Consider the following 57,671-nt stretch of genomic DNA (forward strand, 5'->3'; position numbering starts at 1 on the left):
GAAGCCATGTGAAGCCCACCGTCACGTATCTCCTCGATTGGATCACCGTGATACCGGTCTTGCGGCTCTCGGTTCGCGGCCTTCCTGATGTGTCGTTCGCGTCGTCCGTTCTCATCACGTCGGGCATGCTCTCGCGAGGCCGGCGTTTTCTCGGCCGCATCGCGAAGCAGATTTCCGCCGATGACTAAGGGGTCGCGCCGATAGGTCGTGGTCGTCGGGTGGGTCTATTGTTCCAGCGGTAGCGAGTCCAGGCTTCGTGGATGAGGTGCAGGGTGATGATGATCGCAACCTTCGAATGGGCGATGGTCGATGGGTTCTCTGTTGGATCAGCGAGTTCGAAGTGCGTCAGCTCAGATGTGCACGGTTGTTGACGCGATCGTAACGAAACAGCCTCCTTCGACGGCCGGCAAGAGCTGGTGATTCCAGACGGTTCGCATGGAGTAGGATAAGTGCTCAGACATCTGAGGAGTTCCATGGAAACGCTCAAGTCCCTGAAGCGCAGCGGCCTGGTCGAGCTCGCAGCGGCCACGCTCACCGAGCAGATCGCCGACGGCGCCTGGCCCGTCGGCACGGCGCTGCCCGGCGAGGTCAAGCTCGCCGAGCAGCTCGGCGTCGGCCGCTCCACCGTGCGCGAAGCCACCCGCTCCCTCGTTCAGGCGGGCCTACTCGAATCGCGCCAGGGGTCGGGAACCTACGTGCTCTCCACCACTCCGCGCGACAGCTGGGATTCCGCCCTGCACGCCGCCCAGGTGATCGAGGTCTACGAGGTGCGCGAGGCCCTCGAGGTGCAGGCCGCCGCCCTCGCCGCGCGACGGCGCACCGACGACGACCTCGCCCGCATCCGGGCCACCTACGACGCCCGCGAGGCGCTGGTGACCGATCAGGTCGCCGAGGCCGTGGCGTTCGTCGACGCCGACCTCGCCTTCCATCGCGCCGTGGTCGAAGCGGCGCACAACCCGTTGCTCCTGCGCATCTTCGACTCCTTCGTGCCGAAGCTCACCGACACCCTCGTGGCCGTGGTGCGCCAGCAGTCGCTCGTGGGCCACGACCTCGATGCCACACATGGCGACCTCCTCGACGCGATCGCCGCCGCCGATCCCGCCGCCGCCGTCGCGGCCGTCACCTCGAACGTTCACGAGACCATCCAGATCATGCGCGACTGATACAAGGAACCACGACGCACCCCCGCTCCACCACCCCGGGTCCCGGCCTCTGGCTGCTGATCTCCACCCACACGGTCAACGACTTCTACACCGGCGCCGTCGCCGCACTCCTCCCCTTCCTGGTGCTCGAACAGCGCTACGACTACGCCGCCGTGGCCGGCATCACCCTCGCCGCGACCTCGCTCTCGAGCGTCGCCCAACCCGCCTTCGGCCTCCTGAGCGATCGCTTCGCCTCGCGCTGGCTCATCCTCGCGGGCATGGCGGTGGCCGCCACCGGCATCGCCCTCAGCGGCATGGTCTCGGGCTCCTACTGGCTCACCTGGGTCGTCATCGCCCTCTCGGGCATCGGCATCGCCGCCTACCACCCGGCCGCCACCATGGCCGCCCGCGAAGCCGGCGGCGGATCCAACCGGTCCATGAGCATGTTCTCGGTGGGCGGCAACGTGGGCGTCGCCCTCGCGCCGACGGGCGTCATCCTCACCGTCGGCACGCTCGGCCTCGGCGCCACTCCCCTGCTCGCCATCCCCGCGGCCGTCATGGTCGTCGTCTACCTGCTCCGGATGCGGGCGGTGCGGATGCGCGCCCGCCGCTTCACCGAGCCGGTCCACAATGCGGCGCGCGCGTGGGCCACCGGGCCGCACGACGGTTCGTCACGATCGGCGGCGGTCGAGCCGGCCGTCGAGATCGCCTTGGAGGAGGAAGACCCCGGAACCCACGAGCAAGAGGCCATCGAAGACACCCCGCCCGTGCGCGACGACTGGCGCGCCTTCGCCTGGCTCACCCTGGTGTTGGCATTCTGGTCGGTCGCCTACGTCGGCGTCTCGTCGTTCATCTCGCTCTTCCAGATCCAGCAATTCGGCATCGACGAGGCCGCCGCCTCCATCGCGCTCACCGTCTTCCCGGCCGCCGGCGCCGCAGGTACGCTGGCCGGCGGCTTCCTCGCCGATCGCTGGGGACGGATGCGCACCATCCGCACGGGCTACATCACCGCCGCTCTCGGGGCCGTCGCGATCGTGCTGGCGCCGAACACCGTCGTGGTGGTCGCCGCCACCGCCGTCGTGGGCTTCACGCTGTTCCTGCCGTTCGCGCCGCAGATCACCCTGTCGCACTCCTACCTGCCCAACCGCGTCGGCACGGCGAGCGGCCTGACCCTGGGCCTCACGCTCTCGCTCGGCGGATTCCTCAATCCGCTGCTGGGCCTGCTCGCCGACCACACCACGGTGCAGACCGTGTTCGCCCTGATCGTGCTGCTGCTCGCCGTCGGCTTCGCGCTCTCGTTCATCCTCCGCGAGCGGATGGCGCGGGTGCTGCCGGTGGCGGCGCGGTAGTGCGACCGCAGACGGGCGACCGTCTCAGAGCGCCGTCGCCGCGATGACCACGAGCGCGAAGGCCGCGACGATGATGGCGACCCGGATGGAGTGCAGCCGGTCCCAGCGCTGCTGCTGCTCACGCCAGTCGTCGGGGTGGCTCTCGGCGGTCCAGGTCTTCGACCGGTTGTTGATCGGCACCAGCAACGCGATCGACATCACGACGCTGACGGCCAGGAGCACGGCGGCGACGAGGGCCGTGGTGGCGGTGGTCGTTCCCCAGGTGACCATCGCGAGGGCAGCGACGAGGATGAGCGAGCCGATGTACCAGAACGGCATCGCCCGCCCCAGCATCCGCCCGCCGTGGGCTCGCGCCTCCAGCGAGGCGCCGGCCGGCAGGCGCACCATGATCGGGTTGAGCACGAACGCCACCGCGAACTCGACCCCGACCATGAGGCCGACGACAGTGGTGGTGATGACGGCGAGAACGGATGCCATGGAAGAGTTCCTCTCGAATCTAGCAGTGCTAGAAAACCTAGCAGTGCTACGATAGGTGCGAATGTCCGGCACCGCAAGAGGAGATCCGATGGCCGACCCGACGCCCCGCCAGCAACGCACCGACGAGCGCCGTCGACGCATCCTGGCCGCTGCTCGCGATCGCGCCGACGCCGACGGGTGGGCAGCCGTGACGACGCGGCATCTCGCCGACACCATCGGCTACACACAGCCCGTGCTCTATGGCCACTTCCCCGGCGGCAAGGCCGAGATCATGCTCGCGGTGGCGCTCGAGGGTTTCGTCGAGCTCACCAGGCAGTGTCGCGCCGCCCTCGGCGAGACGCGCGGGCGAGCTGCTGTCGAGGCGATCGCGGTCGCCTACCTGGATTTCGGGAGCAAGCATCCGGCCGTGTACGAGGCGATGTTCCAGCAGCCGATCGGCGCGCGATTCGCCGCCGATGACACTGCCCCCGACCTGCGCGCGGGTTTCGACGTGCTGGCGGAAGCGATCGGCGATCGGGGCGACGGCTCAGCGACCGAGGTGTTCTGGAGTGCCTTGCACGGTATCAGCGAGCTCGAACGCGCCGGCCGCATGCGGCTCGAGCACCGACCGAACCGCATTGCGGAACTCGGCACCCGCTTCGCTCCCGACCGACCCGACACCCACCACTAGCCCGACCCGTCACTTTGTGCCGCTTTGAGCGCGTGATAGCGGCACAAAGTGACGGGTCGACGCCGAGGGGGTGAGCTAGGGGCCGGGATCGGGGCGCACGAGCATGAGCATGTCCATGCGGCCGGACTGCACGACCTCGGACCGCTGGTTGCGGAGGGCTAGGCGGCGCTCGACCACGCCGGTCTTGCCCGACGAGGTGAGCCGCAGGCCCAGGATCTCGACGGTGCAGGTGAGGGTGTCGCCGATGAAGACGGGGGCGGTGAAGCGCCAGTCGTCGATGCCGAGCAGAGCCGCCGACGAGCCCTCGAACACGCCCGTACGGGCGATCAATCCGAGTGCGAGTGACGCGCCGTAGAGACCGTGCACCAGACGCTGCCCATATCGGGTGGCTGCCGCGAACTCGACATCCGTGTGCAACTGGTTGTTGTCGTTCGTGAGCGCGGCGAACATCACCACGTCGGTCTCGGTGACCGTCTTCCCGGGGGTGACGAAGGTCTGCCCGGTCTCGAAGTCCTCGAAGTAGTACGGCAGCGGCATCCGGGGCCCTACGCCGTGACGACCTCGGGCGACCCGACAGCACCGGGCGGCATCTCGGCCGCCAGGCGGTTGGCCTCCTCGATCAGCGTCGCCACGATCTCCGACTCGGGCACTGTCTTGATGACCTCGCCCTTCACGAAGATCTGGCCCTTGCCGTTGCCAGAGGCGACCCCCAGGTCGGCCTCGCGAGCCTCGCCGGGACCGTTCACGACGCACCCCATCACCGCGACGCGGAGCGGAACCGTCATGCCCTCGAGCCCGTCGGTGACGTCGTTGGCCAGCGTGTAGACATCCACCTGGGCGCGGCCGCAGGAGGGGCACGAGACGATCTCGAGCTTGCGCTCGCGCAGGTTCAGCGACTGCAGGATCTGCAGCCCCACCTTCACTTCTTCGGCCGGCGGCGCCGACAGCGACACGCGGATGGTGTCGCCGATGCCCTCGGAGAGCAGGATGCCGAACGCGGTCGCGCTCTTGATGGTGCCCTGGAACGACGGGCCGGCCTCGGTGACGCCGAGGTGCAGGGGCCAGTCGCCGCGCTCGGCGAGCAGGCGGTAGGCCCTCACCATGACGATCGGATCGTTGTGCTTGACCGAGATCTTGAAGTCGTGGAAGTCGTGCTCCTCGAAGAGCGAAGCCTCCCAGACCGCGCTCTCCACGAGCGCCTCGGGGGTGGCCTTGCCGTACTTCTCGAGCAGGCGCGGATCGAGCGATCCGGCGTTCACCCCGATGCGGATGGAGACCCCGGCGGCCTTCGCGGCGGCCGCGATCTCGCCCACCTTGTCGTCGAACTTGCGGATGTTCCCGGGGTTCACCCGCACACCGGCGCACCCGGCGTCGATGGCGGCGAACACGTAGTTCGGCTGGAAGTGGATGTCGGCGATCACCGGGATCTGGCTCTTCTTGGCGATGATCGGCAGCGCTTCGGCGTCATCGCGCGACGGCACCGCCACGCGCACGATGTCGCATCCGGATGCCGTCAACTCGGCGATCTGCTGCAGCGTCGCGTTGATGTTCGGCGTCGGGGTCGTGGTCATCGACTGCACGCTCACCTGCGCGTCGCCGCCCACGAGAACCTTGCCGACCTTGATCTGGCGGGACTTGCGCCGCGGGGCCAGGGTTTCGGGAGCCTTGGGCATCCCTAAGTTGATTGCTGCCACGATTTCAGTCTAGGACCGCAATCTGAACGGGAGGTCAGCCGAAGATGTTGATGGGCTTCACGATGTCGGCGTAGACGAGCAGCGCCGTCATACCGCCGAAGAAGATGACCACCACGAAGGTGAGCGGCATGAGCTTCGCCGCATCGACGGGGCCCGGGTCTTTGCGCTTGAACAGCTTCGCGAAGCCGCGCCGGATCGCCTCCCAGATCGCGGCGGCCACGTGCCCGCCGTCGAGCGGCGTGAGGGGCACGAGGTTGATCACGAACAGCGCGATGTTAAGCGAGCCCAGCAGACCCAGCAGACTCGCGGCCTTCGAGGCCAGGGGGATGGTGTCGATGGAGGCGATCTCGCCCGCGACCCGGCCGACGCCGACGACGCTGATCGGGCCGTTCGGGTCGCGTTCGCCCGATCCGAACGCCGCCTGGGCCACGTCGTAGAGGCGCTGGGGCAGGTTCGCGACGATGCCGACCGTGCTGGCGATGTTCTCGCCGATCAGGGGGAACACGGCAGTGATCGGCTGCGGCACGAGCTCCGACGCAGCCCCGATGCCCACGAAACCGACGTCTTCGGTCTGCTTCGTGCCGTCGGCGTTCTCGACCACCTGGCCCTTGTCGTCGAGCACGTACCGCTGCGTCAGCAACGGGGTGACGCTGAGGGTGGTCTCGACCCCGTCGCGCAGCACGACGAGCGGCAGGGTCTCCCCCGCCGAGTCGCGGATGATGGCGGTCGACTGCTCCCAGCTCGTGATCGGTGTGCCGGCGAGGCTCACCAGCTGATCTCCCGGCCGTAGGCCGGCGGCGGCGCCCGGGGACTGCTGGTCACCGGTCTCGCAGTCCTGCCGGTCGCTCGTCGCGGGGAGCACGCAGGCCGACACACTGCCGACCGTCGTGGAGCTCTGCACGGTGCCGAATCCGACCAGCACGATGGAGAAGAACACCACGGCGAGCACGAGGTTCATGAACGGGCCGCCGAGCATCACGATGATGCGCTGCCAGACCGGCTTGCGGTAGAAGGCGCGGTCTTCTTCGAGACCGATGGAGAGCTGGCTGACCTGGCGCGCATCCTGCACCATCGACTGGAAGAACCCGGTGCTGTTGGCCACCGGCTTCTCGCCCTCACGCCGCGGCGGGAACATGCCCACCATCGAGATGTAGCCGCCGAGCGGCACCGCTTTCACCCCGTACTGCGTCTCGCCCTTGGTGCGCGAGAAGATCGTCGGCCCGAAACCGATCATGTACTGCGTGACCTTGATGCCGAAGAGTTTCGCCGGCACGAGGTGCCCCACTTCGTGCAGCCCGATGGAGACGGCGACGCCGACGGCGATGATGAGCACGCCGAGAATGAACTGCAGGACCGTTTCCACACGAGGACACTACCGTGGGAGCAGAGGCGAGCGCTGATGGTTCGCTGAGCGAACGATGAGGAGTGACGATGGCCGTTCAACTGGTGGTGGGAGCCGGGCACATCGGCGGCCTGCTGGGCCGGCGACTCGCCGAGCGGGGCGACACCGTGCGGGTGGCCACCCGGTCGGGCACGGCGGTCGACGGCTGCGAGGCGGTCACCCTCGACGCTTCGGATGCCGCCGCGTTCGGCCGCGCGGCGGAGGGCGCGGCGACGATCTTCCTCGTGACGAATCCGCCCTACTGGACCTGGCCCACCGAGTGGCCTCCGATCTTCCGGGCCGCGATCGAAGCGGCACGGACATCCGGAGCCCACCTCGTCATCATGGGCAACCTCTACGCCTACGGGCCCACCCGGACGCCGATGCGCGAAGACTCGCCTCTCCTCACCACCGAGACCAAGGGGCTGGTGCGCAAGGCGGGGTGGCTCGAGGCGGCCGCCGCGGCCGAGCGCGGCGAGATCCGGGTGAGCGAGGTGCGCGCCAGCGACTACTTCGGCCCGGGCGTCGGCGGCACGAATCACCTCGGGTCGACGTTCTTCGGCGCGCTCCGCGGCTCGAAGACCGCACGAGTTGTCGGATCTCCGGATGCTCGGCACAGCTGGAGCTACCTGCCCGACATCGTGACGGCGCTGGTGGCCGCGGCGGATGCGGATGCGACGGGACCGGCGGCGACAGCGGGGCCGGCGACGGGGGCGCAGGCCCCGGGGTCGGGCGCCCAGGCGGCCGTGTCGGCGGCACGGGTCTGGATCGTGCCCTCGACTACCCGCACCTTCCGCGAGATCGCTGCCGAGGCGAACGCCCTCTACGGCTCGCACGGCAAGGTCGCGCCCTGGCCGCGCGGCCTCCTCCGTCTGATCGGGGTGTTCTCGCCGCTCATCCGCGAGGTGCGGGCGTCGAGCTATCAGTTCGCCGACACCTTCGTGGTCGATTCGACGCGCACCGAATCCGAGCTCGGCATCCACGCCACTCCCTGGGACGACGCCCTGCGCATCACCGCGGAGTCCTACCCCGCTCGCTGAGGCGCTCGCTGAGGCGATTCGGGCGAACGAGAGCGCGAACGGGCGCAAATACGACCTCGATCCGACGCAGATTCGCCCGAATCGACGCCACCCCGCGCGGCGCGGCTCAGGCGACGGCGATGAGGGCGTCGGCCGTGGCCCGCGCCCACTCCTCCGACTCGGCCAGCGACTCACGGGTGACGAGCTCGGAGGGCATCTCGTGCGCCTCCACCACCCGCGCCACCGTGTCGACGATGTCGAGGAACCCGATCCGCCCGGCGTGGAAGGCGGCCACCGCCTGCTCGTTCGCCGCGTTGAAGACGGCCGGGAAGCTGCCGCCGGCGCGCCCCACCTGCTTGGCGAGCCCGACGGCCGGAAAGGCCTGCTCGTCGAGCGGCTCGAAGGTCCAGCTGTGCGCGGTGGTCCAGTCGATCGGTGTGCCGACACCCGACACCCGGTTCGGCCAGTCGAGCCCGAGCGAGATCGGCAGCCGCATGTCGGGGGGCGAGGCCTGCGCGATGGTCGACCCGTCGCTGAACTCCACCATCGAGTGCACGAGGGACTGCGGATGCACGGTCACCTCGATGTCGCCGTAGGCCACGTCGAAGAGCAGGTGTGCCTCGATCACCTCGAGGCCCTTGTTCACGAGCGTCGCCGAGTTCGTGGTGACCACGAGCCCCATGTCCCAGGTGGGATGGGCGAGCGCCTCGCGCGGCGTCACGTCTTTCATCGACGCCCGGCTGCGACCCCGGAACGGCCCACCGGATGCGGTCAGCACGAGCCGGGACACCTCACCGGCCGTGCCCGACCGGAGTGCTTGGGCGATGGCCGAGTGCTCGGAGTCGACGGGCACGATCTGCCCGGGCCGCGCGGCGTCGCGAACGAGGTCGCCGCCGACGATGAGGCTCTCCTTGTTGGCGAGCGCGAGCGTGCGCCCGGCTTCGAGGGTGGCGAGGGTCGGGCCGAGCCCGATCGACCCGGTGATGCCGTTCAGTACCACGTCGGCCTCGATGTCGCGCACCATCGCCTCGGCCTCGAGCGCGCCGAGACCGGTGTCGGAGACCGCGAACTCGGCTGCCTGGGCGTCGAGGGCCGCGCGGTTGCTCCCCGCGATCAGGCCCACGACGTCGAACAGCTCGGGGTTCGAGCGGATGACGTCGAGCGCCTGAACGCCGATGGAACCGGTGGAGCCGAGGATGATGACGCGTCTCATAGCGCCATCATCCCATCACAGCCCCGGGTCAGCCCGCGTCGGGGGTCGCGGCCGGCGGGGCCGAGGCCGACGCCAGGATGTCGATCACGAACACGAGCGTGTCGGTGCCGGTGATGCCCGCAGCACTGTTGCCCTCGCTGCCGTAGCCCTGGTCGGGCGGGATCACGACGAGCACCTGCGAGCCGACGGTCTGGCCGATCATGGCCGCGGAGAAGCCCTTGACGACACCGGTCGTCGAGAAGGTGCGCGGACCGCCCTGGCCCCAGCTCTGGTCGAACACCTTGCCGGTGCCCCAGATGAGCCCCTGGTACTGCACCGTGACGTTGTCGCCGTCGCCGACGACGGCGCCGTCGCCCTTCTTCAGCACCTCGGTCTCGAGGGTGGTGGGCGGATCGGTCTGCGGCACGGTGACCGTCGGCGCTCCGGAGTCGTCGAGCACCACGGTCGGGAAGCCGTCTTGCGCGGGCTGGTCTTCACCGTCGGCCCGGATGGGCACGATCGCCTCGACGTCGGCCACCATCACCATGGAGTCGGTGGCGGCGATGCCGAGCTGGTCGTTGCCCGTGTCGCCGAAGCCCTCGGCGGGCGGGATGACCGCCACCACGCGCGATCCGACCGTCGAGCAGGCGACCGCGTTCACGATGCCGGGGATGAACTGCGTGTCGTCGACGGTGAGCTGGAGCTGCGTGCCGCCCGCGTCGAGCGTCGAGAACACCTGCTTGCCGCTGGTGCCGTTGTAGATCGTGAAGTCGATGGTGGCGACGTCGCCGTTCTGCACCACGTCGCCGTCGCCTTCGCTCACCACGGTGCGCTGGGTCGAGTCGACCGTCAGCGGCCCGGTGAACGCCGTCTTCGGCGCCGACTTGAAGTCGCCGGTGACCGTCACCCCGTTCGAGGCGCTGCCGGATGCGGTGGGCGAGCAGTCGCCCGCGGCGCCGGTGGCCGACGGGTCGGGAGAAGCGGCACACCCCGCGAGCAGAAGGGTGGCGGCGACGGCGGCTGCGGCCAGTGCCGGAAGTGAGCGCATGATTCCTCTTCGTGAAAATCGGGGGGATTCGCCCAGTCTTGCTCAGTCCTCTTGACGCAAGCTGGTGACCGCCTGTGAGCGACTTATGTGCTTCGGGTTCTGGATGCCGATCAGCGACACCAGGCCGCCCGCGAAGAAGAAGAGCGCCGTCACGAGCACCACACGGTGGAACCCGATCAGGTCGAGCACCGTCATCCCGGCGATGAGGCTCGCGAGCGCCACCGCGATGAGTCCGGCCACCCGCGAGACCGCGTTGTTCACCGCCGACGCGATGCCGGAGCGAGACGGATCGATGGCACCCAGGATGGCGGCGGTGAGCGGGGCGACGGTCAGCGCCATCCCGAATCCGAACACCAGCACCGCGGGGAGCACCTCGGTGAAGTAGGGCGCCTGCTCGGTGAAGCGGAGCATCAGCAAGAACCCGGTTCCCGCGATGATCGGGCCGACCGTCATGAACAGGCGCGGCCCGATCCGCCCACTCAGACGGCCGAAGAAGCTCGACAACCCGATGAGGAGAAGGCTCGTCGGCACCATCGCGAACCCGGCCCAGGTGGCGCTGTAGCCTGCCACCTGCTGCAGGAACACGGCGACGCTGAAGAAACCGAGCGAGAGCGCGCCGTAGATGAGGAACGTGGAGACGTTGCCCACCGAGAAGTTGCGCACGCGGAAGAGCTCGAGCGGCAGCATCGGCTGAGCGGTGCGCCGTTCCCAGAGCACGAACGCCGCCAGCGCGACGATGCCGACCACCATCGGCACCATCACCACGGGCGACCCCCAGCCGAAGTTCGACTGCTCGATCAGGGCGAAGACGGGGAAGCCGAGCCCGACGATGCCGAGCACGGCGCCGACGTAGTCGATGCGCGCGCCCTCGAGGTGCGCGTGGTCGTGGTCGAGCTTCATCAGGAGGAAGAGGGTGACGGCGATCGGCAGCACGTTGATGCCGAAGACGTAGCGCCAGGAGAGGCTGTCGACCAGCACCCCGCCGAGGATCGGTCCGGCGATGTTGGCGACGCTCGTGAACGCCGTCCAGGTGCCGATCGCGCGGCCCTGCCCCATGCCGGTGAAGTTCGCGAGGATGAGGGCGAGCGAGCTCGGCACGAGCAGGGCGCCGGCGATGCCCTGTACGCCGCGGGCCACGATGAGGAACTCGATCGTCGGGGCGAAGGCGCAGGCCAGCGAGGCGACGCCGAAGCCGATGAGGCCGACGAGCAGCACCTTCTTGCGGCCGTAGACGTCGGAGAGCGATCCGGCGAGCAGGATGACGGCGCCGAGTGTGAGCAGGTAGGAGTCGACCACCCACTGCTGCGAGGCGAGGCCGCCCCCGAGCTCCTTGCTGATCGCGGGGAGCGCCACGTTGATGACGGTCGCGTCGAGGAAGGAGATGAACGAGGCCAGCACGGCCACGGAGAGTACGAATTTCTGCTGCCTCGTCATCGCCGTCGCGGTCTTCGCCATCCCCCCAGTCAAGCCCATCGGAGCGCTCACCGCGAACAGCGCGAGAATGAGCGGGTGATGGCTGGAACGGATGCGCAGCGGGACGACGGCGACAGCGCCTGGAGCGATCGGGCCGAGAGCGCTCAGAACGCCCTGACCGCAGCCTTCGGCACCCGTCTCCGCCGCGGCGGATTGCGCAACACCGCACCATGGCGGCTGCGGCAGGCCGTCGCCTTCAACTACTGGTGGCTGGCCCACGCGATCGAGGTGCGGATCGATGCGTTCGAGCGCAGCGGAGATCCGGATCGGCTGCAGAGTGCGGGCCGACTGCTGGAGCTGCTCCGCCGGCGCAACCGGGGCACCCTGGTCAACGACTACTTCGACGACATGGGTTGGCTGGCGATCGCCCTGACCCGACTGCACGCCGCCACCGGCGAGCGCCGCTTCCTCGGCGAAGCGGTGGGCTTGTGGAACCACATCCGGAGCGCCGGATGGAACTCGCAGTGTGGCGCATCCGTCGCCTGGCGCGCGCAGCAGCTCGACTACAAGAACGCGCCCACCAACGGCGTCTTCGCCCTGCTCTCGGCGCGGCTTTTCGCGGTGACGGGCGAATCCGCCCATGCCCACGCCGCCCGGGATGCGCTGGACTGGATCGAGACGACCCTCGTCGACCCCTCCACCGGCATCGTGGCCGACGGTGTGAACCGGCTCGGTGACGGCGGTGTCGACGCCGACTGGGTGTTCAGCTACAACCAGGGGCTCTATGCGGGGGCGCTCGGCGAGGTGGCGGGGTGGCGCGCCGGCGCGGGAGAGGGGGCAGGAGGTGCAGAGCGCACGGGAGGCGCCTCGGGCACGGGCGGCGCAGGGGACACGGGAGCGGGAGGCAGCGCGGGTACGGAGGGGCTGCGCGGTGCCCCAGCGTCCGGCGACGCGCTGGCACGCGCCGAGCGCACGGCAGTGGCGGCCGTCCGGCTCGCGCCGAGGGGCGTGATCACGACCGAGAACTCGCGGCTCGACCAGCGCGGCGGGGGCGACATCGGCCTCTTCAAAGGCGTCTTCGTGCGCTACCTGGGCGAGCTGATCCCCCGGTTGCCGCAGGAGTCGGCCGGGCGGCGACTCCTCGTGGACTTCGTGCGCACGAGTACGGATGTGCTCTGGTCGGGCATCCATCGGTCTCCCGAACTGCGCGCCGGCGACGACTGGAGCCGGCCGGCGCCACCGGTGACCTTCCTCTCGACGCAGCTGAGCGCCGTGATGGCGCTCGAGACCCGAGCCCGGTTGGACCGCGGCGGACTCGTCGGCGGCTGAGCACCGCCCGGTCGCCCGGGGCGCCGCGGCCCCCGGCTCCGGCACGCGCTACTCCGGCACGACCACGGTCACCCGGAAGTCGAGGCGCGCGCCGGGATCGTCGGGTCGCACGCGCACGACGACCCGGCGCGAGCGGTCGACGCCGGGCGGACCCGCGACCGGGCTGATGCCGTCGACCTCCTCGGCCGTCACCTCGAAGATCCGCTCCCCTGCGTCAACGTTCCCACCCTCGTCGCGCCCCGCCAGCGGCCCCGGCGAGGAGCGGAAGGCGGGATCGGCGATGCCCGTGTCGACGCTCAGTGCGCCGGCGCGGGTGACGGCGACGGCGGTGAGCTCGACGGTGCGGCTGAGACCGGAGTGCAGGGGCGCCTCCGCTTCACCGTCCGCGCCTGCGTGCAGGCTCTCGAAGCTCGCGATCACGTCGCGTCGGAACGCGTCGCCGAGGGTGCCGCGCAGGGTGCGGCCGATCAGGAAGAGCTCGACCGGCTCTTCTGAAGGCTCAACCGGTGACGAGGACACGGGGGTCGTGGTGCACGGGGAAGTTCACCGAGCTCGCGATGAAGCACACCTGGTTGGCCTCGTGGTGCATGGTGGCGAGCAGCTCGTCATCGACGGGCTCGGTGACGGTGACAACCGGATGCAGCGTGACACTCGTGAATCGACCGCCATTGCCCTCCTGCTCCATGACGCCCTCCGCGGCATCCGTGTAATCGGTCACGACGACGCCATGCAGCACGGCGACGTGCAGGAACGACAGCATGTGGCACTCGCTGAGGGCGGCCAGCAGGAGCTCTTCGGGGTTCCAGCGGTCGGCGTCGCCGTGGAAGGTGCGATCGGCCGAGGCCTCGAGCGGATGCTTGCCCTCCGCCGTCACGAGGCTCTGCCGGCCATAGTCGCGATAGCCGCTGGTGCCGGTGCCGCGATTGCCAAGCCAGGCCACATCGACGGTGTAGTGATGCTCACGATTCACCTCGCCATGCTATCTCCGGTGCCCGGGATGCCTGGCCTAAACTGGCCGGACTATGACTGACACCATCGACGCCTCGGTTGCGGCCCCCGTCTACTCCGTTTCCCAGGAGCGGAGGATCGTGACCGCGATCCCCGGCCCCAAGTCGCAGGAGCTGCACCAACGACGTCTGGCCGTCGTGCCCCCCGGAGTCTCCAGCGTGCTGCCGGTGTACATCGCCAAGGCCAACGGTGCCGTGCTGGTCGACGTCGACGGCAACCAGTTCATCGACCTCGGCGCCGGCATCGGCGTGACCACGATCGGCCACACCGAGACGGCCGTCATCGCCGCCGCGGCCGCGCAGCTGCACGACGTGGTGCACACCCTCTTCACCGTCACGCCCTACGAGGAGTACGTGCGGGTGGCGGAGCTGCTCGCCGAGCACACTCCCGGCGACTTCGCGAAGCGCACCGTGCTGGTGAACTCCGGCGCCGAGGCGGTGGAGAACGGCGTGAAGATCGCGCGCAAGTACACCGGGCGCTCCGGTGTCGCGGTGCTCGAGCACGCCTACCACGGCCGCACCAACCTCACCATGGCCATGAACTTCAAGGCCGCTCCGTATTCCACCGGGTTCGGGCCGTTCGCGGGCGACATCTACCGGGCCCCGAACTCCTACCCCTACCACGACGGCCTCTCGGGCGCCGAGGCCGCGGCCCGCACGATCAACTACCTCGAGAAGACCGTCGGCGCCGCTGACCTCGCATGCCTCGTGGTCGAGCCGATCCAGGGCGAGGGCGGATTCGTCATCCCGGCCGAGGGCTATCTGCCGGCGCTGCAGGAATGGTGCACGGCGCAGGGCGTGGTGTTCATCGCCGACGAGATCCAGAGCGGCATGGCGCGCACCGGCGAGTACTTCGCCAGCACGCACTTCGGTCTCGTGCCCGACATGGTGCTCACCGCCAAAGGCATCGCCGGGGGTCTGCCGCTCGCGGGCGTGACCGGCCGTGCGACGATCATGGATGCCGCGCAGCCGGGCGGACTCGGCGGCACCTTCGGCGGCAACCCGGTCGCCGCCGCGGCCGCGGTCGCGGTGTTCGAGCAGATCGAGAAGGGCGACCTCCTCGGCGAGGCCGCGCGGATCGAGCAGACCCTGATCACCGGGCTGCGCGCCCTGCAGGACAAGTACGACATCATCGGCGACGTGCGCGGCATCGGCGCCATGGTCGCGATCGAGCTCGTCGAGCCGGGCACCGGATCGACCACCAAGACGCCGCACGCCGAGGCCGTGAGCGCGATCGCCGCCTACGCCGCACAGCACGGAGTGCTCATCCTGACGGCGGGAACCTACGGCAACGTGCTGCGCTTCCTGCCGAGCCTCGCGATCTCCGACGAACTGCTCGACGATGCCCTGACGGTGCTCGACGAGGCGTTCGCGCAACTCGCGCGATGAGCGGCACAGACGTGCCCGGCACGGCGACACTCGCCGAGTCGGTCGAGCTCGCCGTCGTGACCCGCAGCGGCTTCGTCGAGTCGCGGCACGCGGGCTCGGCGGTCGTGCTCTCCCCCGGCGGCGAGATCGTCGCGAGCGTCGGCGCGCCCGACCGTCCGGTCTATCCGCGCTCGAGCCTGAAGCCGTTCCAAGCGCTCACCGTGCTGGAGTCAGGCGTCGAGCTCGGTTCCGTGCAGACCGCGATGTCCATGGCGAGCCACACCGCCACCCCGGCGCACGTCGCCGTGGTGCGTTCCATGCTCGAGCTCGGTGGCCTCACCCCTGACGCGCTCGGCTGCCCTGCCGACTGGCCCGCCGATGCGGCGGCACGCACCGAGGTGATCCGCAGCGGCGGCCACCCCGAACGCCTCTTCATGACCTGCTCCGGCAAGCACGCGGCCATGCTGCTCGCTTGCGCCGCGAACGACTGGAGCACCACCGACTACCTCGACCTGGCCCATCCGCTGCAGCAGCGCATCCTCGCCACGGTCGAGCGTCTCACCGGCGAGCCTGTGGTGCACACCGGGGTCGACGGATGCGGCACACCGGTGCACGCGATGTCGTTGACCGCGCTGGCACGCGGCTACCACCGGCTGCGGCTCGCGGAGGAGGGGCCGGCTCGGCAACTCGTCGACGCCGCCCTCGCGAACGGCTGGGCGGTGGAGGGCCCTGGGCGCCCGAACACCATCGTGATCGATCGCCTCGGCGTTCTCGCGAAGTTCGGCGCCGACGGTGTGATGGTGCTCGTGGCCCCCGACGGCACCACCGTGGCGCTCAAGATTCTCGACGGGAACCTGCGCCCGGCCACGCTCGTGGCGCTCAGCCTGCTCGCCCGACACAGCGCACTCGAGCCGGCTGCGGTCGCCGACGTGGTCTCCGAGCTCGACCTCACCGTGTGGGGCCGCGGCGAACCGGTGGGCGCCGTCATGGTGTCGCCGAACCTCTGACCGGTACGCACTGCCCCGTGGGCTCTACCCGGTGGGCTCTGCCCCGGGGGCACTGCCCGGTGGGCTCTACCACGTTGACTCTGCCCCGTGGGCACTGCCCCGTCGGCCCTGCCCGCTCAGTTCTCGCCCGTAGCCTGGAGGCCCGCAGGCGTCAACTCTGGCGCGCCAGCCGCTTGGCCCGCGCCGCGCGACTCACCTGAGCCACCACCACGATCACGATCGCCAGCAGGAAGACGGCGGATGCGATGACGTTCACCTGCGCCGGAATGCCGCGAGCGGCCGCGATGTAGATGAATTTCGGGAAGGTGTCGACAGCGCCCGAGTTGAAGTTCGTGATGATGAAGTCGTCGAAGCTCAGGGCGAAGGAGAGCAGAGCGGCCGCGGCGATGCCAGGCAGGAGCAGCGGGAACGTGATGCGCCAGAAGACCTGTGTGGGCGAGCCGTAGAGATCGCGACCGGCTTCTTCGAGCGCTGGGTCGAGGCTCGCCACGCGCGCCTTCACCGTCACCACGACGAAACTGATGCAGAACATCGTGTGCGCCAGGATGATGGTGACGAGCCCTTTCTCGGCTCCGATGGTGAGGAACTGAGCCGCCAGACCAGCACCGAGCACAACCTCGGGGGTGGCCATGGGGAGGAACAGCAGCAGGCTGATCGCCGAGCGTGCGCGGAACCGGTAGCGCACGAGGGCGATGGCGATGAGGGTGCCGAGCGCCGTGGCGATCACGGTGGCGATGACCCCCACCAGGATGCTGTTACCGAACGCCTCGCACAGCCCCTGCGTGTTGCAGACCGTGAGCCACTTCTCGAGGGTGAACCCCTGCCAGGCGATGTTGAGCTTGCCCGAGTCGTTGAACGAGAAGACGAAGGTGTACGCGATCGGGATGAGCAGGAACAGCAAGGCCAGCACGGTGTAGATCGGCAGACCGATGCCGCGCATCCGGAATCGCCGGCGTGACGCGGGTGAGGGCTCGAATGACGCCTGTTCGAAGGCCTTGGCCGGGACGGCGCTGGTCATATCAGGTCCTCCGTTCCGGAGCGGCGCACATAGATGCCCACGATGATGAGGATCACCGCCATCAGCACGATCGAGAGCGCGGCCGCGATCGGATAGTTCTGCAGCACGAGGAAGTTCGCCTCGATTGCGTTTCCGACCATCGCCGTCGACGAACTGCCGAGGAAGTCGCGGCTGGCGTTGATGTAGTCGCCGGCCGCGGGGATGAAGGTCAGCAGCGTTCCGGAGACGATGCCCGGCATCGAGAGCGGGATCGTGATCTTGCGGAACGTCGTCCACGGGCTCGCGTAGAGATCGGCTCCCGCCTCGATGTACCGGGTGTCGAGGCGTTCGAGCGTCGCGTAGAGCGGCAAGGTCATGAACGGGATGAAGTTGTAGGTGAGGCCGAAGATCACGGAGAAGGCGGTGCCGGTGAGGTGCCCGTCGGAGGGCAGCACGGCGATGGATTTGAGGAAGACGACGATCGGCCCCTCGTCGGACATGATCTGCTTCCACGCGAGGGTGCGCAGCAGGAAACTGATGAAGAAGGGGGCGATGACCAGGGTGAGCATGAGGCTCTGCAACAACGGCCAGCGCCGGGCCTTCACGCCGATGAAGTAGGCGATCGGGTAACTGATCACGAGCGCGAGCACGGTCGCGATGAGGGCGTAGCCGAAGGCTCGCAGCACCAACGGCCAGTACTCGGCCATGGCATCCGCGTAGTTCTGCCATTGGAACCCGGCCGTGTATTCGCCGATGTCGCCGTCGAGCACCGGCTGCTGGAACGAGGTGATGATGAGCGAGATCAGTGGCGCGAGGAAGAACAGCACCAGGTAGAGGATGCCCGGCAAGAGCAGCACGAGCGCGATGACGCTGCGCTTGCGCGGCGCCTGCTCGACGACGGCCTGGGACGAGAACGCGGTGAAGGCCACGGCGCCGCCCTACGCCTGTTCCAGCTCTTCTTCGAGCGCGATCCGTCGTTGCACGGCGATCGATTCGGTGGAGTCGTCGGGCGCGAAGCGGGGCCCGTCGGCCGGATCGTCTTCCAGACCGAACCCGTGGTCGGCGTTCCACGAGATCCACACCTCGGCGCCCTCGTGCACGACCGGGCCGAACACCATGTTCTGGGCGAAGACGGTGAGCTCCCCGACGCCCGGAACCTGCACCAGGTATTGCGTGCTGACCCCGCTGAACGAGACGTCGGTGACCCGGCCCGGGCCGAGCACGTTACGTGCGGAATCCGGGGCGGGGGCCTCGGTGAGCAGCGAGACCTTCTCGGGTCGCACGCCGATCGTGACCTCCCCCGCGTGCCGCTTGGCGCGCGTGCGCGGCACCGTGATCGGCACCCCGGCGACGTCGACGACGATGGCGTCGGCCGAACTCCCGGTGACCTGGCCCGTGAAGAGGTTCGACTGGCCCAGAAAGTTCGCCACGAACGCCGTGCGCGGCAGCTCGTAGAGCTCCTCCGGAGCCCCCATCTGCTCGATGCGGCCTTTGTTCATCACGGCGACCGTGTCGGCCATGGTCATGGCCTCCTCCTGGTCGTGCGTGACGTGCAGGAACGTGAGTCCCACCTCGGTCTGGATGGTCTTCAGTTCGAGCTGCATCTGGCGCCGGAGCTTCAGGTCGAGCGCGCCGAGCGGTTCGTCGAGCAGCAGGAGGGCCGGCCGGTTGACGATCGCCCGGGCGAGCGCGACGCGCTGCTGCTGGCCGCCCGAGAGCTGTGCGGGCCGCCGCGCCGCGAGATGGTCGAGCTCGACGAGTCGCAGGGCTTCGTGCGCCTTCGCCACCGGGTCGCCCACTTTGCGGCGCCGGAGCCCGAACGCCACGTTCTCGAGAATCGTCATGTGCGGGAACAGCGCATACGACTGGAAGACGGTGTTGACCGGCCGCTGGAACGGCTTCGTCGATGTGACGTCTTTGCCGCCGATCAGGATGCGGCCCGCGGTCGGCTCCTCGAGGCCGGCCACCAACCGCAGCGTGGTGGTCTTGCCGCACCCCGAAGGGCCGAGCAGGGCGAAGAACGACCCCGCGGGGATCGAGAGATCGAGCGCCTCGATGGCGGTGAAGCCCGGGAACCGCTTCGTGATGCCGACCAGTTCGAGGTCGGCGCCCTTGTCGGCGAAGGATGCGATGGCCATCAGCTGCCCAGCAGGACCTTCTGGAACTGCGCCTGGTAGTCGTTCTCCTCTTGCGGAGTCAGGGTGCGGAAGACGTGCACCGTCGAGAGCGTCTCTTCGTCGGGGAAGATCAGCTGATTCTCGGCGAGTTCGGGGTCGAGCGCGACCGCGGCCTCTTTGGCGCCCACCACCGGCGTGACGTAGTTGACCCAGGCCGCGAGCTCTGCGGCGACCTCCGGCTCGTAGTAGTAGTTCATGACGGCCTCGGCGTTCTCTTTGTGGGCCGACCCCATCGGCACCACGAAGGTGTCGTTCCAGAGCGTGCCACCCGCATCCGGGATCGCGAACTCCCACTTGTCGCCGGCCTGGGCGTTGAGCGAGGTGATGTCGCCCGACCAGCAGATGGCGGCGAACGTGTCTTCGCTCTGCAGATCGTTCAGATAGGCGTTGCCCTTGATGTTGCGGATCTGCCCGTCGTCGACCTGCTTGGTGAACGCGTCCATCGCGTTCGCGTACTCGTCGTCGCCCCACTCGCCCGTGATGTCGACGCCCTGCGAGAGCATGATGAGACCCATCGTGTCGCGCATCTCGGAGAGCACGCCCACCCGACCCTTGAGCGCGGAATCCCACAGATCGTCGACGCTCTTCAATCCGCCCGGCACCTTCTCCTTGTTCCAGCAGATGCCAGCGAAGCCGCCCTGCCAGGGCAATGAGAGGTGACGGCCCTTGTCGAAGTCGGGATTCGCGAACGACGGACTCAGGTTCGCGATGTTCGGGATCTTCGCATGATCGAGCTCCTGCACGTACCCGTTGCGCACCAGGCGGGCCACCATCCAGTCGGTGAGGCACACCGTGTCGGCTCCGATGTCCTGCCCGAGTGCGAGCTGGTCTTTCACCTTCGCGTAGTAGCTGTTGTTGTCGTCGACCGCCACGTTGTAGGTGACCGTGATGCCCGATTCGTCTTCGAATCCCATGAGCGTCGGGTAGTTGCCGTCGGCGTCTTCATCCATGTAGGCGGGCCAGTTGTCCCAGATGAGCGTCTTCTCGGTGGCCGAGACGTCTTTCGCCGGCGTCAGTTCTTTCTTCTCGCCCGTCGAACACGCGGCGAGCGCCAAAGCGGTGGCACCGAAACCGGCGGCGCCGAGGAACCCCCGACGGGACAGCGAGAGGGCACGGGCGCGTTGCAAGGCCTGGGAGTGCCGGATCGCCTGCAGGATCATCGGGTCTTGTGGGGGTCTCAGGGTCATCCTCTTCACGCTTTCCTCTTGGGGGCCAGGTCGTGTGCGAGCCACCTTCCGGAGTGCTGTGGAGCTCGGAAAATGGTAGGTCTGATATTGGCACACGAGGTGCTTTCTTCGACAGCATCCACGACGAAAAACCGCACATCGAAACATACTCTTTACGAAATCAGTGCCGAAGCCGCGAATAGACCTCCGTTTTCGTCTGCCCGGGCGTGCCGACCGCGCACGCCGCGAGCACGGATCCGGGCGGCCTCGAGGCGCGCCGGAAACTCGGCGCGCGACACCAGCTGACAGCGGAGGCGCACGGCCGCCTCGGCCTCGAGACGCGCCCACGGGACGTCGTCGATCGTGAGGCGCGGCACGTCACCGTTCGGCGGGGGCCGGTCGGAGCCGGCGGCACCGACGAGGGTGACCACGGGCACCCCGTCGACGGTGATGCGGCCGTCGGCCCGCAGGAGCACCGGACCGGCACTCCGCGACGCCAGCTGCACCATCAGCGACCGTGCGACGGCCAATACCGGCGCCTGGTCACCCGCCACGAGCAGTCCCACTCCGGAGCGGTCGAGCTCGAGCGGCACGGGCTCGCCCACGGCGGTGACACCGAGGAGGACGGGGTAGGAGCGGGGCTGGTGGGTCATGCGCCCAGTCAACGCGATGAGTCAGCAGCCGCGGTGTCGTGCACCGAATCTGTGGAGAAAAACCGCGGCCACGCGATTGTGGAGAGGTCAGTGCACGTCGAGGTACTGGTCGCCGATGCCGATCCGGGTGCCACGGGGCACGCGCATCCGCTCGCCCGGAACCAGATCGATCGGATCGACCAGGTCGAGCCCGAGCCGGGTTCCGTTCGCCGACCCGCGATCGGCGATCCAGAGCCGGTCGCCGTCGACGCCGAACTCGAAATGCGTCTTCGAGACGCTGCGCTCGGGGTCGACGATCTGCACCAGGTAGTCGAAGGTCTCACCCTCGCGGGGCGCAGGATTCCGCCCGACGAGACCACTTCCCGAGACCCGCACGCTCTCGCCCGTGCTGAAGACCAGGCTGAAGAGCGGACCGCCGCGGGCGACGTCGGCCTCGGCCGGAGTACCGGGTTCGGCCGGAAGGGGCGACACGCCGTCGACATCGTCGACGTCGTCGTCGTCGACCAGCGGCCTCGCATGGGCGCCCGTGTGCGAGGGAACACCTGCACGCGCCGGCGCCTCCCGGGCGATCGCCTCGAGCAGAGCCCGGCGGTCGTGCCGCTCGGTGTCACCGAGGGTCGGCCGCGGCGCGATGGCGGAGGTGCCGCACTCACCACAGAGCAGAGCCCCCGCGGTCAAGGTCGTGCCGCACGTTCTGCACTTCACCGGATGTCCCGCCTCTTCTCTTCCCTGCCATGATACGTGCGCAACGACCGGGTCGACAGCCGCGCCAGCAGGCGCTCGAACCGCCCGCGCGACCCGAGCAGCCGCCGCCGTTCCGCGTCGGCTGCCGCCCAGATCTCCTCGATCTCGTGCTCGGCGGGATCGGTGGGCGCGTAGACCGCGCCGTCGATCCGCTCGGCGAGCAGCACCGCCGAATCACCGCCGATCGAGTGCGCGGCCTCGCGCCGGGTCGCATTCGCCGGTGGCGGCTCCGCGACATCGCGCGCCATGTCGACCAGTTCGGCCCAGCCTCCGGCCGCGCGCGCCCGGGCGGAGCCTTCCGTGCGACGGCGGATGCGCCGCCGACGCTTGAGCGCGAGAACGATCAGGAAGGGTGCGAGGAGGATCGCCAGAACGGCCAGCGAGACACCCGCGACCGCCGCGATCCGCAACACCGTCCCCAGCACGTCGTCGGGCGCGCCGGGCTCGTCGTCGTCTTGCTGCACCGGCGCCGCCTCCACGGGATCGTCGAGGTCGTCGGCGGCGGGCGGGACGACGTCGGGCGGCTGCACGGCGGTCGAGCTGTCGTCGAGCGCGGTGTCGGGGATGGGGCGGGGTTCGGGGGTGGCGTCGACGGGCACCCAACCCGATTCGGCGGTGTAGACCTCGGTCCAGGCACCCGCGTCCTGCCCCCGGATGTCGACCGGGCCCGAGGCGGCCCCCGCGGGCACCGTGAACCCCATCGCCACCCGGGCGGGGAAGCCGGCGGATTCGGCCAGCAAGGCGCCCGCCACCGCATACTGCTCGTCGTCACCGAGCATCGGCGACGCAGTGAGGAGTTCCTCGATGCGGTCGGCCCCGTGCCCGGAGCGACTGAAGACCTCACCGTCGCCCGTACCCGAGAGGTAACCCGCGTGGAGCCCTTCGACGATGCCGGCCAGCCGCTCCCCCGGAGAATCCGAGGCGGGCGCCCACTCGGCCGAGCGCACGGCGACCGCATCCGGAACCGCGCTGTTCTGCACCGACGGCGCGCCCCCCGGAGTCAATTCGGTGAGATCGACGGATGCCGGCCCGCCCGTCGAGGGCGACGCATCCCGCGTGGTGACGGTGTACGAATCGCCGTCTCCGAGGCCCACCGTGTCGGCCACCGTGGCGAGCGCGGGGCTGAAGTAGAGAGCGTTCTGCAAGGCGTCGGCATTCTTCCCGCCGAACGTGACGGCGACCGGATCGCCGGTCGTCGGCACCCAGACCGAGTCGTATCGCCCGACCCGCACCTCGACGGTGCTCGTCGACCCACCGCTCGCGGGCTCTCCGGAAGACGCACCGGATGCCGCACCGCCGAGCCGCTCGGGCACCCGGGAGAACAGCGCGCTCCCGTCGCCTGCTCCCCCGATGTTGTAGACGACACCGTCGTAGTCGTTCATCCGTGCCATCACGATCTTCTCGCCCGGCTCCGCGCCGGTGACGGTCAGCACCACGGCGTCGGCGAGCGGCTGCTTCGTGAAAGCGCGGAATCCGGAGAGGGGGCTCGGGTAGTCGCGCGCGTCGAACGGCTGCTCGACCGCATCCCGCGCCACCACGCGGTCGGGAGCCGGAAGCGCGACCGTCACGGCGACGGCCACGACGAGTCCCGCTGCTACCACGCCGGCCGCAGCAGCCAGCGCTCGGCCGGGCACCCGGATGCGGGAGACGACCAGCCAGGCGACGGCGACGACCGCGAACAAGGCTCCGACCGCGATCGGCGCGAAGGCCACCGCGCCGCCGAAGACGATGCCGCCGATCAGCACGAGAGCGGGCACCGCGATCGCGAACGCGGGCCGGGGCGTGCGGAGGGCCAGCGAGACGCCGAGCACGGAGGCTACGAGGAGGGTGACGAACACCGGCACCGACAGCGCCTGGTAGTCGCCCACCGGGAGCTCGATGGTGAGCAGTTGGCGCCAGCCGGAAGCCGTGGTGACCACGAGGTCGGCGAGTCCGGCCGGCGTCGGAAGAAGGCCCCCGAGTGCTTTCGCGGGAACGGCCAGAGGCACGCCGAGCAGCAACCAGGTGAGCGCTGTCGCCAGGAGCACGAGATGACTCGGCCACGACCAGCGCGCGCCGGCGGCGCCGATCGCGATTCCGACGGTCACGGTCACGAGCGCGAGCAGCACGAACGCCGCCGACTCGTAGATCGGCCACCAGGCCGCCGCGGCCACCAGGGTGAGCACCTCGAACACGAGCGCGGCCACCAGGATGCGGCCGGCCGGCATCCGCCCGGCGCGCCCGGTGCGCCCCGTGCGGGTCTCCCGGGCCGACCCGCTCACACGCCCACCGCCCGGGTCAGGGTTCGTAGGAGGTCGTCGAGGTAGCCGATCCGCGTGATGCGGAGCGAGTCGATGCGCACCAGGGTCGCCTCCGCCTCGGGCTCGGCGACCACCGCGACGACCTCGACACCGGTCGCGAAGTGCGACGCGGCCGCACGCAGCTGGCGAGCGGTGACCGTCGATCCGCACGCCAGGAAGACGACCGAGGCATCCGGTGCCGATTCGCCCACCGCCCGGGCCACGGCGGGCAGGCGAGCCGCTCGGGGCGTCGTGGACTCCTCGATCCCGCTCAGGTCGTCGAGCAATTCGCGCGGCGTGCGCACCCGCAGGCGCGCGCCGCCCTGGGCACGACGCCGGGTGCCCTCGCCCGCGAACACCGAGACCGTGATGCCGTCGGCGACGGCGCGCACTCCGATCGAGGCGACCACGCTCACGGCGAGCTCGAACTCCTCCTCGGAGGCGTAGTCGGCCGCGCTCAGCGACTGCAGCACGATGAGGTGACTGCGTCGGGTCTGCTCGAACTGACGAACCAGGAACGCCCCGGTCTTCGCCGTGCTCTTCCAATGGATGTGGCGGCGGTCATCGCCCGCGACATAGGGCCGAAGAGCGTGGAACGACATGTCGCTGTCGGTGAGATCGGCGGTCGGGATGCCTTCGAGATCGCGCAGCAGGCCGGTCGTGCTCACCGGGAGCGACACGATCGTGGGGTGCACGTAGAGCTCGACCGTTCCCGATCGAACGGATTCGCGCCGGGCCAGGCCGATCGGATCGCGCCGCACGATGGTCACCGGCCCGAGCGTGATCACTCCGCGCCGCACCGTCGGCGCCGACACGAGCACCTCGCGCGACTCCCCCGCAGCGAGGGCCGGCAGGTGGATCAGCTCCGTGCGCCCGCCCACCACGAACTCGGCCTGGTGCGCCCGCCGTCGTCGTGCGCCGTCGTTCGTGACCCGCACGGCGACCGTGGCCGCGTGCCCCGCCACCACCCGCCGGTCGAGCACGTCGATCTCGATCCGTCCGCTCGACCGGCCCACCAGGAACCCGGCCGCCGCGACGGCGACGACGAGCGCCACCAGGCCGACGACCAGGAGTTCGGTCCAGCCGAAGGCGATCCCGCAGCCCAGGCCGACGAGGGCCATTCCCAGCACGACCCATCCGCTCGACGCGACCGCGACCGGGAGCCGGCGCCCGCTCATGCGGCCGAGACGTCCCCGGGCGGCGGGACGTCGAGCAGGACCTGCGAGATGACGCCGAGCGAGGTGACCCCGTCGAACTCGGCCTCCGGGTCGAGCACCAGGCGGTGGGCGAGCACCGGGCCGGCCAGCGACTTCACGTCGTCGGGCACGACGTAGTGCCTCCCGTCGGACGCCGCGTAGGTCTTCGCCGTGCGGATGAGCGCCAGTGCAGCTCGCACGCTGGCGCCGAGCCGGGTCTCGGAGGCGTCTCGGGTGGCCTGCACGAGCCGCGAGACGTAGTCGTTGATCGTGGCGTCGACGTGCACCGTGCGGGCCTCGGCGGCCAGCAGCGTCACGCCCTCCGCGGTGATGACGGGCGGCAGCGGATCGCCGTGCGCCTTGTGCGTCGCCCCTTCGAGGATGCGCAGCGTGGTGGCGTGGTCGGGGTAGCCGATCGAGGTCTTGATGAGGAAACGGTCGAGCTGCGCCTCGGGCAGCCGGTAGGTGCCGGCCTGCTCGATCGGGTTCTGCGTGGCCACCACCATGAAGGGTTCGCCCACCGGATGCCCGCGGCCGTCGACCGTGACCCGCCCCTCTTCCATCACTTCGAGCAGCGCCGACTGCGTCTTCGGCGACGCCCGGTTGATCTCGTCGGCGAGCACCACGTTCGCGAAGATCGGCCCGGGGTGGAACGTGAAGGCTCCGCTGTTCTGGTCGTAGACGCTGACGCCGGTGATGTCGCCCGGCAACAGGTCGGGGGTGAACTGGATGCGGCTGCTGGTGCCCCGCACGCTGTCGGCCAGGGCTCGGGCGAGCGACGTCTTTCCCGTGCCCGGGGCGTCCTCGAGCAGCAGATGACCCTCGCTGAACAAGGCCGTGAGCGCGAGGCGGATCACGTGCGACTTGCCGTGCAGCGTGCGCTCGACGTTGGTGGTCAGGCGATCGAAGACGTCGGCGAACCGCGCCGCCTGTTCGGTCGTCATCGTCATGTGGGCACCTCTCCGCTAGCCAACGTACACATAGCCATACCCGCCGATCTGCACATACAGGGCCGCGTCGCCCGCGACCGGTGGTGTGCCCGGGGTGCACGACGTCGGCCCGACCACCTGGTCGTGCGGCAGATTCTCGGGGTGATCCCGGTTCGCGAGGTAGACCGCGTGCGAGCCGCACCAGTACTGCGGCTGGAGGGAGCCGTTCTGCGGTCCGGCGACCCAGGTCCAGGCGCCGCCGCTCCAGCTCGGCGCGGTGGTCGGCGTGAATTCGAACGTGATCGACGGATCGGGTGCGGTGACCGGCGCCGAGTACGGACCGCAGACCTCGACGCCGCTCCACACGTTGCAGGCGCGGATGACGAAACGGTAGTTCTGGCCGAATGCGCCGCCGGTCAACTCGCGCGGGAAGTTGCCGAGCTGGAAGCCCACGGCCGGGCCGCTGGGGTCGCTGCCGTCGACCGGGCGCACGTAGTAACGGGGGTTCGAGACAGGATTCGGGGTGGGCGCCGTGGTCACCCGCACGTCGACGACGCGATCGCCGTCGCGTCGCTGCATCGACATCGTCACGCCCAGGGCGTCGACCTGGCCCGGACTCGGATAGGCGACCGTCGTCACCACGGCGGATGCCACGCAGCCGGCCGCGTTGTATCCCCAGACCACGAAGGCGTAGGTCGAATCGACCTCGGTGAGTCCGTCGAACGTGGCGCTGCGGGCATCCCCGCCCAGATTCTGCTGAGCCACGACATCGCCGCCGGCGCGTGGCGGATCGACCGTGCCGGGCGCGGGCGAGGAGACCGAGCAGGATTGCGCGCCGCCCGGCACCGAGTTCACGCCCTGGGCGAGCAGCTGCGCGAAGTAGCCCGTCACTCGGTCGCCGTTGCCGGCGAACTCGGGCCATGACACGGTGACGGAGCCCGGACCGCTGTCGAGGTTCGCCACCGCCGACACGGTCGACGCCGAGGGCGGGCCGAACGGAGTACCGCTCGCCGACCCCGACGGCCACACGGCCAGCGCCGGATAGGCGCCGTTGCGCGCGGTCACGGTGACCGTGCTCGATTGACCGTTCGCGAGCCCCGTGACCGTCGTCTGACAGTGCGAGGTGTCGCATCCGGGGCCCGCCGCGTCGAGCGTCGCGACCGACCGCCCGTCTGCGGTGACCTCGTATGCGCGCACCGCGGAACCTCCCGGGCCGACCGTGGAGGTGTTCCAGCGCACGTCGAGAGCGCCGTCGCGCGGGGAGACGGTGACGGTGCCCGGGGCCGAGGGCAGCAGATCCGACCAGACGGGCGTCGCGTAGTTCGCCGCGTCGGAGCTGCCGATGGCGTTCTTCGCCGCCACGCTCACGATGACGGCGTTGCCCGGACCGTTGCCGGGGGTTCCGACCACACAGCTGGTGCTGGCGCACGAACTCACGATCGCCGACCCCGAGTCGGTGCGGGTCACGACGTCGAAGCCGACGATGGGCGAGTTGTTCGCCGGCCCGGCGGCGAACGAGACCGTGACGGTGCGGTCGCCGAAGCCGGTGACGGTGAGTCCGGTGACCGGGCCCGGCCGGTCTTGCACCGCGATGCGCACGGTGCCCCAGGTGGCGCGATCGGGGTCTCCCGTGCCGTCGAGCACCTGATATTGCAGGGTGAGGTCGCTGGGCGGCGCATCCTGGGCCACCGTCACCTGCAGCACCCTCTTGTCGGAGCTCGGCACGACGGTGACGCCGGCCGGCAGCGAGCCGGCATCGGCGCCGCGCACCGCCGCGACGGTGAGCGGTTGCTGCGGGAACGGGTTCGTGGCGTCGTCGTTGGCGAGCACGTCGACCGTCGTGGTCTGCCCACGCGGTGCGATCACAGTGTCGGTGGCGGGCACCGCCAGCGGTTTCGTGGAGGGCACCACCGTCATCTCGATGCGGCCGGTGGTTCCGGCACTCACCCCGTCGCCGACCCCGATCGCGAGCGCGCCTTGCGCGCCCTTCTTCGCTCCCACGTCGGCGGTGACCGTGAGCGTCGACCCCAACAGCAGCGCGGTGAAGCCGGGGGGCTTCGGATCGAGAAGCTGGTAGCGGAACGACGACGACGGCGCACCCGAGGGCGAAGTGGTGAGCCGACTCAGATCGAGCACCTTCTGCTGGCCGGGCTCGACGTCGATCGTGGCGCCGGAGAACACGGGCGGCTGGTCGTCGCGGGGCGTGACGGTGATCGGGAGCACGAGTGTCGCCGTGCGAGCGCCCGCACCCCTCCCGTCGGAGACCTCGAACGAGATCGATGCCGGACCGAAGTACTTGTCCGCGCTGCGGAACACGAGCGAGCGGTCATCGGCTACCAGGGGCGACCCGTCGGCGTGCGTGGCCCGCACCGCGTTCGGATCGGTGATCGTGACCTGCCTCCCGCCCACGGCGACGACGTAGTCATTCACGGCGATCGTCAGGGCACTGCCGCTCTGCACCGTGAGCTTCGGGGCATCCGGGCGTAGCTGGGGCAACGCGTCGTCGGTGCCGGGCACCCAGATGAATCCGCTGGAGCGCACGTTCGGATCGTCGGGATGGGCCACGGAGAACGGGATGACCTGCCGCTGCGGCTTCACGGTCACCCGCACCCGGGCGCCGTCGACCTTGGCCACGGGGGCATAGGCGGGGAGAACCGAGAGCCAGAGCTCACTGGCCGGCCCCTCGGCGAAGAACACGTTGTCGAGCACGTCGACCTCGACGCTGCTCTTGTCGAGGATGTCGGTGAGCGAGAGCACCGTGTCGCTCACCTGCGGACGGGCCAACGGCGCATCGGCGCTGACGTCGACGGTGGCGAAGCTCGAGCTCGTGCCCCCGCGTGCGTTCCCGATCGTGTAGATGAACCCGTAGCGGCCGGGGGTCTCGGGCGTGACGATCGAGAGCATGTCATCGACGATCGTTGCGGTCGCCCCTTCGGTGACGGGTGACACATCCGTCACCGCCAGCGCGCCGCCGTCGGGATCGGAGTCGTTCTCGAGCACGCGCACCAGCACTGTCTTGCCGGGGCGCACCAGCACCTCGTCGGGCGTCGCCACGGGGTTGCGGGCGCCGTCGCGACGCGCGCTGACGCCCACGCGGATGGTGCCGGTGGCTCGTGCGCCGAGGCGATCGACGACGCTGTAGCGGAAGTCGTCGGTGCCGGTCGAGTAGTCACCGGCGGTGTAGTCGATCCAGTCGGAACCGGTGTCGGACACGGTGCCCTTGTCGGGCACCGAGTCGATCCCGAGGAACTGCACGGAGTCGCCGTCGGGATCGATGCCGGTGAGCGGGATGGGGATGCGCACCGTCTCCCCGGCGATCACCCGAGCCGTGATCTGCTGCGGCACCGGTGCGGCGTTCGCCGTCGCATCCGCCTCGCGCACGTTGATCGTGACGGGCGCGGTCGCCCACTGCCCGTCGGGGGCTTCGACGCGATAGACCGCGGTGAAGTCGCCCGGGGTGTCGGGCGCGAGATAGCGCAGCCGGGATCCGGAGGTGAAGAGGAGTCCGGAGTCGGCCCCCAGCGTCTGCACGAGCTCGGGGGCCAGGGTGAGCGTGTCGCCGTCGGGCTGCACGTCGTTCGCGAGCACGGGGATGTCGACCACGTCGCCCACCCGCACCGCTGCGGTGTCGGGCACCGCCACCGGGGGCTGGCGCTGGGCCGGTTCGGGGATCTCGACGACGGTCACCGAGCCCTGCGCATCCGCGAGCCCGTTGGTGACCGTGTAGGTCAAGGCGGTGCTGCCGCTCTCCAGCGGTCTCGTGAGGGTGACCCTGATCATCCGCTGATCGATGATCTCCACCCGCAGCCCGTCGACGGCGGAGACCCCGTCGACTCCGCTGACGATGAGCACTCCCCCGGCGGGGTCGAAGTCGGTGGCCAGCACGTCGACCAGCACGCTGGTGTTCTGACGCGCGAAAGCGGAATGCGGCACGGTGACGGGACGGGTGTTGGCATCCGGCGGGAGCGTGGCGATGACGCGGATGACTCCGGATGCGGTCTTCGCCCCGTCGGAGACCGCATAGTCGATGGTGTCGGAGCCCGCCGCCTGCGCGGCGATCCGCACGGTGCCGCCCGCGTAGTCGGGCGTGATCTCGAATCCTTCGTGGGCGGGCGCGTTCGCGAGCCGAAGAGCCGTCGATCCTCCGCGCACGTGCTCGAGGGGGCTCAGCTGCACCGGTTGCCCGACCTTGGCGAGCACCACGAACCCCTCGGCCACGAGCGGCACGTCGGCCGGCTCGTGCACGGACACGCCGAGCGTTCCGGTGGTCGCGGCCTGACCGTCGCTCACACTGAGCGAGACCTCCTTCGTGCCGGTCGACTGCCCGGCATCGGTGAACGTGACGACGCCTTCGGGGGTGAAGGTGACGACGTCCGGCGCCGCCGCCGCGGCCGACTGCACGTAGAACGCGTCGCCGTCGGGGTCGTACCAGTCGCTGCGGATGTCGGATTCCGCGCGGCCACCGATGGCCACGTCGACACCGGCCCAATTGCTCTGCACGGGCGGGGAGTTCTCGGTGGGTGCGCGCACCGCGACGCGCACCGTGGCGTCGGCCGTTCCACCGCGGCCGTCGGAGATCGTGTAGCCGAAGGAGATCTCACCGCTCGCCGCGGGCGGGAGGGTGAGCTGCAGCTGCTGATCGTCGGTGATCCGGTCGACCGTCCAGTCGGCGCCGTCGGGCAACCGCACCTCGTCGATCACGATGACGTCGCCGTTGGGGTCGTAGTCGTTGAGCAGCACCGGCAGTACCGTCGAGCGACCGGGTCGTGCGCCCAGCTCGTCGTCGACGGCGACCGGTGGTCGCTGCGTCGGATCGACGGTGACGGGTTGGTCGGTGACGGTCTCGCTCGACTGATCCTCGGCCGCCGTGTCGGGCAGCAGATCGCTCCAGTTGTCGATCGGCGCGTTGTCGCGCGTGACGTCCCAGGAGCGGCCGCTGACCGTGTCGCTCAGCAGCACGCCGCCCCGGCCGTCGGTGCGGAAAGCGAGTCCGTCGGCACCCGCTGCGCCTTCCAGTGTGCCCTCCACCGGCTCGCCGCCGGCGCAGCGCTGCCACGATCGGCCGTCGGACCAGCCGGCGTACCAGCATCCGCCCACCTCGACGGGCGACGCCGAACCTCCCGTGTGGCCCGATGACAGCGCGCTCGCCGACCCGTCGGCGAGCGAGAACTCGAGCAGGGCCTCAGAGGTCGCCACGAACACACCCGGGGCGTCGGCCGACGCATCCTGCAGCCACGACTCGTCGGCTCCGGTCGGGAGCTCGATCGGGAACGAGCCGCCGGAGGTGATGAGGCGCCCGGCGGTGCGGTCGAGCACCACCCAACGATCGCCGACCGCGGTGATCGACAGGTCGTCGGACGGCTCGACGTCGATCGCGGTCGAGGGGGCATCGACCCCGTCTGCCGCGGGGTCGACCGCGAACACCGATCCGGTCGCGGCCGAGACCGCGAAGACCGTGCCGTCTCCGGCCACGACCGTGTCGCCGCCGGCCCCGAGGGTGAGGTCGGCCGGGGCGGCCGAGTCGAAGACAGCCAGCGCTTCGGGGGTGGTGAGCCAGACATCGCCCGTGGTGCGGGAGGTGACCACGGCGACGGATGCGGTCAGTGCGATCCGCACGTCTCCCACCGGGAGGGAGACCGTGTCGGCCACGACGGCGCCCGAAGTGTCGAGGATGCGTGCCTCTCCTCCGCCGAGATCGCTCACCACCACGGTCTGGCCGTATTGACTCACCGAGAGCGAACCCGACTCCATCCGGATGGCGGTGTTGAGTTCGCCCACCTGCGGATTGGCGCGGCCCACGGCCTGATGCTGATCGCTCGTGACCCACACCGTCGCGTCGTCGAGATCGACCTTCTGCGCCGTGTAACCGGTCGACGCGACGGCCACCACGGCCACCAGCGCCGCGACCACGGTGCCGCTGGTGAGGGTCGCAGCGAGTGACTTGTGCGAGACGACCCAGGCCGCCACACCGGAGCGGGTGATCATTCCAACGCTGCGCACTTCTCTGAACTGGCCGGCCCGGATTTGCCCGCGCGCACGACGGCGACCGAGATGCAGACCGAGGAGTCGTCGGTGGGGAACGCCGCGAACTCGTTGCCGCGCTGCACGGAGCTCTGGCCGGTGGCGGTGGTGACACGGTAGCTGTCTCCGTCGCGCAGACCCGGATCGTTCCAGGAGAAGAGGATGCGGCCGTCGGTCGTCGTGGCGCTGATCTCACCGACGCTCGGAATCGAACGCCCGGCATCCTGCTGCGAGAGCGCGATGCCGCCGGCGGCGAGCCCGCCCACGACGACGACGGATGCCGCCGCGATCACGGCGATCCGGATGCCACGGCCGCCCGATCCGTGGTCGGACCGCCCGCTCCCCGCACTGCTCCCCCACCGCTCGCCGGTGTCGACTCGCGACGTGCGCGATTTGTGACGATCGGCCGATCCGCTCGACGGGCTTCCCGCACCGCCCGATCCGGACGACCCGCCGGCACGCGCCGCGGTCGAGGCGCTCGCCCGGCGCCGTCGGCCCGGCCCCGATCCGGCTCCGTGGCCGGTGCCGGTCGCCGCGCCGGCATGCAGCACGGTGCGGTCGCTGGGATCCCGGGCGTAGTCGCCCGCCCACTCGGCCATCGCGATCTCGGCGCTGGTCTGCGCGAGGCCGAGCTCGGTCTCGACCGCCTGCAGCTCCCGCAGGAGTTCGAGCGCCGAGGCCGGCCGGCGCGCCGGGTCTTTCGCCATTCCCCGCGCGAGCACGCGTTCGAGCGAGGCCGGCACGTCACTGCGCCCGATCGGGGCGAGCTTCGCCTTCGTGATCCGGCGCGCGAGATCGCCCGGCGCGGAGCTGCCGCCCGGCTGCTCGAAGGGTGAGCGGCCGGCGAGCAGGGAGTAGAGCGTGGCGGCGAGCGCCCACACCTCGGAGGCCACCGTGCCCTGGGTGGCTTCGGAGAGCACCTCGGGTGCCGACCAGGGGATCGACAACCCCACCGCGTCGATCGCCGCGTTGCCGCGGGTCGACGCCGAGATGCCGAAGTCGGAGAGCACCGGGGCGCCGTAGGCCGTGAGGAGGATGTTCGACGGTTTCACGTCGCGGTGCAGGATGCCCTGCTCGTGCGCGGTGTGCAGCGCCCCTGCGATCTTCACGCCGATCCGCAGCACCTCGGCCACGGGAAGCGGCTCGCTGCGGTAGCGCTGGCCCAGCGACGACGAGCAGAGCTCCATGACGAGGTAGGGCCGCCCGTCGGAGGACACCCCGGCCTCGTAGACGGTGAGGATCGACGGATGCGCGCTCAGCTTGGCCATGAGATCGGCCTCGACCTGGAACATCCGCCGCACCTGCTCGTTCACCACCTCCGGCAGCATCACCTTCACGGCCACCTGGCGGCGCGGCATGTTCTGCTCGAACAGGAAGACGTCGGCGAAACCTCCGGAGCCCAGCACGCGCACCGAGGTGAACCCGGGGAGCGATGGGGGTGGAGAAGGCAGACGCCGGACCATCGGAACCTCAGTTCCGCCCGGAACCGCGACGCAGACCGTGCGATTCCACCGGCTCGGTGATCGCTTCGTCGGACTCGACGTCGACCACGACCACGGTCACATTGTCGCGACCACCGTTCGCCAGCGCCGCGGTGACGAGCTCGTTGGCTGCGCGCTCGGCCGTGGGCGTGGTGGAGAGGTAGTGGCGGATGCCGTAGTCGGTGAGCTCTTTCGTCAACCCGTCGGAGCAGATCAGGATGCGCTGACCGGCCACCAGGGGAAGCGTCGAGTAGTCGGGCACGGGCTTCTCATGGAAACCGACCGCGCGCGTGATCACGTTGCTGTCGGGGTGGTGCTCGGCCTGCTCCTTGGTGATCAGCCCGGCATCGATCAGCTCTTGGACCACGGAATGATCGACGGTGAGCTGACGGAGCTCTCCGTCGGAGAAGAGGTAGACCCGCGAGTCGCCGATGTTGAAGACCATCCAGGCCAGCTCGTCGTCGATCTCGCTGAGAGCGACGCCGGTGACCGTCGTTCCCGTGCCCAGCACCGATTCGTCGCCCACCCGGTCGATGTCGGTGAGCGCCCGGGCCAATGCCTCTTCGATGGAGCCGGCGTCGGTGACCGCCGAGGAGATCTCCCCCAGCCGGTCGACCACGGCCGCGCTCGCCACGTCGCCCGCGGAGTGCCCGCCCATCCCGTCGGCCACGGCGAACACCGGCACCTCGGAGATCGCGCTGTCTTCGTTGGCGGCGCGCTTGTTGCCCTTGTCGGTGAGCGAGGCCCACGACAGGGTGATGCGGCGCGGATGCTCTCCCGCGCGAGTCACGCTGACGCGCGCGCTCGTTCGACCGATCTGGGTCACGATGTCCAACTCCTGACAGCTATCCGGGAATCCTAAACGGTGATCCCGGTGTTTCCCCGGTCTCGCGACGAGATGTGGATAACGTTTCCGTCGCCGATTTCGACGATAGCCGACCCGGATGCGACCACCGAATCTCCCTGACGCAACCGCACCGCCGGCCGGCCGGGGAGGCGCACGGTCGTTCCGTTGGTCGACCGCAGATCGGTCACCACGACCGTGCGTCCGCTGAGCGCGATCTCGACGTGGTTCGCCGACACCTCCTGAGCCGGAGAATCGACCGCGATCAGGGCTTGTGCCGGAGCGCGGGTGAACGGGCGATCGGCCGATCGACGGGGCTGGGGCCGACGCCCGACGACGACCGCGCCGGTCAGCTCGAGCGGGGGCTGGTCGCCGACCCGGATCTCGTAGACCGGGACGGGCTCATCGGCCGGACCGTCGAAGACACCCTCCGCGCCCTCGTCCGTCCTCTCCTCCACAGCCTCGAGGCCCACGCCCTCGACGGCACGGCGACCGAGGATCGTCTCGCCGTCGGCCGTGTCGGGATCGTGACTCGGGCGCTCCGCCGTGTCGCCGTCGGCGCCGGGCCCGGCAGCGGGCCCACGCTCGCCCACGATGCTCTCCGGCGAGGCGGCCCAGAGCACGCGCGAGGCGTAGGCGATGCCGTGGTCGAGCCGGCGAGCATCCGTCGGCAGGCGAAGGAGCGATTCGGGCACGGGAGGCAGGTCTCCGGTGGAGATGCCGATGACGGACGGGAACTCCGCGAGCGCCCACGGCTGCATGCCCGCCGAGCCGAAGCGTCGCGAGCCGCCGACCGAGAGCAGATCGACGGCGGCCGAGCCGCGGGCGACGACCGTCGCCGACCAGTCGCGGGGCGGATGCGCGGGGTCGAGCGGAACGCCGCCGCCGGGCTCGAAGCGAACCACCGTGAACGAGGAATCGGCCGCGGTGTCACGGATCGGGATGCTCGAGACGACCGACTCGATCGAAGCGTCCGGAGCGCCGAGCGCCGACCAGATCGCCTCGACCACGTCGTCGGGCACGTCGGCCGAGATGGTGACCACCGTCGGCCAGGCCGCCAGCACCGTCCATTCTTGCTCGGCCGGCACGAAACGAAGACTCCCCATGCCGTCACGGTACTACCGCGACGGTCTCGCGGGCCGATGCCGGACATGCCCTCCCACGACGTATGGGCCACCGACTACTGTTGATTTCCTCGGTCGAGTCTTCGATTTGCTGCGGATTCGCTTGCCGACACCCCATTTACCTGACAGTATCGAGCCATGGGCCCCAAGCCGCGACCGTCTCAACTCGACGACACCTCCAAGGCGATCATCGAGCAGTTGCAAGACGACGGCCGCCGCTCCTACGCCGAGATCGGCAAGGCCGTGGGGCTCAGCGAAGCCGCCGTGCGGCAGCGTGTGCAGAAGCTCACGGAGTCGGGCGTGATGCAGATCGTGGCCGTCACCGATCCATTGCAGCTCGGCTTCTACCGGCAGGCGATGATCGGGCTGAAGGTCTCCGGCGACACGCGAGTGGTGGCCGACGCGCTCGCCAAGATGCCCTCGGTCGACTACGTGGTCTTGACAGCCGGCACCTTCGACATCCTGGCCGAAGTGGTCTGTGAAGACGACGACGACCTGATCGCCCTGCTGAATTCCGAGATCCGGCAGCTCAAGGGCGTTCAATCCACCGAAACATTCGTCTATCTGAAGCTGCACAAGCAGCTCTACAACTGGGGCACACGATGACAACCACCGAACAACCCATCTCCTCCGCCCAGGCGCGCGCCACCCGCAGCGACGCCGAGTTGCAGCGGATGGCGAAAGACCACCTGTGGATGCACTTCGCCCGCCAGTCCGTCATGGAGTCGGGCGCTGGGGTGCCGATCATCACCCGCGGCGAGGGCCACCACATCTGGGACTCGACGGGGAAGCGCTACATCGACGGGCTCGCGGGCCTGTTCACCGTGAACGCGGGGCACGGCCGCAAACGGCTCGCCGAGGTGGCGGCCAAGCAGGCCGAGGAGCTGGCCTTCTTCCCGATCTGGTCGTATGCGCACCCTTCCGCCATCGAACTCGCCGACCGGTTGGCGCACCTCGCTCCCGGGTCGCTCAACCGCGTGTTCTTCTCCACCGGCGGAGGCGAGGCGGTGGAGACCGCGTTCAAGCTCGCCAAGCACTATTGGAAACTGCAGGGCCGGCCCACCAAGCACAAGGTCATCTCGCGCGCCGTCGCCTACCACGGCACTCCGCAGGGCGCGTTGGCCATCACCGGCATCCCGGCGATGAAGGAGATGTTCGAGCCCGTGACCCCGGGTGGCTTCCGGGTGCCGAACACGAACTACTACCGGGCGCACGAGATGGGCTTCGACGGCACCGAGGAGGCTTTCGGGCTGTGGGCCGCGAACCGCATCGAAGAGATGATCCAATTCGAAGGCCCTGAGACGGTGGCCGCGATCTTCCTCGAACCCGTGCAGAACTCCGGTGGCTGCTTCCCTCCTCCCCCTGGCTACTTCCAGCGCGTTCGCGAGATCTGCGACAAGTACGACGTGCTCCTGGTCAGCGATGAGGTGATCTGCGCCTTCGGCCGCATCGGCAACTACTTCGCCTGCGACACCTACGGTTTCGAGCCCGACATGATCACCTGCGCCAAGGCGATGACGAGCGGCTACTCCCCCATCGGCGCGACCATCGTGAACGAACGGGTCTACGAGCCCTTCAAGCACGGCCAGACCGCGTTCTACCACGGCTACACCTTCGGCGGGCATCCGGTGTCGGCCGCCGTGGCTCTCGAGAACCTCGACATCTTCGAGGAAGAAGGGCTCAACGAGCACGTGCGCGAGAACTCGCCGATCTTCCGGCAGACCCTCGAGAAACTCACCGACCTGCCCATCGTGGGCGACGTGCGCGGAGACGGCTTCTTCTTCGGCATCGAACTGGTGAAGGACAAGACCACCCGCGAGACCTTCGACGACGACGAGTCGGAGCGCCTGCTGCGCGGATTCCTCTCCAAGGCCCTCTTCGACGCCGGCCTCTACTGCCGGGCCGACGACCGAGGAGACCCCGTCATCCAGCTATCCCCGCCGTTGACGGTGGGGCCGGCGGAGTTCGACGAGATCGAGCAGATCCTCCGGAGCGTGCTCACCGAAGCTTGGTCGCGACTGTAGCCGCGCGCCCGATGCGCGACTATCGCGACGTATCGTTCTGGTTCGATTCCCTCGCGGAATCGAACCAGGACGAATTCACCCCTCGAGCGCCGCTGTCGGGCGATGTCTCGACCGGCGTGTGCATCGTCGGCGGCGGCCTCACCGGCCTCTGGACCGCCTACTACCTCAAGAAGGCCGACCCGTCGCTCTCGATCACCGTGGTCGAGAAGGAGGTCGTGGGCTTCGGAGCCTCGGGTCGCAACGGCGGGTGGTGCTCGGCGCTGTTCCCGCGGTCGACGGATGCGCTCCGCCGCGCCTACGGAGACGACGCCGCCCGCGCGATGCGGCAGGCGATGATCGACACGGTCGACGAGGTGGGCCAGGTGGTCGAGGCAGAGGGCATCGACTGCGATTACCGCAAGGGCGGCACGATCGTGTTCGCCCGCGACGGGGTGCAGCGCACTGCGGCCCTGGCCGACGTCGATTCCGCGCGCGAGTTCGGGGTCGATCATCTCGAACTCGTGACCAGCGGCTCCCACGACGACCCTCGCGCACGCTCTCTGCGCGCCACCTCGTCTCTCGCCGCGTCGTTCGACCCGTCGTGCGCCCGAGTGCATCCGGCGAAGCTGGTGCGAGCCCTGGCGCGGGTGGTTGAAGACCTCGGCGTCGTGATCGCCGAACACACCGAGATCGTCGAGTGGGCGCCGCATCGCGCGCTGTACACCGGCGACGGCGGCGAGGGCCTGATCTCGTGCGATGACCTGGTCATCGCCACCGAGGCATACGGATCGCAGCTTCCCGGCGTCGGACGCCGGATCATGCCGCTGTACTCGCTGATGATCGCGACCGAACCCCTGCCCGACGAGGTGTGGGACGAGATCGGGATCGAACACGGCATGACCTTCAGCGACTACCGGCATCTGCTCATCTACGGTCAGCGCACGGCCGACAACCGTTTCGCCTTCGGGGGCCGCGGCGCCCGTTACCACTGGGGCAGCTCGATCAAGCCCGAGCACGACCGGGTGGATCGTGTGTTCGACCACCTCGAACACACCCTGGGCGAGCTCTTCCCCGCCGCCCGCGGCGCGGCAGTGACGCATCGGTGGGGCGGACCGCTCGGGGTGCCGCGCGACTGGCACGCGACGGCGAGCTTCAACCCGCGCACCGGTGTCGCCTTCGCAGGCGGCTACGTGGGCGACGGATTGAGCACCACGAATCTGGCCGGCCGCACCCTCGCCGACCTCATCGGCCGCCGCTCGACAGCCCTGACCGCGTTGCCGTGGGTGAACCACCTCTCGCCCAAATGGGAGCCGGAACCCTTCCGCTTCGTGGGAGCGAATCTCGGACTGGTGGGCACCGGCGCCGCCGACGTGGAGGAGTCGGTCACCGGCCGTCGCTCGCTCGCCGCGCGCATCCTGGGCCCGCTCACCGGCCACTGAGTGGCACCCAGGCCCCGACCGCACGATCATTGCGGCCGGCAGAGCGTGGGTGCCGAGTCGGCACCCATCCACTCGGGAACGAAGCCGTGCCCGATCATCGCCTGCAGCAGGAGCGCCAGCCGGTAGTCGGGATCGAGCCGCCGGCACTCCTCCAGATAGGCGTCGGCCACCGAGCCGCGTCCGCGCGCCCACTCCAGCCACGCCAGCATGGTGAGGGCGGGCGTTGCCATCGACTCGGGCGCACAGGACACCAGGTGCCGGAGCAGATCGATCGCCGAACGCAGCGCGCCCGGGGTCGGCGGACGCCGCCCGACGCCGAGGAAGGTGTCGTACACCGCCGGGGCGCCGATGGCGGACTCGTCGGGCTCCGTGGCCTCGTGCAGCGCGATCACACCGGCATCGAACCCCCAGGCGCACATCATGAGCACGCAATCCCGGACCACCCGATGGCGGAGCGACCACAGCAGAGCGACGGACCGGGCGTCTGACGGCGGCGGCGACCCGGGCTCGACCGTGAGCACCGCGTTCCAGCGCAGGAGCGTCTCGACGATGTCGACCTCCGACGGGTGGGCGAGCGAGTCATCGCCGCCGGGCACGTCGCGACCTCCGGCGGCCTCTTCGGAATGGTCGAGCCCCAACGCGTTCGTGAGCACACCGAGCGCCGCCATCGATCGTGCGCGCCGAGCCTCCGACGCCGGCGCGATGGGAACGAACGGACCATGGTGCGCGTCGGGCGGATGCCCAGCCAGCTCGCTCGGCGCGACACCGCCGCCCGACGCGGCGACCGGCAGACGACGCCACGAGCCGCGCGCACCGGCAACGGCATCCGCATCCGCATCTGCATCTGCATCTGCATCTGCATCTGCATCTGCCCAATGGCCTCCGACGACGAAATGCGCTCGCGGCACCTCGAACCCCGCGGCCGCCAGCCGCGCACGGATCGCCCGCACCAGCGGCGCATAGCGCCGCATCGACGCCCGATCGTCGGACTCACGCCCGAAGACGGCGATCTCGGCCGACCCCGCGCCGGGCACGCGCGCCACCAGCCCGGTCAGGGCCCGCGCGAGCTCTTCGCCGTCGGGCGAGGGCCCCAGCGGCAGATCGACCCGCAACGCCGCGGGTGGCTTTCGCCGTCGCCGGAGATAGAGCGCGACACTCGCCACCGGCCGGTACCCCAGTAGGGCCTCGACGTCGAGCAAGGATGCGGATGATGCGTGGGCCGCCCGAAGCGGCGCGGAGAGCGTTGTCATTCCGTCAGTGTCGCGATCCGGGCGCCCGCCGGGACGGCTCACGCCGGATCTGTGGAGGAGTCGGCGCGGTGCCCCGATTGTGGAGAACTGCCCCGCAGACAGCGAGACGCCGCCGGCGGGACGGATCCCGACCGGCGGCGTCACGCATCCGGAGCCCTGCGGAGGATCATCGATCCGCAGCGGCGAGGTGGATTACGGCTGCAGAACGGCCTGCACCTCGATGGTGATGGTGACCTTGTCGCCCACCAGCACGCCGCCGGTCTCGAGAGCCGCGTTCCAGTTCACGCCGAACTCGTTGCGGTCGATCTCGGCCTTGGCGCTGAAGCCGGCCTTGTAGTTGCCGTAGGGGTCGGTGCCGAAGCCGCCGAACTCGAAGTCGAAGGTGACCGGCTTGGTGACGCCCTTGATGGTGAGGTCGCCGTCGATCTTGAAGTCGTCGCCCTGCTGACGGACACCCGTGGAGACGAAGCTCAGCTGGGGGTAGGTGGGGGCGTCGAAGAAGTCGTTGGTGCGGAGGTGCCCGTCGCGGTTCTCGTCGTTCGTGTTGACGGAGGCGACCTCGGCCGTCGCGGTGACGGAGGTCTCCAGCGGGTTCGGCGCGGTGACGAACGTGGCGTCGAACTTCTCGAACTTGCCGCGCACCTTGCTGATGAGCATGTGGCGAACGCTGAACGAGACCTCACTGTGCGCGGGGTCGATGGTCCAGCTGCCGACCTTGTATCCGGGGATCTCGATGGTGTCTGTCATTGTGTCTCTCTTCGTGGATCGTCGTTTTCAGGCGCGAAGATGGCCCGCATCAATACAAATGCATAGACCTGAGTGTTTATTCCCACGCGACTTCGCGCGAAGGAGAAGACGTCAGCGGAGGATCTCCACCATCAGCACCCAGGCGTTCACGATCGACACGATGAAGATCAGGATGAATCCGGCCGCCACGAAGAGCAGGCCCGCCGGAACCCCGGACGCCACGAGCACTCCGCCGATGAGCACGGGGAGGAGCTGGCCGACGCCGAGCACCGCGTCACCGATCTTGGCGCGCCGCGTGCCGCCCTCGGTCGTGGCGAACATCTGGCGCAGTGCGACCCATTGCAGCACCAGGGCTCCGCAGGCGAACACGGCCAGTTCGAGCCCGAGAGCGATCGCGATCTGGTCGGGGATGAGCATGGCCACCGAGGCGACCACAATGACCACCACCGAGCCGATCGTCGCGCCTGAGCGGGCCGGCAGCGCCGAGCCCTCGACGATCTCCTTGATGTTGACCGACATGGCGACGATGATCAGTCCCGCGAGCGCGCCCGCGGCGCCCGCCGACGCCACCGCGAAGTCGTGCCAGCCCTCCATGGCAAGGGGATCCATGCCCGAATCGTATCGGGAGACGCGCGCGAGCGCTCAGTTCATCTTTCACTTTCGTCACATAGCCTGGGGCCCATGTGGAAGTCCCCTGCCCGCGCCCTGGGCGTGGTCGCAGCCCTCGTGGCCCTCGTCGCCACGCCGAACCTGGCCGCGTCGGCGAGCCCCTCGGCAAGCCAGGGGCCGGGGGCCTGGCTGCCCGCATCGGTCGTCACCATCGATGACACGCTCCCGACGTGGGACGAGGTGAACGCCGCAAAAGCGAACGAGCAGACCAAGCAGGCGGAGATCGACAAGATCAACAGCGTGGTCTCGAACCTCGAGGCGCGGGTCCAGGAACTTCAGAATCAGGCATTCCAGCGTGGCCAGGAGTACCTGCAAGCTTCCTACGATCTGCAAGCCGCCGCCACGTACGCGGAGACGATCGACGCCCAGGCAACCGCAGCCACCGACAAAGCCAGCACTGCGAAGACGCAGGTGGGTCAGATCGCCGCGCAGCTGTACCGCGCAGGCGGCGATTCGAACCTCAACCTGATCCTCAATCAGAACGATGCTGATTCCCTGCTCTACCAGCTCGGCACTATGTCGAAGCTCACCGAACAGACCGCGGGAATCCGTGACGCCGCCGTCGCCGCTCAGAACACGGCGGATGCTCTCACGAAGCAGGCCGACGTCGCCAAGGCGGACCGCGAACGGCTCGCCCAGGAGGCGAACGACCGCCTCGCGGCGGCACAGCAGGCGCAAGACGATGCCGACGCCGAGCTGGCCCAGCAGAAGCAAGCGCAAGGCCAGCTCGACGCTCAGCTCGCCTCGTTGAAGGGGACAACTGCTGAGCTCGAAGCCGGTGCGCGTGCGCGCGACCAGCAGATCGCCGAGGAAAACGCAAGAAAGGCCGCAGCGGCCATCGCTGCCGCAGAGGAGGGTGGTGGCGATCCCGGCAGCGCGTGGGTGCCCGGCGACGGATCGATCATGTCGCCCGCCGAGGCGCAGGCCTACGCCTCCAGCATCATGGGCTCCTACGGGTGGGACGACGCGCAGTTCAACTGCCTGGTGCGGCTGTGGATCGGCGAATCCGGATGGCGGGCCAACGCGCTCAACGAGTCGAGCGGTGCGTACGGCATCCCGCAGTCGCTGCCCGCGAACAAGATGGCGTCGGTGGCAGATGACTACCTCACCAACGCCGCCACCCAGATCATCTGGGGCATGAACTACATCGCCGGACGCTACGGCACACCCTGCTCGGCCCTCTCCACCTGGACCGCGCGCGACCCGCACTGGTACTAGGGGACCCCTGAATCCACGCGGCGTGCGCCGCCCCGTCGGCCGTCCGTGGACCAGGCCGGAAAGAGGAGCGCGCGGCGGTCATCGCTTGCGCTGCTATGGTGTGGGTATCCGCGGTCTGACTGGATATTCCACCCTGCCTTCGTGGGTCTCAGCGGAGCGACGCGCCGTGCTCGTTTGTTGAACATCCCTTGGGGGATCCAGTTATGCCAGAAGACGACGTCCCGCCTGCTGATCGAGCGGCAGAGCCCTCGCGGCGAGGTGTTCTGCTCGGTGCGGCATGGATCGCTCCTGTCATCGCCGTGGCAGTCGCCGCGCCGACGGCCGCTGCATCGGGCGGCAGCACCCCAGGAACCATCTCTTTCGACTCGGCGAGTTACTCGACCTTCTCGCTGGCTGTTCAGATGCCGATCACCGGGCGTGTTTCTGCCGTCTCGGGCGTGTGGCCGGCATCGGTCGCCATCCTCCCTTCCGCAACCTTTGGTAGCCTGCGCACGGCGGCGGTCGATCAGTCCAGCGGAACGTTCTCCGTCACGGCGTGGGGCACTGCTCAGCCGAAGGTGGGAACGATCATCGCCTCCGCGGTGGGGTACACCAGCGCAGTAGCAACGTTGACCGTGCTGCCGCTGGGTGAGATCACGTTCGACTCCTCCAGCTACTCCGTCAACACGGCGAGCGCCACGTTCACCGTTTCGGGCCGGATCAGTCTGCGAAGCTCCACGATGCCCACGAACGTCCTGCTTCTCTTTCCGAGCGGGTTCACGGGCACTGTCGTCGCCCCCGTCGACCATGCCACGGGCGGGTTCAGCGCTTCGGTCACCGGGCCTGCGACCTCTGCGACGGGCACCCTCCGCGCGATGCAATCCGGATTCGCGACCGGTGAGACGACGCTGACCGCTTCCGTCGCCTAGACCCCTGAGGGTCGGGGCCAGGCTCCGCGGCTCAGTGCCGGCGGTGGTCTTGGATCGTCATGCGCGGGCCGTGCCGCGGTGCGCGGAATCCGCTCGCGAACACGAGCCGGACGATCCGCTGCCGGTGCCCGGCCCACGGTTCGAGCAGCTCCGCCAGAGCGTCGTCGTCGATCGCCTCACCCACCAGCGCCCAGCCGATCTGAGCGGCCAGGTGGTAGTCGCCGAAACTGACGGCATCGGGATCGCCGTGCGAGCGCTGCGAGGTCTCCGCCGCCGTCCACACACCGACGCCCGGCACCGTGCGCAGCAGGCGTTGCACGTCGGCCCCGCCGCGCTCGTGCACGGTGGTGCGCTCGAGGCCGCGCGCGACCGTCGCCGCGGCGATGACCGTGCGGGAGCGACGCGGGTCGACCCCGGCGCGATGCCACTCCCACGACGGGATGCGCCGCCACTGCTCCGGCGTGAGGGGCACCCGCAGCTGCGGCGGCACGGGGCCCGGCGGCCGCTCGCCATGGGCCGTCACGAGCACCCGCCAGGCCCGGAACGCCTCGGTGGAGGTGACCTTCTGCTCGATGATCGCGGCGGCGAGCGAGTCGAGCACCCGCCCGGTGCGGGTCAGCCGCAACCCCGGATTGCGGTGCAGCGCCGTGGCGAGCAGTTCGTGCCCCGACGCGTCGAGCCCGCTCCAGTCGTCGCCGGCGCCCAGCAGCTGCGGCGCGGTCTCCAGAGCAGCGGATGCGCCACTCCCCCACGCGCGCACCAGCACCCGCCCGCGCGTGCCCGAGACATGCAGGCTCGCAGTGCCTTCGGGCGTGCGGAGGGCGATCCAGATTCCGCCACCCGACTCCTCGAACCGCACGCACGGATCACCCGGGCCGCGACGCAGCGGGGCGAGGGTCGCGCGGAAGTCGACCGGATCACGCGGCTCGTAGACCAGCTCGAGCGGCTCACGGGCGACGGGGGGCGCATCCGGCCGCGCCGGCGTCGCCGGGCTCTGCTCCCTCGTGATCGTCATGTCGCAAGAAGACTACGGGAGGGCCCGGACATCGCGGAGTCGGCCGCGCGCGAGCCGCGCGCGGCGAGCGCTTCGAGAGCGGCGCGGAGAACCCTGATCCTGCGCGATCCGCACCCGTCAGGAGCCGAGCCCGCCGTTTGGTCGGGAGAAGTCCGCGGATGAAGAGACGCGCGGCGCAGCCGCCGCAGACGTCTCAGACTGTGCCTAGTCGAGCAGGTCGAGGAGCCAGCGAGGGCCACGCACCTCGGCACCGGCCTTGGCCACGCGGCCAGCGAGCTCACGGTCGGCCGTGATCACCACCGTGGTGGCCGGCGCGCCCCACGAGAGGCTGGTGAGCCGCTCTGTCTCGGCCACGATCGTGTCGTCTCCCGATCCTTCGGAGCGCACCACGTTCACCTCGGGCGTCACCGCCGAGCCCGCGCTCGCGTCGCCGTCGGCTCGCGGGCCGCCGCCGCGAGCGCTACTCGTCCCCGCGCCGCGCGCCTGCCCCTCCAGAACCACCGAGTACTCCGGCCAGATCCGCCCGGCCGGCAGCCCGAACTCCCTCGCCGCCACCCCTGCGGCGCTCAGCGCGCCCACGCGCTCCAGCAGTCGCGACGCCGCGCCCGCTCGATCCTTCCACCACCCGTCAGGCCGCGAACCCACGACGTTCGCGGCGTCGACCACGATCCGCACCGTCTCGCCGAGCCGTTCCCGCAGCCGCGGCCACGACGAGCCGAAGCCCGGATGCAGCGGCAGCGCCTCCACCTCGTCGAGCGGAACCCAGCGCAACTCGAGGCTCTCGGCATCGCCGATGCTCGGTTCGAAGGGCCGCGCCGCCCGGGCGACCACCGTCTCGTACGACCAGAAGCCGACGTCGAACACCGACGTGAACGCGATCGCCAGGGCATCCGCCGGCACACCGGCTTCTTCACCGGCCTCCCGGATGGCGCCGGCCACCGCCGACTCGCCCGCGTGCCGCGCGCCGCCCGGTAGACCCCAGGTTCCCCCGAAATGACTCCACTCGGCCCGGTGCTGCAACAGGATGCCCGCGACCCGGTCGTGCACGAGCAGACCGGCCGCGCCGTAGCGGCCCCAGTAGCGCCGGCCGTCCGGCCCCTCGACCCAGGCGTCGCCGCTGTCGCGCGGCGGAAGGCGGGGCGGGACTTCGGACATGCTCCCAGCTTCTCACGGCGTGCCGCGCGGTCCGAACGGCCATGATGGAGGAATGCACGAAGCTCCTGGCGCGCCGTATCTGCCCCCTCTGGCGCATCCGGAGCGGCAGCTGGGCGCACGGCGCTTCGACTTCGACCGCCAGGTGGCCGTGATGGCGATCGTGAACCGCACGCCCGACTCCTTCTTCGACCAGGGCGCGACCTTCGCTCTCGATCGAGCCGTCGATGCCGCCATCGCCGCCGCCGAGGCAGGCGCCGACTGGGTCGACATCGGGGGCGCCAAGTTCGCGCCGGGGCCGGAGATCTCGGCCTCCGAAGAACTCGATCGGGTTCTCCCCGTGGTCGAAGCCGTCGCCGCGCAGAGCGATGTCGTGATCTCGGTCGACACCTTCCGCGCATCCGTCGCCGCCGCCTGCGTGGCCGCGGGCGCCCATGTGGTGAACGACACCACGGGGCTGAGCGACCCCGAGATGGCTGGAGTGATCGCGGCATCCGGAGCCTCGCTCGTCATCACCCACAGCCTCGCCGAGCCGCGGAAGCCCTACCCGCACCCCCACTACGACGACATCGCCTCCGAGGTACGGGCGTTCCTCGAGGAGCGGATCGGGCGAGCGGTGGCGGCGGGCGTTCCCGCCGAGCGGCTCTTCGTCGACCCCGGCCACGACCTCAACAAGAACACGGTGCAGAGCCTGGAGCTGACGAGGCGCTTGGCCGAGATCACGAGCATCGGACTCCCGACACTGGCCGCCGTGTCGAACAAGGACTTCGTGGGCGAGAGCCTCGGCGCCGAGAAGCACGACCGCCTGGAGGGCTCGATCGTGGCCGCCACCGCGTGCGTGCTCCTGGGCGCCCGGATCGTGCGGATGCACGACGTGCAGGCCTCCGTGGCGGCGATGCGGATGCTCGAAGCGATCCTCGGTTTCCGCGAGCCCGTGTGGGCTGCGCACAACGTCTGAGCCGGGAGGCCCCGAGATGACCGAGATCGTCGAACTCTTTCCGGAGGCGAGCGGAGCGCTCGGCCCCGCTGCACTGCTCGCTCGCTACGCACCGGCCGATCGCAGCGAGCCGCGCCTGCGGGTCAACTTCATTCAGAGCGTCGACGGATCGGCCACCCTCGAAGGACGCTCGGGCGGTCTGGGCGGTCCGGCCGACAAGGCCGTCTTCGACATCCTGCGCGGTGTCTCCGACGTCGTGCTCGTGGGTGCGGGCACCGCTCGCGCCGAGGGCTACGGAGCGCTCGTGGTCACCGACGACCTGGTGGAGTGGAGGCTCGGCCAGGGCCTTCCGGCGCATCCGGCCATGGCACTCGTGAGCAGCAGCCTCGACCTCGACCCGGCGAGCGATCTGTTCGCGAAAGCGTTCTCGCCCCCGATCGTCTTCACCGTGCCGTCGGCGCCGGCGGATGCGCGGGCTCGCCTCGCCGAGGTCGCCACGGTCATCGACGCCGGCGGCGCCGGGCCCGCGTCGGGCCGCGTCGATCCCGTGCTCGTGCGGCGCGAACTGCTCGACCGCGGCCTGTCGCAGGTGCTCTGCGAGGGCGGCCCGCGCTTGTTCGGCGACCTGATCGCCGCCGATCTCGTCGACGAGCTCTGCCTCACACTGAGCCCGGTGCTCGAGGGCGGTGGCGGACCACGGATCGCGCTGCCCGCTCGCGACGGGGTGGTTCCCCGCGGGCTCGAGCTCGTGTCGCTGCTGCGCAGCGGCAGCATGCTGCTCTCGCGCTGGGCGCGCACCTGACGTCCGAGGCGCGAAGGAGCGCGGCGAGCCGCTAATCTCGTCGCATGGGGAGCCCTTCGACCGCGAGCGACAGCGCGGGTGACAGCGGCGTGGGCGCCGCCACCAGGCCGGCCGTAGCCGCCCCCGCCGGCGACGGCTGGTCGCGCCACAGCACCCGCGCCGCCCTCGCGTTCACGGCGGCCGACATCCTCGCCACCCTGCTCTTCGCCTTCGAGGGGGCGCGCCTGGCCGCGGAGGGCGGGCTTGACGTGTTCGGAATCGTGGTGGTGGGCTGCGCCTCGTCGCTGGTGGGCGGCATCCTGCGCGATCTGCTGCTCGGAGACACCCCGCCGTTCGCGTTCCGCTCCCCCTCGCGCATCCTGGTGGCCCTGCTCGGCTCGCTGATCGCGTTCGCCGTGGTCGCCGGCAACGCCTCGGCCCCCGACGATCTGTTCGCGGTGCTGGATGCGCTCGGCCTCGCCCTGTTCGCGATCACCGGCGCCGAGAAAGCCCTCGACCACGGTTCGAACGGATGGGTGGTCGTCATCCTCGGCACCCTCACGGCGGTCGGCGGAGGGGTCACCCGCGACGTGCTGTTGGCCGGTGTCCCCTCAGTCCTCACCTCGAGCGTCTACGCGTCAGCAGCCGCGGCAGGCTCCCTGGCGGTGTTCCTGGCGGCTCGAGCCCGTCTCACTCCGCCGATGGCGATGACGATCGGATTCGTCGTCTGCGCATCGCTCCGCATCCTGGCGATCGTCTTCGACTGGCAGTTGCCCCACCTCGTCGCCCGCTAGAGCTGGTCGACCGCCACCACGCGCACCACCGCCACACCCGCCTCGTTCGAGGCCGCGAGGTCGATCTCGGCCGAGATGCCCCAGTCGTGGTCGCCGGCCGGGTCGTCGAAGATCTGCCGGGCGCGCCAGACCGTGGGCGTCTCGTCGAGGATGAGCAGGGCCGCACTCCGGGCGTGCGGGCCGATGCCCACCGAGTCGTGCACGTCGTAGTAGTCGTCCATCGCGGAGGCCCAGCGGTCGGCCGAGAAGCCCGACGCGGCATCCAGTTCACCGAGCTCCGTCCAGGCCTCGCGTGCCGCCAGCGTGACCCGCCGGAACAGCTCGTTGCGCACCAGGATGCGGAACGCCCGCGGATTCGAGGTGAGCAACCGCGGGGCGGGCGGCACGATCGCCTCTTCCGAATCCTCACGAGCGGCCGCCGCGGCCACCGCCTCGGGGTTGATCAACGCCTCCCACTCGTCGAGCACGCTGGAGTCGGTCTGCCGCACCAGCTCGCCGAGCCACTCGATCAGGTCGAGCAGGTCGTCGTTCTTGTATTCGTCGGGAACCGTGGTACGGAGCGTGCGGTAGGCGTCCGAGAGGTACCGGAGCACGAGACCCTCCGAGCGCGCGAGCCGGTAGAAGGCGGTGTACTCGCCGAACGACATCGCCCGCTCGTACATGTCGCGGATCACCGACTTCGGCGAGATGTCGAAGTCGCCGATCCAGGGCTGTGTGGCCCTGTAGGTATCGAAGGCCTCGCCGAGCAACCCCGCGAGCGGCTTCGGGTAGGTGACCTCGTCGAGCAGCTCCATGCGCTGCTCGTACTCGATGCCCTCGGCCTTCATCGCCTGCACGGCCTCGCCGCGGGCCACGAACTGCTGCGCCGAGAGCACGGGACGCGGGTCGTCGAGGATGGCCTCGGTCACCGACACCACGTCGAGCGCGAAGGTGGGCGACTCCTCGTCGAGCAGGTCGTAGACGGCGAGCGCGAACGGCGACAGCGGTTGGTTGAGCGCGAAGTTCGGCTGCAGGTCGACCGTGAGCCGGATGAGGGTCTGCCCGGTCGTCGCATCCGTCACCTCCTCCACCACCCCGGCGGTGCGCAGGGTGCGGTAGATGGCGAGGGCCTGACGGATGAGGTCGCGCTGCCGGGGCCTCGGCTCATGGTTGTCTTCGAGCAGTTCGCGCATCGACGTGAACACGTCGCCCCCGCGCGCGATGGTATTGAGCACCATGGCGTGCGTCACGGTGAGGTGCGAGGTGAGCCGCTCGGGCTGCGCCGCGATGAGCTTCTCGAAGCTCGGCTCGCCCCAGGAGACGAAGCCCTCCGGCGCCTTCTTGCGGATGAACTTGCGCCGCTTCTTCGGGTCGTCGCCCATCTTCGCGAGCGCCTTGAGGTTCTCGGTCTCGTGCTCGGGCGCCTGCACCACCACGGTTCCCGCGGTGTCGAAGCCCGCACGGCCGGCCCGCCCGGCGATCTGGTGGAACTCGCGCGCGGTGAGCTGGCGCATCCGGGTGCCGTCGAATTTCGTCAGTGCCGACAGCAGCACGGTGCGGATCGGCACGTTGATGCCCACGCCCAGCGTGTCGGTGCCGCAGATCACGCGGAGGAGACCCCGCTGAGCCAGTCGCTCGACCAGGCGCCGGTACTTCGGCAGCATGCCCGCGTGGTGCACGCCGATGCCGAGGCGCAGCAGGCGCGAGAGGGTCTTGCCGAATGCCGTGGTGAAGCGGAACGGCCCGATCAGCTCGGCGATCTCGTCGCGCATCGCCCGTGTGGCGACCGTGATGCTGGAGAGCGCCTGCGCCCGCTCGACCGCGGCGAGCTGCGCGAAGTGCACGATGTAGATCGGAGCGCGCTGAGTGGCGAGCAGCTCTTCGACGGTCTCCTGGATCGGGGTGGTCGCGTAGCTGTAACTGAGCGGCACCGGGCGGTCGACGCCGGTGATCACCGTGGTCTCGCGGCCCGTTCGGCGGGACAGGTCTTCGGCCAGCCAGTCGACCTCGCCGAGCGTCGCCGACATCAGCACGAACTGCACGCCCGGGAGCGTGAGGATCGGCACCTGCCAGGCCCAGCCGCGATCGGGGTCGGAGTAGAAGTGGAACTCGTCCATCACGACCTGGCCCACCTCGGTGCCCTCGCCGTGCCGCAGGGCCAGGTTCGCGAGGATCTCGGCGGTCGCGCAGATGATCGGCGCATCCGGGTTCACGGAGGAGTCGCCCGTGACCATGCCCACGTTCTCGGCGCCGAAGATCTCGACCAGGTCGAAGAACTTCTCCGACACCAGGGCCTTGATCGGTGCCGTGTAGTAGGTGCGGATGCCCTGCGCCAGAGCGACGGCGTGCGCGCCGACCGCGACGAGCGACTTGCCGGTGCCGGTGGGGGTGGAGAGGATGACGTTCTCGCCCGAGACGATTGCGACGATCGACTCGTCCTGCGCCGGGTAGAGCGGGGTGCCGCGGTCGGCGGCCCAGCTCGCGAAGGCGTCGTAGGCGGCATCCGCGTCGTAGGGGTCCGGCATGTCCGGACGGGACGGGAACGCGGATGTCGGCACCCGCCCAGCCTAGGCGGTGGGTGCCGAGTGCCGGACGCGACGATGGTTCCTCCGTTTCGGGAGGAGGAGACGCGAACCGGGGCCGAAATCGACCGAGGTTTGCGTCTCCTCCTCCCGAAACGACGGCACCGGGCCTCCCGGCGCGCATCCGGAGTGATGTGCGAGGCTGTCGGCATGGTTTCGGAAGGCTCCGTGCGCGTCGACAGCTGGCTCTGGGCGGTGCGCGTCTACAAGACGCGGTCCGCCGCCACCGCTGCGTGCCGCGCCGGGCATGTGCGCCTCAACGGCGAGCGCGTGAAGGCCGCCCAGAACGTGCGGGTGGGCGACGAGGTGCGGGCCAGGATCAGCGGCTTCGACCGCATCCTCACGGTGCGCGCGCTCGCCGTGAAACGCGGATCGGCGGCCGTCGCGGCCACCTGCTTCACCGACCTCACGCCGCCTCCCCCGCCTCGCGAATCCGTGGCCTTCGTGCCGGTGCGCGACCGCGGCACCGGGCGCCCGACCAAGCGCGACCGTCGTGAGATCGAACGGCTGCGCGGTGTCAGGGACGACTACTAACCTTGACTCTGACGAGCCGCAGCGACGAGCGCTCGCCATCCCCTTCTCAGCGAGGCCAGTAGGAGCATCATGTCTGACGCACCCCCGACCGAATACCAGCTCACCGGACGCGATCGCACCGCGCTGAAGTTCGTGGGGGCATCGCTGGCGATCGGCAGCCCCGAGTTCCGACAGCGCTACGAGACCATCGTCGACGAGCTCTACCGCCACCACTTCATCGATCCCACCGCCCGGCCGGCCTACGAACCGCCGGTCGTCGTGCCGGTCGAAGAGGTCGAGACCGAAGACCCGCTGGAGATCATCCGCGAGCAGCTCGGCCTCGTCTTCGACGACCGCCGCGCCCGCGACACGGCGCGATCGGATGCGGAGGCCCGGCTCGCCGAGACGTCGGCCCAGCTCGCTGAGATGACCGCTCGCTACGAGGACACACAGGCGCGACTGGATGCGACGGCCGCCACCCTCGCGGCGCGCGAAGGCGAACTGGCCGCCCTGCACCAGCAGTACGCCGTCGACACGGCGGCGCTGCAACAGCAGCTCGCCGACGAGACGGCACGGCACGGCGCCCAGCTCGCCGACGAGACCGGTCGGCTGCAGGCCGAACTGGCCGCGACGACCACACGGCTCACCGAGGAGCAGCAGGCGTCGACGGCCGGATACGAGGCGCAGATCGCCGGCCTGCTCGCCGCCCACGCGACCCAGCTCGAAGAGCTGCACGCCGCGCACACCACCCAGGTGACGCAGCTCACCGCATCGCATGACGCGCAGATCGCGCAGCTGACCGGCGCCCATGCCGCTCAGCTCGAGGAGTTGCAGCAAGCCCACGACACCGAGAGCTCGCAGCTGCGCGCCGGGCACGCGTCCGAGGCCGAGGAGTTGCGACTGCACGACGAGCAGCTGCGGGCGGCCCACGCGGCCCAGCTCGAAGAGCTCGCAGCCCAGCACGCCGCGGAGACCACGCAGCTGCGGGAGCAGTCCGCGGCCGAGATCGCCGAACTCCGGGCCGAGCACGCGGCCGAGACCGACCGCCTGCGCGCCGAAGCCGCCGCAGCAGCGGAGCAGGCGCGTGGCGACTACGAAGCCACGGTCGCCGAGCTGCAGCGCACCCGAGCCGACGCCGCCGCCGAGGCCGAACGGGTGCAGGCCGAGGCCGCCGCCGAGGCCGAACGGGTGCGAAGCGAGGCTGCCGCGGCGGCCGCTCTGCTCACCACCGAGCACGCCGCCGAGGCCGAGCGGCTGCGCGCCGAGGCCACGGATGCCGCGGCTCGGCTCCAGGCCGAGGTGGACGCCGCGCGGGCTGAGGCCGAGGAGCTGCGCGCCGGCCACGCGACCGAGACCGAGGGGCTGCGCAGTGAGGCGCAAGCGGAAGCCGAGCGCATCCGCGCCGAGGCGCAGGCCGAAGCTGAGGCCGCACGGGCCGAGGCGGAAGCAGAAGGTGAAGCCGCCCGGGCAGAGGCGCAGGCCGAAGCGGATGCCGCGCGCGCCGAGGCCGAGCGCATCCGCGCCGAGGCGGAAGCCGAAACCGAGCGCCTGCGCGCCGAGACCGCAGCCGCGCTCGAGCAGCTCGCCGCCGAGACCGAGCAGCTCCGGGCCGAGCACGCCGCCACGCTGGCGGGCCTCGCCTCACAGGGCGAAGGCGCAGAAGCGCAGGCAGCGCAGACCGCCGCCGACCTCGACGACGCCCGCGCCCGCATCAGTGTGCTGGAGAGCGAACTCGCCGACGCTCGCGACGAGACCGAGTCCGCCCGAGCAGCCGTGTTCGCCGAGGAGATCCCCTCGGAGGCCGACGCGGCCGCCCTCGACGAGGCTCGCGCCCGGGTCGCCGAGCTCGAGGAGCAGCTTGCCGAAGCCCAGGCCACGGCGGATGCGGCGACCGCGGCCGCAGCGACCGCATCCGCCGCCGCTGCCGCTGCGGCCGCCGAGCGCGAGGCTGAGGCCGCCGGAGCCGCCGCGAGCGCCGCGGCTGCGGTGGCCGTCGCTGCACCGGCCGCCGACCCGGCCGAGCTGGAAGAAGCCCGCGCCCTGGTCGCCGACCTCGAGAACGAATTGACGGCGGCGCGCACCGAGATCGGCATCCTCGCCGACGAGCGCGACCGGGCGCTCTCCGATTCGGCCATCTCGCTCGAAGACCGCGAGAAGCTGAGCGACGCCCTCACCGAGCTGCAAGCAAGCCGCAGCGTCTCGGTCGCCGCCATCGAGGCCGAGCTGCGGTCGGCGCGTGCCCTCGTCGACGAGATCGAGGAGATCGCCACCGGCCAGCTCTGCGCCGAAGACGAGACGAGCGAGTACGCGATCGGCGCGAACGACGCCGCCGTGCTGGTGCTCAACGCGATCGCGGGCGAGACCGACTGAGCCGCCACGGTGGGCGATCCGCGAGCATCCGGCTTCTCGATGTGTACACTGCCCACAACAGCGCGTGTCCTGCTGACGACCGGATGCGTGCGTGAACACATCGAACACGCCGCCTGGCGGCCCGATCCACCGGTCAGAGAACTCCGATGAGCGACGATCCCGAAAACCCCGGTCGCACCACCTACCGGCACGGCGACCTCCGCGGCGCCCTCATCGCCGCCGGCGTGGAGATGGCGCGGGAAGGCGGCCCGAGGGCCGTCGTGCTCCGCGAGGCCACCCGGCGGGCCGGTGTCTCCCCCAATGCCGCCTATCGCCATTTCGCCGACCGCGCCGCGTTGCTGCACGCGGTCTCCGACACCTGTCTCGGTTTCGCGGCCGATCGCATCCAGCAGGCGCTCGACGAGCATCCGCCTACTGGAGACGCCGAGGCCGATGCCCGGATGGCCCTGCGCGCGGTCGGTCTCGGATACATCGCGTTCGCCCGCGAGGAGCCGGGGCTGTTCCGCACCGCGTTCTCGGTGCCCGACGACTTGCGCCAGGCGATGTCTCCTGCCAAGGCGGGGCGCAACGGACTGACGCCGTTCCAGCTTGTGGGCGGCGCGCTCGACGCTCTGGTCGCGGCGGGTGTCATCCCGCCCGAACGCCGGGAGAACGCGGAATTCCTCGCCTGGGCGGCGGTGCACGGCCTCGGCATGCTCGTGATCGACGGCCCCCTCCGCGGCCTCGACGACCGCATGATCGACTACTCGACGGACCGCCTCCTCGACATGGTCGACCGCGGCCTGTAAGACGGTCCCCCACCCCAAGCTGCCGTACGAGCCCGCAGGCCACGGGCCGCGCTCAGCGATCCGAGGTGAACGCCCCGCCGCACCACCCAAACAGCGCGACACGAGACCGCAGGCCACGGGCCCCGCTCAGACGACCCACGGCTAACACGAGGCCGCACCACCGAAATAGGGCGCCATGAGACCGCAGGCCACGGGCCCCGCTCAGACGACCCAGAGTGAGCGCCCCGCCGCACCACCCAAACAGCGCGACACGAGACCGCACGCCACGGGCCCCGCTCAGACGACCCAGAGTGAGCGCCCCGCCGCACCACCCAAACAGCGCGACACGAGACCGCACGCCACGGGCCCCGCTCAACGACCCAGAGTGAGCGCCCCGCCGCACCACCCAAACAGCGCGACACGAGAAGGCGGGCCGCGGGCAGCGCTCGACGACCCAGGGTGAGCGCGAGGCCGCGAAGCGACCTCACGCGAACATGTCGCCCGGCGCCGCAGAAGCGGCGGCGCCGGCAACGAGCGCCCGCCCAGCCGAAGGCCGGGCGAGCGCGGGAAAGCATGACCCGCTACCCAGCCCCCTCCCACGCGGCACATCACACCCGGAAACTAGACTGGACCCATGACCGACCGCGAAGTCGACACCGCCCACGCGGGGGCTGACGCGCGGATCGTCGCCGCCACACTGGCGTTGCTGCGCGATCGGGGGCCGGGCGGGGTGAACGTCGAGGCGGTCGCCGCGACATCCGGTGTGGCGAAGACCACGATCTACCGCCGCTACGAAGACCGCGAGGCGCTGCTCGCCGCCGCCATCGACGCGGCCACCACCGAGGTCACTCTGCCGAGCGGCATGTCGACCTACGACACCTTGCATTGGCTGCTCGGCGCGGCGCGCATCCGGGTGCAGGACATCGTGGGTCGCGGCACGGTCGCCGCCATCCTCATCGACGACGGCGCCCCGTTCACCGAGCAGCTGCGCGACATGATCCGGATGCGCAGCCACCAGCTGGTCGCGTTCCTCGACGAGGCCGTTGCGCGCGGAGACCTTCGCGCCGGTCTCGACGTGAAGCTCGTGGTGAGCGTGCTGCTGGGTTCGGCGGTCGGCCAGGTCATCCGCGGCGGCGAACCCGACGAGGAGTGGGCCGACCGCCTGCTCACCTTGCTCTGGCCGGCCCTCACCCCGCCGGAGACGACGACCTGAGCCGCCGATCCGTCACTTCTGGTCGCTTTGAGCGCTCCAAAGCGACCAGAAGTGACGGATCGAGGTGGGGCGGGTGGGGTGAGAGGAACTAGGGGGCCGGAGCGGGCGCGGGAGCCTTTGGGGCGTTCGCCACGATCTCGGCCACGTCGTCGGCTGTGACCTGCAGGGTGCCGAGCACCTTGCCGGGGTTGAAGAGGTGCTGCGGATCGGCCGAGTCGAACAGGCCCTGGATGAGCGCCACGCCGCCTTCGGAGATGTCCTGCTCCATCCACGGCGAGTGCTCGACGCCCACACCGTGGTGGTGCGACAGGGTGCCGCCGGCGTCCTGGAACGCCTGCTGGATGGAGTACTTCACCACCTCGTACTGCGCGATCGGGTCGTCGCCGTGCACGAACGCGAAGGTGAAGTAGAGGCACGCCCCCGAATGGTAGGAGTGCGAGAGGTGGCACATGATCCAGCCGTGCACGCCCAGCGCCTCATAGGCCTTGTCGGCGGCAGCGACGGTGGTGTCGTACACCTCCTGCAGCTTCGACCAGGGCGCGGCCGTCTCCGACACGTCGGCCGCGGCACCGCGATCGAGGAGGAAGTCGCGGAGGTAGGGGGTGTCGAACTTCTTCTGGTCGTAGAGGGCGCCGGGGCCCTTGCCGACGCCGAGACCGCCGTGCTTCTTCACGATCGCGCCCACGAGCTTCTTCTCGTACGACACGTGCGACGCGGAGCCCTCGTAGCCGATGAAGGAGAGGCACATGTCCTCGAGCACCCAGCCGCGGCGCTTCAGCACCGACATCAGCACGCTCTGCGCCGCGCCCGAGATGCCCTTCGACGCCTTGCGGGTGGCCAGCGAGAAGCCGCTCTCCCGCGCATCCGACACCCGGGTGATCGACGGCGACGCATCCGATTCCGAGATCTCGTGCATCGCGGCGAGGCCGGCCTTCCAGTTCGGGAAGAAGTAGGCCTGCACCTCACGCACCTCGGGCACACGGTGAACCTGCACGGTGACCTCGGTGATGACGCCGAGTCGCCCCTCCGAACCGATGATCATCTCGCGAACGGATGGCCCGGTGGAGGTGGACGGCAGGGGCCGCAGTTCCACGATCGTGCCGGGGCGCACCATCCGGAGCCCGCGGGCGATGTCGGCGATGTCGCCGTACTTGTCCGACTGCATGCCGGAGGAGCGGGTGGCGACCCAGCCGCCGAGCGTGGAGTGCGTGAAGCTGTCGGGGAAGTGCCCCAGGGTCCAGCCCTTGGCACCCAGCTGCGCTTCGATGTCGGGGCCCTGGGCACCGGCCTGGATGCGGGCGAGACCCGATCCTTCGTCGATCTCGAGCACGCGGTCGAGGCGCCCGAGGTCGAGCGACACGATGGTGCGGGTCTCGTCGGGCAGCGGCTCGAGGCTGCCGGCGATGTTGCTGCCGCCGCCGAAGGGGATGATCACGGCGCCCTCGGCGACCGCCGCGTCGACGATCTGCTGCACGTCCCACTCGTCGGCCGGGTAGACCACGATGTCGGGAACGCGCGCGATCTCGTTGCGGCGGATGCGCAGCAGGTCGCGGATGCTCTTGCCGTAGGTGTGCACCACGCGCACCATGTCGTCGGTGTGCGCGTTCTCCTCGCCCACGATGGCCAC

At 70.0% G+C, this 57,671-nt stretch carries 49 protein-coding genes (2 of these 49 running past the window's edge); 20 read left to right on the forward strand and 29 right to left on the reverse strand.

All coding sequences use genetic code 11. From position 1 onward, the window contains the following. The 3 genes from BLW00_RS11545 to BLW00_RS11555 form a co-directional block, all read left to right on the forward strand. On the forward strand, window positions 1–188 hold the 3' end of the coding sequence (locus BLW00_RS11545; RefSeq protein WP_092553988.1) for a hypothetical protein. It extends 418 nt beyond the left edge of the window; 188 of the gene's 606 nt are visible here — the last part of the coding sequence; its start codon lies off the left edge, out of view; the stop codon is at window positions 186–188. A gap of 285 nt (window positions 189–473) precedes the next feature. Next, window positions 474–1,163, forward strand: coding sequence for a FadR/GntR family transcriptional regulator (locus tag BLW00_RS11550; RefSeq protein ID WP_092553991.1), 690 nt, complete (start codon window positions 474–476; stop codon window positions 1,161–1,163). Between the two features lie 59 nt (window positions 1,164–1,222). After that, window positions 1,223–2,491: an MFS transporter gene (locus tag BLW00_RS11555; protein WP_281242410.1), complete on the forward strand. Its 1,269-nt coding sequence runs from the start codon at window positions 1,223–1,225 to the stop codon at window positions 2,489–2,491. A 24-nt stretch (window positions 2,492–2,515) separates the two neighbouring features. On the opposite strand, the gene BLW00_RS11560 is transcribed toward BLW00_RS11555, so the two are convergent. Continuing rightward, window positions 2,516–2,968 (reverse strand): DUF1772 domain-containing protein, encoded by a 453-nt coding sequence (locus BLW00_RS11560; protein WP_092553997.1) that lies wholly within the window; start codon window positions 2,966–2,968, stop codon window positions 2,516–2,518. A gap of 88 nt (window positions 2,969–3,056) precedes the next feature. Between BLW00_RS11560 and BLW00_RS11565 the strand changes: the two genes are divergently transcribed. Continuing rightward, a complete protein-coding gene (locus tag BLW00_RS11565) occupies window positions 3,057–3,638 on the forward strand; it encodes a TetR/AcrR family transcriptional regulator (RefSeq protein WP_092554000.1) in 582 nt (193 codons plus the stop codon). A gap of 75 nt (window positions 3,639–3,713) precedes the next feature. Here the strand turns inward: BLW00_RS11565 and BLW00_RS11570 are convergent, their stop codons facing one another. Genes BLW00_RS11570 through BLW00_RS11580 form a run of 3 tightly spaced genes read right to left on the reverse strand, consistent with a single transcriptional unit; the run spans window position 3,714 to window position 6,695 of the window. Beyond that, window positions 3,714–4,175 carry a MaoC/PaaZ C-terminal domain-containing protein gene (locus tag BLW00_RS11570; RefSeq protein ID WP_217634352.1) on the reverse strand — a complete coding sequence of 154 codons (462 nt, stop codon included), beginning with the start codon at window positions 4,173–4,175 and terminating at the stop codon, window positions 3,714–3,716. Between the two features lie 8 nt (window positions 4,176–4,183). Continuing rightward, window positions 4,184–5,332, reverse strand: a complete 1,149-nt coding sequence (ispG, locus tag BLW00_RS11575) for a flavodoxin-dependent (E)-4-hydroxy-3-methylbut-2-enyl-diphosphate synthase (protein WP_175494230.1) — start codon at window positions 5,330–5,332, stop codon at window positions 4,184–4,186. Between the two features lie 34 nt (window positions 5,333–5,366). Next, the gene (locus BLW00_RS11580; RefSeq protein ID WP_092554006.1) at window positions 5,367–6,695 is read right to left on the reverse strand and encodes a M50 family metallopeptidase; all 1,329 of its coding nucleotides are present in this window, start codon (window positions 6,693–6,695) and stop codon (window positions 5,367–5,369) included. Window positions 6,696–6,763: 68 nt separating this feature from the next. Between BLW00_RS11580 and BLW00_RS24250 the strand changes: the two genes are divergently transcribed. Further along, entirely contained in the window at window positions 6,764–7,753 is a 990-nt protein-coding gene (locus tag BLW00_RS24250; protein ID WP_139256691.1) for an NAD-dependent epimerase/dehydratase family protein, read from the forward strand. Between the two features lie 106 nt (window positions 7,754–7,859). Here the strand turns inward: BLW00_RS24250 and BLW00_RS11590 are convergent, their stop codons facing one another. The 3 genes from BLW00_RS11590 to BLW00_RS11600 are packed head-to-tail and all read right to left on the reverse strand — an operon-like array spanning window position 7,860 to window position 11,427. Next, window positions 7,860–8,945: a 1-deoxy-D-xylulose-5-phosphate reductoisomerase gene (locus BLW00_RS11590; protein ID WP_092554012.1), complete on the reverse strand. Its 1,086-nt coding sequence runs from the start codon at window positions 8,943–8,945 to the stop codon at window positions 7,860–7,862. Window positions 8,946–8,973: 28 nt separating this feature from the next. After that, window positions 8,974–9,972: an FKBP-type peptidyl-prolyl cis-trans isomerase gene (locus BLW00_RS11595; protein ID WP_092554015.1), complete on the reverse strand. Its 999-nt coding sequence runs from the start codon at window positions 9,970–9,972 to the stop codon at window positions 8,974–8,976. Window positions 9,973–10,014: 42 nt separating this feature from the next. Next, window positions 10,015–11,427: a DHA2 family efflux MFS transporter permease subunit gene (locus BLW00_RS11600; RefSeq protein ID WP_245741534.1), complete on the reverse strand. Its 1,413-nt coding sequence runs from the start codon at window positions 11,425–11,427 to the stop codon at window positions 10,015–10,017. A gap of 57 nt (window positions 11,428–11,484) precedes the next feature. Here BLW00_RS11600 and BLW00_RS11605 point away from each other — a divergent pair, with 57 nt between their 5' ends. Next, window positions 11,485–12,714, forward strand: a complete 1,230-nt coding sequence (locus BLW00_RS11605) for a glycoside hydrolase family 76 protein (RefSeq protein WP_092554018.1) — start codon at window positions 11,485–11,487, stop codon at window positions 12,712–12,714. Window positions 12,715–12,762: 48 nt separating this feature from the next. Here BLW00_RS11605 and BLW00_RS11610 read toward each other — a convergent pair whose 3' ends face one another. Both BLW00_RS11610 and BLW00_RS11615 read right to left on the reverse strand, forming a co-directional pair. Continuing rightward, window positions 12,763–13,233 carry a hypothetical protein gene (locus BLW00_RS11610; protein ID WP_092554021.1) on the reverse strand — a complete coding sequence of 157 codons (471 nt, stop codon included), beginning with the start codon at window positions 13,231–13,233 and terminating at the stop codon, window positions 12,763–12,765. Next, window positions 13,214–13,684 carry an OsmC family protein gene (locus BLW00_RS11615; protein WP_092554024.1) on the reverse strand — a complete coding sequence of 157 codons (471 nt, stop codon included), beginning with the start codon at window positions 13,682–13,684 and terminating at the stop codon, window positions 13,214–13,216. The genes BLW00_RS11610 and BLW00_RS11615 overlap by 20 nt, the downstream gene beginning before the upstream one ends. Window positions 13,685–13,736: 52 nt before the next feature. Here BLW00_RS11615 and gabT point away from each other — a divergent pair, with 52 nt between their 5' ends. Both gabT and BLW00_RS11625 read left to right on the forward strand, forming a co-directional pair. Next, window positions 13,737–15,110: a 4-aminobutyrate--2-oxoglutarate transaminase gene (gene gabT, locus BLW00_RS11620; RefSeq protein WP_092554027.1), complete on the forward strand. Its 1,374-nt coding sequence runs from the start codon at window positions 13,737–13,739 to the stop codon at window positions 15,108–15,110. After that, window positions 15,107–16,096, forward strand: a complete 990-nt coding sequence (locus BLW00_RS11625) for an asparaginase (RefSeq protein WP_092554030.1) — start codon at window positions 15,107–15,109, stop codon at window positions 16,094–16,096. Before gabT ends, BLW00_RS11625 begins: the two co-directional genes overlap by 4 nt. Window positions 16,097–16,247: 151 nt before the next feature. Here BLW00_RS11625 and BLW00_RS11630 read toward each other — a convergent pair whose 3' ends face one another. From BLW00_RS11630 to BLW00_RS11690, 13 genes are all read right to left on the reverse strand, one after another. After that, on the reverse strand, window positions 16,248–17,036 hold the full coding sequence (locus BLW00_RS11630) for an ABC transporter permease (RefSeq protein WP_092554725.1): 789 nt from the start codon (window positions 17,034–17,036) through the stop codon (window positions 16,248–16,250). Between the two features lie 74 nt (window positions 17,037–17,110). Further along, on the reverse strand, window positions 17,111–18,022 hold the full coding sequence (locus tag BLW00_RS11635) for an ABC transporter permease (protein ID WP_092554033.1): 912 nt from the start codon (window positions 18,020–18,022) through the stop codon (window positions 17,111–17,113). 9 nt (window positions 18,023–18,031) lie between these two features. Beyond that, window positions 18,032–19,231, reverse strand: coding sequence for an ABC transporter ATP-binding protein (locus BLW00_RS11640; RefSeq protein ID WP_092554036.1), 1,200 nt, complete (start codon window positions 19,229–19,231; stop codon window positions 18,032–18,034). Continuing rightward, window positions 19,231–20,457: an ABC transporter substrate-binding protein gene (locus BLW00_RS11645; RefSeq protein ID WP_175494231.1), complete on the reverse strand. Its 1,227-nt coding sequence runs from the start codon at window positions 20,455–20,457 to the stop codon at window positions 19,231–19,233. Before BLW00_RS11645 ends, BLW00_RS11640 begins: the two co-directional genes overlap by 1 nt. A gap of 152 nt (window positions 20,458–20,609) precedes the next feature. Further along, entirely contained in the window at window positions 20,610–21,089 is a 480-nt protein-coding gene (locus tag BLW00_RS11650; protein ID WP_092554039.1) for a hypothetical protein, read from the reverse strand. Window positions 21,090–21,176: 87 nt separating this feature from the next. Next, on the reverse strand, window positions 21,177–21,794 hold the full coding sequence (locus BLW00_RS11655; RefSeq protein WP_139256693.1) for an FHA domain-containing protein: 618 nt from the start codon (window positions 21,792–21,794) through the stop codon (window positions 21,177–21,179). Then, window positions 21,791–24,094, reverse strand: coding sequence for a transglutaminaseTgpA domain-containing protein (locus BLW00_RS11660; RefSeq protein ID WP_092554045.1), 2,304 nt, complete (start codon window positions 24,092–24,094; stop codon window positions 21,791–21,793). The genes BLW00_RS11655 and BLW00_RS11660 overlap by 4 nt, the downstream gene beginning before the upstream one ends. Further along, window positions 24,091–25,290: a DUF58 domain-containing protein gene (locus BLW00_RS11665; protein WP_092554047.1), complete on the reverse strand. Its 1,200-nt coding sequence runs from the start codon at window positions 25,288–25,290 to the stop codon at window positions 24,091–24,093. Before BLW00_RS11665 ends, BLW00_RS11660 begins: the two co-directional genes overlap by 4 nt. Next, a complete protein-coding gene (locus BLW00_RS11670; protein ID WP_092554050.1) occupies window positions 25,287–26,258 on the reverse strand; it encodes an AAA family ATPase in 972 nt (323 codons plus the stop codon). The genes BLW00_RS11665 and BLW00_RS11670 overlap by 4 nt, the downstream gene beginning before the upstream one ends. A 15-nt stretch (window positions 26,259–26,273) precedes the next feature. After that, entirely contained in the window at window positions 26,274–32,222 is a 5,949-nt protein-coding gene (locus tag BLW00_RS11675) for an Ig-like domain-containing protein (protein ID WP_092554053.1), read from the reverse strand. Continuing rightward, on the reverse strand, window positions 32,219–33,721 hold the full coding sequence (locus BLW00_RS11680) for a serine/threonine-protein kinase (protein WP_092554056.1): 1,503 nt from the start codon (window positions 33,719–33,721) through the stop codon (window positions 32,219–32,221). The genes BLW00_RS11675 and BLW00_RS11680 overlap by 4 nt, the downstream gene beginning before the upstream one ends. Window positions 33,722–33,728: 7 nt before the next feature. Further along, window positions 33,729–34,565: a PP2C family protein-serine/threonine phosphatase gene (locus BLW00_RS11685; protein WP_092554729.1), complete on the reverse strand. Its 837-nt coding sequence runs from the start codon at window positions 34,563–34,565 to the stop codon at window positions 33,729–33,731. Between the two features lie 32 nt (window positions 34,566–34,597). Then, the gene (locus BLW00_RS11690) at window positions 34,598–35,689 is read right to left on the reverse strand and encodes an FHA domain-containing protein (protein WP_139256694.1); all 1,092 of its coding nucleotides are present in this window, start codon (window positions 35,687–35,689) and stop codon (window positions 34,598–34,600) included. A 156-nt stretch (window positions 35,690–35,845) separates the two neighbouring features. On the opposite strand from BLW00_RS11690, the gene BLW00_RS11695 reads away from it, so the two are divergent. The 3 genes from BLW00_RS11695 to BLW00_RS11705 are packed head-to-tail and all read left to right on the forward strand — an operon-like array spanning window position 35,846 to window position 39,149. Continuing rightward, the gene (locus tag BLW00_RS11695; protein ID WP_092554062.1) at window positions 35,846–36,313 is read left to right on the forward strand and encodes an Lrp/AsnC family transcriptional regulator; all 468 of its coding nucleotides are present in this window, start codon (window positions 35,846–35,848) and stop codon (window positions 36,311–36,313) included. Beyond that, entirely contained in the window at window positions 36,310–37,731 is a 1,422-nt protein-coding gene (locus BLW00_RS11700; protein ID WP_092554065.1) for an aspartate aminotransferase family protein, read from the forward strand. Before BLW00_RS11695 ends, BLW00_RS11700 begins: the two co-directional genes overlap by 4 nt. A gap of 11 nt (window positions 37,732–37,742) precedes the next feature. Further along, window positions 37,743–39,149 (forward strand): NAD(P)/FAD-dependent oxidoreductase, encoded by a 1,407-nt coding sequence (locus BLW00_RS11705; protein ID WP_092554068.1) that lies wholly within the window; start codon window positions 37,743–37,745, stop codon window positions 39,147–39,149. Window positions 39,150–39,175: 26 nt separating this feature from the next. Here the strand turns inward: BLW00_RS11705 and BLW00_RS11710 are convergent, their stop codons facing one another. The 3 genes from BLW00_RS11710 to BLW00_RS11720 form a co-directional block, all read right to left on the reverse strand. Further along, complete coding sequence (locus BLW00_RS11710) at window positions 39,176–40,399, reverse strand: DUF4192 family protein (RefSeq protein WP_092554071.1); 1,224 nt, start codon at window positions 40,397–40,399, stop codon at window positions 39,176–39,178. Window positions 40,400–40,591: 192 nt separating this feature from the next. After that, on the reverse strand, window positions 40,592–41,146 hold the full coding sequence (locus tag BLW00_RS11715) for a YceI family protein (protein ID WP_092554074.1): 555 nt from the start codon (window positions 41,144–41,146) through the stop codon (window positions 40,592–40,594). A gap of 111 nt (window positions 41,147–41,257) precedes the next feature. Next, window positions 41,258–41,755, reverse strand: a complete 498-nt coding sequence (locus BLW00_RS11720; RefSeq protein ID WP_139256695.1) for a hypothetical protein — start codon at window positions 41,753–41,755, stop codon at window positions 41,258–41,260. A gap of 72 nt (window positions 41,756–41,827) precedes the next feature. Here BLW00_RS11720 and BLW00_RS11725 point away from each other — a divergent pair, with 72 nt between their 5' ends. Beyond that, complete coding sequence (locus BLW00_RS11725) at window positions 41,828–43,033, forward strand: coiled-coil domain-containing protein (RefSeq protein ID WP_139256696.1); 1,206 nt, start codon at window positions 41,828–41,830, stop codon at window positions 43,031–43,033. Between the two features lie 203 nt (window positions 43,034–43,236). Beyond that, entirely contained in the window at window positions 43,237–43,941 is a 705-nt protein-coding gene (locus BLW00_RS11730; RefSeq protein WP_092554083.1) for a hypothetical protein, read from the forward strand. A gap of 31 nt (window positions 43,942–43,972) precedes the next feature. Here the strand turns inward: BLW00_RS11730 and BLW00_RS11735 are convergent, their stop codons facing one another. Continuing rightward, the gene (locus tag BLW00_RS11735; RefSeq protein ID WP_245741535.1) at window positions 43,973–44,956 is read right to left on the reverse strand and encodes a DNA-3-methyladenine glycosylase family protein; all 984 of its coding nucleotides are present in this window, start codon (window positions 44,954–44,956) and stop codon (window positions 43,973–43,975) included. A 204-nt stretch (window positions 44,957–45,160) separates the two neighbouring features. After that, window positions 45,161–46,111: an NUDIX hydrolase gene (locus tag BLW00_RS11740; protein WP_092554087.1), complete on the reverse strand. Its 951-nt coding sequence runs from the start codon at window positions 46,109–46,111 to the stop codon at window positions 45,161–45,163. Window positions 46,112–46,163: 52 nt separating this feature from the next. Here BLW00_RS11740 and folP point away from each other — a divergent pair, with 52 nt between their 5' ends. Genes folP through BLW00_RS11755 form a run of 3 tightly spaced genes read left to right on the forward strand, consistent with a single transcriptional unit; the run spans window position 46,164 to window position 48,620 of the window. Beyond that, window positions 46,164–47,066 (forward strand): dihydropteroate synthase, encoded by a 903-nt coding sequence (folP, locus tag BLW00_RS11745; protein WP_092554090.1) that lies wholly within the window; start codon window positions 46,164–46,166, stop codon window positions 47,064–47,066. Window positions 47,067–47,082: 16 nt separating this feature from the next. Then, window positions 47,083–47,847, forward strand: a complete 765-nt coding sequence (locus BLW00_RS11750) for a pyrimidine reductase family protein (protein WP_092554093.1) — start codon at window positions 47,083–47,085, stop codon at window positions 47,845–47,847. Window positions 47,848–47,891: 44 nt separating this feature from the next. After that, a complete protein-coding gene (locus BLW00_RS11755; RefSeq protein ID WP_092554096.1) occupies window positions 47,892–48,620 on the forward strand; it encodes a trimeric intracellular cation channel family protein in 729 nt (242 codons plus the stop codon). Here BLW00_RS11755 and BLW00_RS11760 read toward each other — a convergent pair. Then, complete coding sequence (locus BLW00_RS11760) at window positions 48,617–51,124, reverse strand: DEAD/DEAH box helicase (protein WP_092554099.1); 2,508 nt, start codon at window positions 51,122–51,124, stop codon at window positions 48,617–48,619. The two genes, BLW00_RS11755 and BLW00_RS11760, sit on opposite strands and share 4 nt — an antisense overlap. A gap of 207 nt (window positions 51,125–51,331) precedes the next feature. Here BLW00_RS11760 and BLW00_RS11765 point away from each other — a divergent pair, with 207 nt between their 5' ends. From BLW00_RS11765 to BLW00_RS11780, 4 genes are all read left to right on the forward strand, one after another. Next, window positions 51,332–51,715: an RNA-binding S4 domain-containing protein gene (locus BLW00_RS11765; protein ID WP_092554733.1), complete on the forward strand. Its 384-nt coding sequence runs from the start codon at window positions 51,332–51,334 to the stop codon at window positions 51,713–51,715. A gap of 69 nt (window positions 51,716–51,784) precedes the next feature. Continuing rightward, complete coding sequence (locus tag BLW00_RS11770) at window positions 51,785–54,064, forward strand: coiled-coil domain-containing protein (RefSeq protein WP_092554102.1); 2,280 nt, start codon at window positions 51,785–51,787, stop codon at window positions 54,062–54,064. A 146-nt stretch (window positions 54,065–54,210) separates the two neighbouring features. Continuing rightward, window positions 54,211–54,852 carry a TetR/AcrR family transcriptional regulator gene (locus tag BLW00_RS11775; protein WP_092554105.1) on the forward strand — a complete coding sequence of 214 codons (642 nt, stop codon included), beginning with the start codon at window positions 54,211–54,213 and terminating at the stop codon, window positions 54,850–54,852. Window positions 54,853–55,465: 613 nt separating this feature from the next. Then, a complete protein-coding gene (locus BLW00_RS11780) occupies window positions 55,466–56,044 on the forward strand; it encodes a TetR/AcrR family transcriptional regulator (protein ID WP_092554108.1) in 579 nt (192 codons plus the stop codon). Between the two features lie 88 nt (window positions 56,045–56,132). Here BLW00_RS11780 and BLW00_RS11785 read toward each other — a convergent pair whose 3' ends face one another. Then, on the reverse strand, window positions 56,133–57,671 hold the 3' portion of the coding sequence (locus BLW00_RS11785) for an FAD-binding oxidoreductase (RefSeq protein ID WP_092554111.1). Its footprint extends 201 nt past the window's final position; the window shows 1,539 of its 1,740 coding nt (coding positions 202–1,740); its start codon lies beyond the right edge, outside the window; it ends in the stop codon at window positions 56,133–56,135.

The organism is Herbiconiux ginsengi (assembly GCF_900107435.1).
Lineage (GTDB): Bacteria > Actinomycetota > Actinomycetes > Actinomycetales > Microbacteriaceae > Herbiconiux > Herbiconiux ginsengi.

Coding starts and splice junctions, on each gene's coding strand:
- BLW00_RS11725 (WP_139256696.1), top strand. CDS start 41,828: ATGTGGAAGTCCCCTGCCCGCGCCCTGGGCGTGGTCGCAGCCCTCGTG.
- BLW00_RS11770 (WP_092554102.1), top strand. CDS start 51,785: ATGTCTGACGCACCCCCGACCGAATACCAGCTCACCGGACGCGATCGC.
- folP (WP_092554090.1), top strand. CDS start 46,164: ATGCACGAAGCTCCTGGCGCGCCGTATCTGCCCCCTCTGGCGCATCCG.
- BLW00_RS11640 (WP_092554036.1), bottom strand. CDS start 19,231: ATGGCCATCGCATCCTTCGCCGACAAGGGCGCCGACCTCGAACTGGTC.
- BLW00_RS11710 (WP_092554071.1), bottom strand. CDS start 40,399: ATGACAACGCTCTCCGCGCCGCTTCGGGCGGCCCACGCATCATCCGCA.
- BLW00_RS11560 (WP_092553997.1), bottom strand. CDS start 2,968: ATGGCATCCGTTCTCGCCGTCATCACCACCACTGTCGTCGGCCTCATG.
- BLW00_RS11765 (WP_092554733.1), top strand. CDS start 51,332: ATGGTTTCGGAAGGCTCCGTGCGCGTCGACAGCTGGCTCTGGGCGGTG.
- BLW00_RS24250 (WP_139256691.1), top strand. CDS start 6,764: ATGGCCGTTCAACTGGTGGTGGGAGCCGGGCACATCGGCGGCCTGCTG.
- BLW00_RS11760 (WP_092554099.1), bottom strand. CDS start 51,124: ATGCCGGACCCCTACGACGCGGATGCCGCCTACGACGCCTTCGCGAGC.
- BLW00_RS11605 (WP_092554018.1), top strand. CDS start 11,485: ATGGCTGGAACGGATGCGCAGCGGGACGACGGCGACAGCGCCTGGAGC.
- BLW00_RS11590 (WP_092554012.1), bottom strand. CDS start 8,945: ATGAGACGCGTCATCATCCTCGGCTCCACCGGTTCCATCGGCGTTCAG.
- BLW00_RS11680 (WP_092554056.1), bottom strand. CDS start 33,721: ATGGTCCGGCGTCTGCCTTCTCCACCCCCATCGCTCCCCGGGTTCACC.
- BLW00_RS11705 (WP_092554068.1), top strand. CDS start 37,743: ATGCGCGACTATCGCGACGTATCGTTCTGGTTCGATTCCCTCGCGGAA.
- BLW00_RS11625 (WP_092554030.1), top strand. CDS start 15,107: ATGAGCGGCACAGACGTGCCCGGCACGGCGACACTCGCCGAGTCGGTC.
- BLW00_RS11700 (WP_092554065.1), top strand. CDS start 36,310: ATGACAACCACCGAACAACCCATCTCCTCCGCCCAGGCGCGCGCCACC.
- BLW00_RS11570 (WP_217634352.1), bottom strand. CDS start 4,175: ATGCCGCTGCCGTACTACTTCGAGGACTTCGAGACCGGGCAGACCTTC.
- BLW00_RS11720 (WP_139256695.1), bottom strand. CDS start 41,755: ATGGATCCCCTTGCCATGGAGGGCTGGCACGACTTCGCGGTGGCGTCG.
- BLW00_RS11755 (WP_092554096.1), top strand. CDS start 47,892: ATGGGGAGCCCTTCGACCGCGAGCGACAGCGCGGGTGACAGCGGCGTG.
- gabT (WP_092554027.1), top strand. CDS start 13,737: ATGACTGACACCATCGACGCCTCGGTTGCGGCCCCCGTCTACTCCGTT.
- BLW00_RS11665 (WP_092554047.1), bottom strand. CDS start 25,290: ATGAGCGGGCGCCGGCTCCCGGTCGCGGTCGCGTCGAGCGGATGGGTC.
- BLW00_RS11550 (WP_092553991.1), top strand. CDS start 474: ATGGAAACGCTCAAGTCCCTGAAGCGCAGCGGCCTGGTCGAGCTCGCA.
- BLW00_RS11715 (WP_092554074.1), bottom strand. CDS start 41,146: ATGACAGACACCATCGAGATCCCCGGATACAAGGTCGGCAGCTGGACC.
- BLW00_RS11645 (WP_175494231.1), bottom strand. CDS start 20,457: ATGACCCTGAGACCCCCACAAGACCCGATGATCCTGCAGGCGATCCGG.
- BLW00_RS11675 (WP_092554053.1), bottom strand. CDS start 32,222: ATGATCACCCGCTCCGGTGTGGCGGCCTGGGTCGTCTCGCACAAGTCA.
- BLW00_RS11670 (WP_092554050.1), bottom strand. CDS start 26,258: ATGACGATGACGACCGAACAGGCGGCGCGGTTCGCCGACGTCTTCGAT.
- BLW00_RS11565 (WP_092554000.1), top strand. CDS start 3,057: ATGGCCGACCCGACGCCCCGCCAGCAACGCACCGACGAGCGCCGTCGA.
- BLW00_RS11735 (WP_245741535.1), bottom strand. CDS start 44,956: ATGACGATCACGAGGGAGCAGAGCCCGGCGACGCCGGCGCGGCCGGAT.
- BLW00_RS11690 (WP_139256694.1), bottom strand. CDS start 35,689: ATGGGGAGTCTTCGTTTCGTGCCGGCCGAGCAAGAATGGACGGTGCTG.
- BLW00_RS11695 (WP_092554062.1), top strand. CDS start 35,846: ATGGGCCCCAAGCCGCGACCGTCTCAACTCGACGACACCTCCAAGGCG.
- BLW00_RS11740 (WP_092554087.1), bottom strand. CDS start 46,111: ATGTCCGAAGTCCCGCCCCGCCTTCCGCCGCGCGACAGCGGCGACGCC.
- BLW00_RS11750 (WP_092554093.1), top strand. CDS start 47,083: ATGACCGAGATCGTCGAACTCTTTCCGGAGGCGAGCGGAGCGCTCGGC.
- BLW00_RS11630 (WP_092554725.1), bottom strand. CDS start 17,036: ATGCGCGGCATCGGTCTGCCGATCTACACCGTGCTGGCCTTGCTGTTC.
- BLW00_RS11730 (WP_092554083.1), top strand. CDS start 43,237: ATGCCAGAAGACGACGTCCCGCCTGCTGATCGAGCGGCAGAGCCCTCG.
- BLW00_RS11775 (WP_092554105.1), top strand. CDS start 54,211: ATGAGCGACGATCCCGAAAACCCCGGTCGCACCACCTACCGGCACGGC.
- BLW00_RS11595 (WP_092554015.1), bottom strand. CDS start 9,972: ATGCGCTCACTTCCGGCACTGGCCGCAGCCGCCGTCGCCGCCACCCTT.
- BLW00_RS11780 (WP_092554108.1), top strand. CDS start 55,466: ATGACCGACCGCGAAGTCGACACCGCCCACGCGGGGGCTGACGCGCGG.
- BLW00_RS11650 (WP_092554039.1), bottom strand. CDS start 21,089: ATGACCCACCAGCCCCGCTCCTACCCCGTCCTCCTCGGTGTCACCGCC.
- BLW00_RS11600 (WP_245741534.1), bottom strand. CDS start 11,427: ATGGCGAAGACCGCGACGGCGATGACGAGGCAGCAGAAATTCGTACTC.